The organism is Stutzerimonas urumqiensis (genome assembly GCF_003640395.1).
GTDB lineage: Bacteria > Pseudomonadota > Gammaproteobacteria > Pseudomonadales > Pseudomonadaceae > Stutzerimonas > Stutzerimonas urumqiensis.
Window position 1 is genome coordinate 113,524 of record NZ_RBZQ01000006.1, and the last position, 57,209, is coordinate 170,732.

Here is a 57,209-nt window from a genome sequence, read left to right on the forward strand (position 1 = left end):
TAACAGCATGCGACGACGGCCTGGTCGGCGGGTTCGCCGCTGTCGGTGCGCCTTCGTATAATGCCGGCGTCGCCAACGCTTGGCCCAACACGGATCGCACATGACTCAACAACCCATTGCTGTGCTCGGCGGCGGAAGTTTCGGTACCGCCATCGCCAACCTGCTTGCTGAGAACGGCAATGCGGCGAGGCTATGGATGCGCGACGCGGCGCAGGCCGAAACCATGCGGCGCGAGCGACAGAACCCGCGTTACCTGAAGGGCATCGCGTTGCACCCGAGCGTCGAGCCGACCGCTGATCTGGACGCCACGCTCCAAGCGTGCGAGCTGGTGTTCGTCGCCTTGCCCTCCAGTGCGTTGCGCAAGGCGCTGGCGCCGGTGGCCTCGACGCTGGGCAGCAAATGGTTGGTGAGCACGACCAAGGGTATCGAGGCCGACGGCTTCCGGCTGATGAGCGACATCCTTCAAGACATCGCGCCTACCGCCCGCATCGGGGTGCTGTCCGGACCCAACCTGGCGCGCGAGGTGGCCGAGCATGCCTTGACGGCGAGCGTCATCGCGAGCGAAGACGAGGCATTGTGCCGGCGCGTTCAGGCGGTTCTGCACGGGCGTACCTTCCGCGTGTATGCCAGCCCCGACAGGTTCGGGGTCGAGCTGGGCGGGGCGCTGAAAAACGTCTACGCGATCATCGCCGGCATGGCGGCGGCGATGGGCATGGGCGAGAACACCAAGAGCATGCTGATCACCCGCGCGCTGGCGGAGATGACGCGCTTTGCCGTGCGTCTGGGCGCCAACCCGGTGACCTTTCTCGGGCTGGCCGGCGTCGGCGACCTGATCGTGACCTGCACTTCGCCCAAGAGCCGCAATTTCCAGGTCGGCCATGCGCTTGGGGAAGGGTTGTCGCTGGATCAGGCGGTGTCGCGCCTCGGCGAGGTGGCCGAAGGCGTCAATACGCTCAAGGTGCTGAAATGCAAGGCCGAGGAGGTTCAGGTCTACATGCCGCTGGTCGCAGGGCTGCATGCCATTCTGTTCGAGGGGCGTACGCTCGAACAGGTGATCGACAGGCTGATGCGGGCCGAACCCAAGACGGATGTCGATTTTCTTTCGCCCGATGGCTTCAGCTTTCGGGCGCCGCTGACTAAGGAGGGCTCATGAAAGTTTACGGACAGGCCGATCACGAGGCCTTGCTGCTGCGGGTGCTATGGACGCTGGTGTTTTTCTTCGCCTGGCAACTCGCCGAGCTGGTGCTGCTCGCCGTGGTGATTCTGCAATTGGTCCTGCGGTTGGTGAATGGTCGCCCGAACGAGGGCTTGCAGGGGTTCGGCGACAGCCTCAGCCAGTACGTGGCGCAGATCGGCCGCTACGGCACGTTCAATACCGATCGCAAGCCCTGGCCGCTGTCCGATTGGCCGCAGCCGCGCCCAGCCGACCTGGAGGTGGTGGACGTGGTTCAGCCGACACCCGGCGGCGAGGAGGGCAAGGCGCCATGAAGCTCTGGCTCCTGCGGCATGGTGAGGCGGAGCCGCGTGCGCGCAGCGACGCCGAACGCAATCTCACCGAGGTCGGGCGGGCCGAGGCGGCGCGTAGCGCGGCGCATCTGCTCGAGGCGACGCTCGGGGCGATCCTCGCCAGCCCGTTCAACCGGGCCCAACAGACGGCCGAGGTGGTCCGCCAGACGATCGGCTACTCGGGAGCGGTCGAAACGGTTCCCTGGGTCAAGCCGGAGTCGGACCTGCGCGAAGCGATGCTGTACCTCGATCGCCGGTCCGAAAGTGAATTGCTCATTGTCACGCACCAGCCGTTCGTCGGCCTCCTGGCGGGTTGGCTGGTACATGGTCACCGTGACCAGGCCATCTCCATGGCCACCGGCAGCCTGGCCGAGCTGGAAGGCGACAGCATCGCCGCCGGCCTGATGCGGCTGGTCTCGCTCCGTCATCCCAACGGCTGATTCACAAGGAAATCACGCATGTCCATCTGGCACACACAGCCCGATCTCGAACACCTCAACGCCAACCTGCGCAACGGAATCGGCGAAGTGCTGGGCATTCGCTTCGAAGCATTCGACGACGACTCCATCACCGCCAGCATGCCCGTCGATTCGCGGACGCATCAGCCCTATGGCCTGTTGCATGGCGGTGCATCGGTGGTGCTGGCCGAGACGCTCGGATCGAGCGCGAGCTATCTCTGTATCGACACCAGTGCCTTCTATTGCGTCGGGCTCGAGGTCAATGCCAACCACCTGCGCGGGCTGCGCACGGGGCGAGTGACGGCGGTCTGCCGCCCGGTGCATCTCGGTCGCAGCACCCATGTCTGGGACATTCGCCTGAGCGGCGACGACGGCAAGCCCAGCTGCATTTCGCGGCTGACCGTTGCGGTCGTCCCGCTGAGCGACCGCGCGCCGCGTCTCGGCGCCTGACCGGCCTGTCGCAGCCTTTGGCGGCTGTGACGGTCATTCACCGGGTCTATGCAATTGCCCGGGTGGTTCGGGCTGCGGAGAATGACCGCTTTGTGGTCGCGGCCTTCGTCAGATGCCTCATTCCCTGTTCTTCGCACATGCCAATGGCTTCCCTTCCGGGACCTATACGCCGCTCTTCGAGCACCTGGCGCCGACGTTCGAGGTCGCCTGCCTCGACCGTCATGCCCATGACCCGCGCTTTCCGGTCGAAGACAACTGGCAGGCGCTGGTCGACGAGCTGATCCATCATCTGGAGGCGCAAAGCGGGCCGGTGCTGGGTGTCGGTCACTCCCTGGGTGGCGTGCTTCATTACCACGCGGCGCTGCGTCGACCCGATCTGTACAAGGGGTTGATCATGCTCGACTCGCCGGTCGCCACCTGGCTCGACCAGGGCGTCGTCTGGCTGGCCAAGCGGCTCGGTTATTTCGACCAGCTCACCCCGGCGGCACGCACGCAGGGGCGTCGCGAGCGGTTCGACGATCTCGCCGAGGCGCGTGCCTATTTCGAGCAGAAGCGCCTGTTCCGCGATTTCGCGCCGGCGTGCCTGTCGGCTTATCTGCAGCACGGCCTCGAACCGTGCGAAGACGGCGTGCGATTGCGCTTCGACCCAGAGACCGAACTGCGCATCTACCGCAGTTTCCCCCACCGAACGCCCGGCTGGCCGCTGACGATGAAGGTGCCGCTGGCCATGATCCGTGGGCGGCAGAGCGATGTGATCAAGCCTCATCACACCTGGCTGGCGCGGCTGATGCCACAGGGCTGCGCGCTCAGCCTGCCAGGCAGCCACATGTTCCCGCTCGAGCACCCCGGCGATACGGCCGAGGCCATCAGGACGCTCGCCCTTGGCTGGCTCGGCGAAACGCGCAAGCAGGAGACCTTCGCATGACCGCACGCTTCGAAGAGGTTCGCCTGAACCTGCCGCATGTGGAAGTGGCCGCGCACCTCTATGGCCCGGAAGACGGCCGGCCGGTCATCGCCCTGCATGGCTGGCTGGACAATGCGGCGACCTTCAGCCGCCTGGCGCCCCGGCTGGATGGGTTGCGCATTCTGGCGCTCGACCTGCCAGGGCACGGGCATTCCGGTCACCGCCCGGTCGGTGCGAACTACGCCCTTTGGGACTACGCCTACGACGTGCTGCAGACCGCCGAGCAGTTCGGCTGGTCGCGCTTCTCGCTGCTCGGGCATTCGATGGGGGCCATCGTCTCGGTCATGCTGGCCGGCGCGTTGCCGGAGCGCATCGAGCGGATGGTGCTGATCGACGGGGTCGTGCCCTATACCGGCGAGGCGGAGCAGGCGCCCGAGAAGCTCGGTGCGGCGCTCGAAGCGCAGTTGCGCGTGCAGAGCAAGCGAAAGCCTGTGTACGCGACACCGGACCAGGCCGTCGCGGCGCGCATGAAAGGCGTCGGCGCGGTCAGTCGGGAAGCGGCGGAGCGGCTGGCCGAGCGCGGCCTGATGCCCGTTCCGGGTGGCTACACCTGGCGCACCGATACCCGGCTTACCCTGCCATCGCCCCTGCGGCTGACGCAGGCTCATGCGCTGGCGTTCGCCCGCCGCGTCGCCTGCCCGACGCTTCTGGTGCTGGCGGAGCAGGGGCTCATGGTGCAGCCCGAGCGGCAGGCGATGCTCACCGGTCTTCCTTATGACATCCGCCGGCTGCCGGGTGGTCATCATCTGCATCTGGACGACGAGCAGGGTGCGCGCGCGGTCGCCGAGCTTGCCCAGCCGTTCCTGGCCGATCGCGGTGCGCTGCAAGATTCGGTCGCAAAGCCGGCTTGACGAGGCGGCGGCAACTGGGGAACGTGGCCGGACACGATAGGAGGCGCAATGATCGACCCGAATACCACCGCGACGCCGAGCGGTCATCTGGCACGCAGGGCCCCTGAAGGGCGCCGGCTAGACCCTAGATTTTCTGCGCCGAGCTTCTCGGGACGACCGGTGCCGATGTCATGAGTCGAGCGCCTGCGGTGGTGTTGTCGGTCGTCGGTGCGTTGTGGCTATCGATCACGACGGCCCAGGCCGCCGTCCCCATGCCTGAAGACGCAACCGCCACCGGTGAGGTCGTGCAGGAGTCGGTCGAGCGGCGTTATCCGATGGACGGGCTGCGGCGCATCAGCGGTCGCCTGCGCATGGACGCCAAGGTCGAGGCCCTGGGTCGGCTCGAGGCGGTCACCTATCGGTTGTCGGATCGCCAGACCGGGCTGGAGGCGTTCACCAACGCCCGCGAGCACCTGCTGGACGAGGGCGCGGAGCTGTTGTTCTGGTGCGAGGGGCGCGATTGCGGCTCGAGCAGTCTCTGGGCCAACGAGGTCTTCGGTCGGTCCTACCTCTACGGGCCGGAGAGCCAGCAGGCCTACCTGCTGGCGCGCATGACCGAGCCGGAAGACCGGCTGGTGGCGCTCTATGGCATTACCCGCGGCAGCGGACGGCCGTACCTGCACGTCGAGACGTTCCATCCCACGGCGTCCTTGGGTGAGCTTCTACCTACCGCAGGCACCTTGTTGCGCCAGCTGCATAGCGTCGGCGTGTTGCATCTTCCGGGGCTGGCGGCCCCTTCGCCGGCTTGGCGCGCGCTGCTTGCCCGTACCTTGCAGCTCGATCGCACCCTCAGCGTGGCGCTCTCCGGGCCGGAGGCGGAAATCTGGCAAGCCGCGCTGGTGGCCGAAGGCGTGCGGGCCGCACGGCTGCAGACCGAAGCTGGCGACGCTCCGGGCCTGCACCTGCGGCGCTTGCGCTGAGCGGTCGAAAACCCCGACGCCCTGTTGGTGCGGGGCGGGCTGAGATGCCACACTCGCGCCCTTCGCCCGCACCGACCGGATGTTCGGGTTCGCTTGACTGGAACAGGCCTGTCCATGCCCAACAATGACCGTCTGCTCGTGCAGATTCTGCTGCTGGCGCTGCTCGGCGCTTCCCTGTGGGTCCTCGCGCCGTTCGCCTCGGCGCTGTTCTGGGCGGCGGTGCTGTCCTTCGCCAGCTGGCCGCTGATGCGCTGGCTGACGTGCGCCTTCAAGGGCAACGAAACGCTCGCCGCGGGCGTGCTGACCTGCGGCTGGATGGTGCTGGTCGCCATCCCGCTGGTCTGGCTGGGGCTCAACGTTGCCGATCATGTGCGTAGCGCCACGGTGTTCCTGCGCGGCGTGCAGGTCGAAGGGTTGCCGCCGGCGCCGGTCTGGCTGAACGAACTGCCGCTGGTCGGTCCGCGCCTGGTCAACGCCTGGGAAACCCTGGACGAGCAGGGGACAGCCTTTTTCGCCAGCATCCGGCCGTATCTTGGGGAAGTGGGCAACTGGTTGCTGGTGCGCAGCGCCCGGATCGGTGGCGGCATGCTCGAGCTGGCGCTAAGCCTGGTGCTGGTGTTCTTCTTCTATCGCGACGGCCCGCGGCTGGCGGCGTTCGTTCATAGCCTGCTGCATCGCCTGATCGACGAGCGTGCCGACCATTACCTCGCGCTGGTGGCCGCCACGGTGCAGCGCGTGGTCAATGGCGTGATCGGTACCGCCGCGGCGCAGGGCGTGCTCGCCCTGATCGGCTTCTCCATCGCCGGCGTCCCGGGTGCGCTGATCCTGGGGTTGTTGACCTTCGTGCTCAGCCTGATTCCGATGGGGCCGCCGCTGGTGTGGGTCCCGGCCACGGCGTGGCTGGTATGGCAGGGCGACTTCGGTTACGCGATTTTCATGGGCATCTGGGGTGTCTTCGTCATCAGCGGCGTGGACAACGTGCTCAAGCCCTATCTGATCAGCCGAGGCGGCAACCTGCCGTTGGTGGTGGTGTTGCTCGGCGTGTTCGGCGGGATCTTCGCGTTCGGCTTCATGGGCCTGTTCCTCGGTCCGACACTGCTGGCCGTCGCCTACAGCCTGCTCGGAGACTGGGTGGCCAAGGAAGTCCCGGTGCCGCCGGACGAGCCGGCGCTACCCGGCGCGGGCGACGAAAAGGTGCGCTGAGCGCCTCAACGCTCGGCTTCGTAGCGGTCCAGCGTGTCGGAGGCGATGATCCGTCCGAGCTGGATCAGCTCCTGCGCCTTGTAGAACTCGAAGAAGCGGCAGGCGCGGCGCGGCACGTTGACCAGCACGTCCGGCGGGTAGCCAGCGATCTTGTATTGCGCCAGCGACGTTTGCATGGCTTCGAAGCTCTGGTTGACCAGTTCCAGCAACGACGCAGGGCCGGTCGCATCGATGACCTGCGAGCCCTCGGCCGATCGTGGCGCCGACCGCGGACCTTCCGGTGCCGCCGGCGGCTGGTCGTGGCCCAGCGCGGCCTGGTCGGCCAGCAGTCCGGCTTCGACCTCGGCCTCCCGGCGCCAGAACGGCAGGTGAGCGCTCAGCGAGTCAACCATCAGATCCAGCCTGCCCTTGGCGGCCGGGGGTCGTTCGATGACCGGAAGGGGGTATTGTCGGTGGTTGGTCGCGTTGAGGTTCACGGCGATGATCAGGTCGCAATGGCTCGATACCACGGGCACGATCGGCAGCGGATTGAGCAGGCCGCCGTCGACCAGCATCCGGTTACCCTGCACGACGGGCGTGAACAGACTCGGAATCGCCGCCGAGGCTCGCATCGCCTGGTGCAGGCAGCCTTCCTGGAACCACACTTCCTGATGGTTGGTGAGGTCGGTCGCGACGGCGGTGAAGGGGATCGGCAAATCCTCGATGGCGATTTCGCCGACGATATCGCGGATGCGCCCGAATACCTTGTCACCGCGTATCGCGCCCAGACTGAAGCTCAGGTCGAGCAGCCGCAGGACATCGAGGTAATCGAGGCTTTCGATCCACTGGCGGTACTCGCCGAGCTTGCCGGCCGCCTGGATGCCGCCGATCACCGCGCCCATCGAGCAACCGGCGATACAGGCGATCTCGTAGCCGCGCGCCTCGATCTCCTCGATGACGCCGACATGGGCATACCCGCGCGCACCGCCGGAGCCCAGAACCAATGCCACGCGTTTGCCCATGCTTTCCTCCCTGATCCGGTTCGGGGGAAGCTTCCCAGCTGGGGCGGGCCGCCGCAAGCCGCACTGCCACCGACCGGACGCTTTGCTACAATCCGCGCCCTTTCCGGAGCTCGACGGAGGCCCCATGAGCCAAGCGATCCGCCTGACACAGTACAGCCATGGTGCGGGCTGCGGCTGCAAGATCTCGCCGAAGGTCCTCGACGTCATCCTCGCCGGAAGCGGCGCACAGAACCTCGATCCCAGGCTGTGGGTCGGCAACGCCTCGCGCGACGATGCGGCGGTCTACGGCATCGACGACACCCGCGGCGTGGTGTCGACGACCGATTTCTTCATGCCGATCGTCGATGACCCCTTCGATTTCGGCCGCATCGCGGCGACCAACGCGATCAGCGACATCTATGCCATGGGCGGCGACCCCTTGATGGCGATCGCCATCCTCGGCTGGCCGGTCAACGTGCTGCCACCGGAAGTCGCCCGCGAGGTGGTCGCTGGCGGGCGTGCGGCCTGCGACGCCGCCGGCATCCCGCTGGCAGGCGGCCATTCGATCGATGCGCCCGAGCCGATCTTCGGGCTCGCCGTGACCGGGCTGGTCGACAAGGCCCGCATGAAGCGCAACGACACGGCCACAGCCGGCTGCGAACTCTTTCTGACCAAGCCATTGGGTATCGGCATCCTGACCACGGCTGAGAAGAAGGCCCTCCTGCGCGACGAGGATGTGGGCCTGGCGCGTGACTGGATGTGCACCTTGAATCGGCCGGGCAGTCGATTCGGTCGTCTCGAGGCAGTGCGGGCGATGACCGATGTGACCGGTTTCGGCCTGCTGGGCCATCTGGTCGAGATGGCCGACGGCAGCGGGCTGACCGCCGAGATCGAGTACGCTCGCGTGCCGCGCCTGCGGGGTGTCGAGGCGTACGTCGCTCAGGGCTGCGTGCCCGGCGGTACGCAGCGCAACTACGAGAGCTACGGGCATCGCATCGCGCCGCTCAGCGAGGCGCACAAGGCCCTGCTGTGCGATCCGCAGACCAGTGGCGGCCTGCTGGTGGCGGTCGAGCCCGGTGGCGTGACCGATTTCCTGACGGTGGCCGAGTCCTTTGGCCTGACGCCCGAGGCCATCGGCCGGCTCGTGCCGGCTGGGCCGCATGCGGTCGAGGTCCGTTGATGCGCGACGACACCGCCGATTTTCGCGACATCTTCCTCAACGATCGTCCGTTGATGGATGCGCGCGCGCCCATCGAATTCGCCAAGGGCGCTTTCCCCGGCGCGGTCAACCGACCGCTGATGAACGATGTGGAGCGGCAAAAGGTCGGGACCTGCTACAAGCAGCACGGCCAGCAGGCCGCATTGGCGCTTGGTCATCAGCTGGTATCCGGTCGCCTCAAGGAGGAACGGATCAAGGCCTGGGCAGCCTTCGCCCAGGCGCACCCGGACGGCTACCTCTATTGCTTCCGCGGCGGCTTGCGCTCGCAGTTGGTGCAACAGTGGCTCCGGGACGAGGCGGGCATCGCCTATCCGCGCGTCCTGGGTGGCTACAAGGCGATGCGCGGATACCTGATCGAGGTGATGGAGCAAGCGGTGCAGCAGGCTTCGTTCGTGCTGGTCGGCGGATTGACCGGCACCGGCAAGACCGAGGTGCTGATGCAGTTGGACAACAGCCTGGACCTCGAGGGCCTGGCCAATCATCGCGGTTCGAGCTTCGGCAAGCGGGCAACGCCGCAGCCCAGCCAGATCGATTTCGAAAATGCGCTGTCGATCCGCCTGCTGAAGCTGCGGGAGCGGGGGGTGGGTACGTTCGTCATGGAGGACGAGGCGCGGCTGATCGGCCGCTGCTCGATCCCGTTGCCCCTGCATCACGGCATGCAGGCCTTTCCGCTGGTCTGGCTGGAGGACAGCTTCGAAGGACGGGTCGAACGGATCCTGCGCGACTACGTCGTCGATCTCGGTGCCGAGTTCGTCGCCGAACGCGGAGAAGAGGAGGGGTTCGTCGCCTTCGCCGACCGACTGCGTGAAAGCCTGGTCAATATCCGCAAGCGACTCGGTGGCGATCGCTATCAGGGTCTCTCCGAGCTGCTCGAGCAGGCGTTGGCGGAGCAGACGCGCTCTGGCGCGGTCGATCTGCATCGGGGCTGGATCGAGGGCCTGCTGGCCGACTACTACGATCCGATGTATGCCTACCAGCGAGCCAGCAAGGCCGAGCGCATCGAGTTCGCCGGCACGCAGGGCGCGGTAGTCGACTACCTGCGGGAACGGCACGCTCAATTTTGACGCGAACGAAAGGGAGAACGCCCCCATGAAGGCATCTGTAATGACGATCGCGGTCGTGCTGGCATTGACCGGCTGTGCAGGCAAAACGGCCTACCGTGGCGCTTGTGCCGCCGAGCTTGAAGCCGCCTGGGCGGAACAGAGTCTGGCCGAGGCGGAGGGCTTTGCGGGCACTGTCAGCTATTCGAAAGCGATGGCGCTGCTCGCCGGCGCCAAGACGCAGCAGCAATTCGAGGCGTTTCACGGCTGTGTCCGCAAGGCAGAAAAGGCGCGCTTCTATCTCCAGGAATCCCGCGCCGGGCGCTGATTCGCCGTCCGGCATCGGTGATAGGACCAAGCAGCCGGGGGCAATGCCTCCGGCTGGCCGTGCTTTTTCTGAGCGCAATGAAAAAGCCCCGATGCTTTCGCACCGGGGCTTTTCGATTTGGTTGCGGGAGCCGGATTTGAACCGACGACCTTCGGGTTATGAGCCCGACGAGCTACCAGACTGCTCCATCCCGCGTCTGTGTGGCGGCATTCTACAGAACGAATCCGAGGTGTCAACCAATGCAGGCAAAAAAGTTTGGATGTTCAGGCATTTAGCGATACGAGGCTGTCTTCGGATCGCTGCGATGGCTGCGCCCGGCTGCTGGCGGTGACGTCGCGCGATAGGCCCGGGCGATGATGGCGCATGATGCGCAACAACCCCCAGAGCATCGCCAGTGCAACGCATAACCAGCCGATCACCATCAAACCCAGTACCCATAAGGTCGCCATCTCCAATCCCTCGCTCGTCACTCCCGCGCTCACTTGCGGCGGCTTAATCATGGGACCTCGTCAGCTGCCAGCGGTTCGAGTGGCGACCTTCGGTCAGGCCGGCCCGCGTATTTTCCGCACTCTCGCCGCTGTGGGCTGACCAAAAGAGTGTGACGGCTTAATCGGAGGGACGACCCATGCGCTGGATGCCGTGCGCAGCAGCATTGGCCCTTGCAGTGAGCGGCGCAATCCATGCGGCGGCCTCGGACGATGCCCAAGAAACCGCCGGCCAGCCCAATCGCCTTGACGCGCCGGAGGTGGCGCCTGGCGAATCCACGGGCACCGGTCCAATCGTCCCGCCGATCGTTCCGGCCCTGAACGAGGCGCCTCGGCTCGACGACGAGCCGCGCCATGCTGGCAACGAGCGCAGCATGGAACACCGTGGCCGCTATGAGCCGGACGACGATTGAGCTGCCGTACCACGAATCGAGGAGTGCAACATGAACAGATCCATCTTTCCGCGCCTGTGTCTGTCGATCGCCCTGGCCTCGGCCGCCGGGCTGGCCATCGCCGCTGACCTGCCTGGCGACGGCATGGCCGGTGTCGAGGTGAAGGAGAAGTCGATCGTGGGGGACGCCATCGGTCGCGACGTGGACGATGTCGGCGTCGACAGCGGTACCGATACCACCGACGGTACGGCATCGACCGAAGGCGTCGGCATTGGCGATGGCCTGTACGACAACGGCCCCACGCCGCGCATCGGGGAGGCGCCCGATGACGTCGATCCGGGGCCGAACGAAGAGGCGCGCTGAGGCGCGCTGAGGCGACGGCAGGCTCGCGGCGTGACGCATCGACCCCTAGAATGCGCGCTTTTTGCGGTGGGCCAGGACCATGCAAATAGCTCTCGCCCCGATGGAAGGGCTAGTCGATGACATCCTGCGAGACCTGCTGACCCGGCTGGGTGGCGTCGACTGGTGCGTCTCGGAGTTCATCCGCGTAAGCGACCGGCTGCTCCCGGACAGCGCGTTCCACAAGCTCGCACCGGAGCTGGCGTCGGGTGCGGTCACCCCGGCGGGCGTGCCGATGCGCGTGCAGCTGCTCGGTTCCGATCCGTCATGCCTCGCCGACAACGCAGCGCAGGCGGTCGCGCTCGGCGCGCCGGTGATCGACCTCAATTTCGGCTGCCCGGCCAAGACCGTGAATCGCTCCCGCGGCGGTGCCGTGTTGCTGAAGGAGCCGGAGCTGCTGTTGCGCATTCTGTCCGAAGTCAGGCGTACCGTGCCGGCGGCGGTGCCGGTGACCGCCAAGATGCGGCTCGGGTACGACAGCCCGGAGGGTGCGCTCGATTGCGCGCGTGCCCTGGCAGACGGCGGGGCCGAGCAGCTGGTCGTGCATGCGCGCACCAAGGTCGAGGGCTACAAACCGCCCGCCCACTGGGAATGGGTCGCGCGGGTGCGCGACAGCGTTGCTGTTCCGGTGCTTGCCAATGGCGAGGTGTGGTCGGTCGAGGACTGGCATCGCTGTCGGGAAATCAGCGGGACGGACGAGGTGATGCTGGGCCGTGGCCTGGTCTCGCGGCCCGATCTGGCCCGACAGATTGCCGCGGCGAAGGCGGGCCAGCCGGTCATCGCGATGAGCTGGGAGGCCGTGATGCCCCTGGTGCGTGAATTCTGGCAGCAGGCCTGCCGCAAGATGTCGCCGCGCTATGCGCCTGGGCGGCTCAAGCAGTGGGTGGGGATGTTGTCACGCAATTACCCGGAAGCGGCCGAACTGTTCGTTCACCTGCGCCGCGAGCAGGCGTGCGAGCGCATCGATGCCTTGCTCGCGCTGCACACCTGGGACGTTCCGCTCGAAGCCTTGAGCGCCTGAGCCTTCGCGCGGCGCCATGCGGGCGAGCGCTTCGCTTGGGCCACGCCGCTCCGCGTGCGCTCGATGAGAAGAGACGCAGCCTGGGGCCTTATCGCTTGCCATCGCGCCGATGAATAGCGCTTTCGTCGCGGCGCAATCCCTCCGAAGGTTGGGGCTTCCGGGTCCGACAGGCGAGCCAGGCATGACCGCGATTCATCCGCAGACACTTCTCGAACGCCCCTTCGGCACCCTCGCCGAACTCATTGCCGGTTGGGCTGCCGTTGCGCCGAACCAGCCGGCGCTGATCCAGGACGCGCGGCAGCTCGATTTCGCCGAGCTCGATCGCCAGATGGATGCGGTCGCGGCCGCGCTTCAGCGAGAGGGCGTGGAGCCGGGCGAGGCCATCGCGCTCTGCGGTCTCAATTCGATCGATTACGCGGTGGTCTTCCTGGGGGCGCTGCGTGCGGGCGTCGCGGTCGCGCCGCTGGCACCGTCGGCGAGCGCGCAGAGCCTGCATGGCATGCTCGAGGATGCGCAGGCGCGGCTGCTTTTCGTCGACGCGGTGGGCCGCGATCGCTTGGCCGAGGCGCCGGCAGTCGAGCAGGCACGGCACGTCGCGCTCGATGCGCTGGGCGATTGGCTGGGCGATGGGCGCAGTCCAAGGCCGGTCGAGGTCGATCCGCAGTCGGCGTTCAACATCATCTATTCGTCCGGCACGACCGGGACGCCGAAGGGCATCGTCCAGTCCCATGCGATGCGCTGGGCGCACATCCGGCGCAGTGCCGCGTACGCGTACGGTTGCGACGCACGGGCGCTCATCTCGACGCCCCTGTATTCGAACACGACGCTGGTCGCGTTCCTGCCGGCGCTGGCGCTGGGCGGTACCGTGGTGCTGCTGCAGAAGTTCGATGCCGGGCATTACCTGGAGCTGGCGGCGCGGCATCGCATCACCCACTCGATGCTGGTGCCGGTGCAGTACCAGCGGATCATGGCGCACCCGGCGTTCGAGGCCTTCGACCTCAGTGCCTTTCGCTACAAGTTCTGCACCAGCGCACCCTTCCATGCGGAACTCAAGGCGGACGTGCTGCGGCGCTGGCCAGGTGGCCTGGTGGAGTTCTATGGCATGACCGAGGGTGGCGGTACCTGCATCCTCGAGGCGCACCTGTTCCGGGACAAGCTGCATACCGTCGGGCGTCCGGCCGACGGCCACGACATTCGGCTCATCGACGAGGCCGGTCGCGAGCTGCCGCCGGGGTCGATCGGCGAAGTGGTCGGGCATTCGCCGGCGATGATGCAGGGCTACCTGAACAAGCCGGACAAGACAGCCGAAGCCGAATGGTTCGACGAGGCCGGCAAGCGCTTCATCCGCACCGGAGATGTCGGTCGTTTCGATGCCGATGGCTTTCTTACGCTGCTGGATCGTCGCAAGGACATGATCATTTCGGGCGGCTTCAACCTGTATCCGAGCGACCTGGAAGGCATCCTGCGGGAGCATCCGGCCGTCGCCGACGTCACCGTCGTGGGCATTCCATCGAGGAGTTGGGGCGAATCGCCGGTCGCCTTCGTGGTGGCGCGGGAAGATGGCCGCGAAAGTGCCGAGCAGCTGCTGGGCTGGTTCAATGCGCGGGTCGGCAAGACCCAGCGCCTGGCGCGGCTCGAATGGCGTGGCGAGCTGCCGCGCAGCGCCATCGGCAAGGTGCTCAAGCGCGAGCTGCGCGATGAATTCCTGGCGCGTGAGGGCGAGCTGCCCTGATCGGCTGACCGTTCGTCGGCTTGGCGTGTGGGAGGGTTTGGGCGACTTGAAAAGGCGAGGCGCGTCCACATTTTCGGCAATGCGGGATGCCGAAGTCGGGTCCCGCGAAGCAATCACTCGCTGAAATCAGGAGAACGCAATCATGACCAGTTTTTCCATGGCTCCCTTGTTCCGTCAGTCGATCGGTTTCGACCGGTTCAATGACCTGTTCGAGTCGGCCTTGCGCAACGAGACCGGCAGTTCCTACCCGCCCTACAACGTCGAGAAGCACGGCGATGATCAGTACCGGATCGTCGTGGCCGCGGCGGGCTTCCAGGAAGAAGACCTCGAACTGCAAGTCGAACGCGGTGTGCTGACCGTCAGCGGCGGCAAGCGCGAAAACAGCGCCGAGAACGTCACCTACCTGCACCAGGGCATTGCCCAGCGGGCATTCAAGCTGTCGTTCCGGCTTGCCGACCACATCGAAGTGCGCGGGGCAGCGCTGACCAATGGCCTGCTCAACATCGAGCTGGTGCGCATGGTCCCGGAAGAGGCCAAGCCCAAGCGCATTCCGATCGGCCAGGCCCAGCGTCCGGCGCTGGAGGGCAACCAGGCCTCGTAAGGCGCTGGCGTGCTCGGCAAAGGAGGGGCGCCCGGGTGGCGCCCCTTTTTCATGGATTCGAAGGCTGCTCGCCCTGGCTCGCCAGCAACTCACGGAACGCCGGCAACGGCAGCGGCTTGCTGAACAGGTAACCCTGGTAGAGGTGGCAGCCGCGTTGCAACAGCAGCTCGAGCTGGGCCTGTTGCTCGACGCCCTCGGCGATCACTGCCAGCCCGAGGCTGTCGGCCATGCTGACGATGGCGCGGATGATTTCCGCGTCGTTGCCGTCTGCGATAGCGTCCCGCACGAAGGACTGGTCGATCTTGAGCAGATCCACCGGCAATCGCTTGAGGTAGGTCAGCGATGAATATCCCGTCCCGAAATCATCCATCGCGAAGCTCACACCCAGCCGCTTGAGACGGTTCATCTTGCCGATGGTGTCCTCCAGGTTCTGGATGACGATCCCCTCGGTGATCTCAAGCTTGGCCATGCGCGTCGGCAGGCCGCTTTCGCCGAGCAGGGTCTCGACGCGCTCTACGAAGTCGTTCTGCCGGAACTGCCGCGGACTGATGTTGATGCAGAACGCGAAATGATCCCGCTCGATCATTCCCTCGGCGAGAAGACTGGCGCCGATGCGGCCCGCTTCGCCAAGAACCCAGCTGCCGACGTCCACGATCAATCCGCTTTCTTCGAGGATATGGATGAAGGTCGCGGGCGATTGCGCGCCCAGCGTCGGGTGCTGCCAGCGCAGCAGCACCTCGGCCCCGACGATCGCGCCGCTGCGGCCGTCGACCTGGGGTTGCAGGTGCAGTTCGAATTCACTGCGCAGCAGCGCCAGACGCAGCTCGTTTTCCAGCCGCAGACGCGCGCTGGCGGCGTCCTGCATGGTGCTGCGGAACAGCTGGATCGCGTTGCGTCCTGCATCCTTGGCGCGGTACAGCGCGATGTCGGCGCGCTTGAGCAGATCGGCCGGGGTGTCGCCGTGATCCGGTATCAGGGCAATACCGAGACTGGGCGTGACCTGCAGCCGATGGCCTTCGAGCAGCATGGGTTCGGCGAGCAGCGCTCGCAGTTTCTCCGCGACCTGCCGAACCTGCCGGGTGACCTCGGAGCGCTTGCCTGAAAGCCCGGTCAGCAGCACCACGAACTCATCGCCGCCCAGCCGCGCCACGGTGTCCTCCTCGCGAACGCTGCTTTCCAGCCGCGCGGTGACCATCTTCAGCACCGCGTCGCCGACCGGATGGCCCAGCGAGTCGTTGATGTGCTTGAAATGATCCAGATCGAGGAAGAGCAAGGCGCCGCGCAACTGATGGCGCTTGTGCAGGGCGATCTGCTGGGTCAGCCGGTCCATCAGCAAGGCCCGGTTGGGCAGGTTCGTCAGCGGATCGTGGTAGGCGAGGTGCTGGATCTGCGCCTGCGCCTCCTTCAACTGGCTGATGTCGCGAGCGGTCAGTAGCAGGCAGGCGCGCCCGTTGAGCTCGATCGGCTCGACCGATACCTCGACGTCCTTCACCCGGCCGTCGCGGTCCTGGCCAAGCATCTCGCAGTGCACCAGCCGGCCTTCGCGGGCCACTGCGTCGAGAATCCGCTGGCGCTGCTCGGGATCGGCCCAGATGCCCAGTTCGGTGGCGGACCGGCCGATGGCTTCTTCCGGGCGGTAGCCGGTGAGGCGGTGGAAGCCCTCGTTGACGTCGATGAACAGGCTCGTTTCGCAATCGGTGATGGTGATGGCATCGGGGCTGGAGTGGAAGGCGCGGGCGAACTTGGTTTCGCTGGCGCGCAGGGCCGCCTCGGCCTGCTGGCGCTGGGTGATGTCGCGAAAGGTAGTGGTGATGCACAGGTCGCCGCCGACATGGATGAAGCGGCTGGAAACCACGCAGGTGATGACGCGTCCGTCGCGGGTTCGGTAGTCGGCCTCGGCGTTGGTCAGTGCCTGGTTGCGCACCAGTTCGTGGTACAGCGCGACGCGTCGGTTTTCGTCGAGCCAGAAGCCGATGTCCGGCGTGGTGCGGCCGACCAGTTCTTCGGCCGACCAGCCGAAGGTCTGGCAAAAGCTGGGATTGACCTCAATGAAGGCGCCGTCGCGGATGCGCGAGACGCAGATCGGGTCGGGGCTGCCCTGGAACAGCGTGGAGAACTTCGCCTCGGACGCGGCCAGACGCTGTTCGCGCTGCACGCGGTCGGTGATGTCCATGATGATGCCGGCCATGCGCAGCGGCGCACCGGCCTCGTCGCGGTACAGCCGGGCGGTGCTTTCCAGATGGCGGACGGTGCCGTCGCGCTGCAGCGATCGGTAGACCACCTGGTAGTCCTTGCGCTGGCCGCTGACCACGTCGCGGAAGGCGATGCGCATCAGCCGCCGATCATCCGCCGGGACATGGGCGAAGAATTCGCGGAACGAGCCGTGGTAGGGCCCCACCAGGATGCCTTGCAGGTGCGAGGAGCGGGCGGAGGCATAGAGCATGTCGCTGGGGATGTGCCAGTCCCAGGTGCCCAGCTCGACCGAGTCCAGCGCCAGCCGCAGGCGCTCTTCGCTTTCCTCCAGCGCCTTGGCTTGGGCGCGCTGAGCGGTGATATCGCGTGCGGTGATGATCAGGCAGGCCTGTCCGTCGAGCTCGACTTCGCCGCCGTACAACAGGTGATGGGTAACGGCGCCGGCCTTGTCGCGGATCTCGACCTCCAGGTCGCTGACGTTGCCGTTGTCGGCCAGGGCGGTCAGCAGGCGCGTGCGATCGGATGCGGTCAGCAGGCCAAGCTCCAGCGAGGTGCGGCCGATTGCGTCTTCCTTGCTCCAGCCGAACTGGCGCTCGAAGCTGGGATTGACCTCGATGAGCCGCCCGCTCTGCCGGTCGCTGATGACGAGCGCATCGGGCGTGCAGCGAAAGGCGCGGCCGAACTTCTCCTCGCTTCGGCGCAGGGCCGCTTCGGCCTGCCGGCGTTCCCGTACATCGACGAAGGTGCAGAGCACATGCCCGGTGCCCTCCAGGTCGAGGTACTGGTAGCTCAACAGGCCCTCGATCGGTGATCCGTCGCGGCGCCGCAGATGCACGACCTGCGTGCCGATGGCGCGGCCGGCCTGGGCGCGTGCGCGTACATGCGCGCGCTGGGCCGGGTCCTGCCAGAGTTTGATTTCGGCGGTGGTCTTGCCGGTCACTTCGTGCTCCGGCCAGCCGAAGACGCGGGCGAAGTGCTGGTTGGCGTCGGTGATGCAGCCATCGCTGTAGCGCACCAGCAACACGGCGTTCGGGCTTTGCTGGAACAGGCTGGAGAAGCGTCGCTCCGAGCTGATGAGACGCAGCGACTGCTCATGCTGGTCGGTCACGTCGCGCATCACGCCGATCAGCATCGGCTCGCCGTCAGGGCCTGCATCGCGGTGGCCGGTCAGTTCGACCCAGCGGCGGCCATCGGCACCGACGCGGTGGCGATAGCTGTACAGCGAATCGAACCCCGCGAGGACCGCTTCGAAAAAAGCGCGGGTGGCAGGGCGGTCTTGCGGGGTGACCTGTTCGAGGTAATCCAGCGACTCGGTGAGGGGCGAGGCCAGGCCGAGCAGTCGGGATCCACTTGCCGACAACTCGAAGCGACCGCTGTGCAGCGTCCACGACCAGACGGCCAGGCCGCTGCCCTCGAGGCCGGCAAGCAGTCGCGAGGCCTCGTGCCAGGTGGCATCGGGCGGGCTCGGCGCAGGGTGGATCGAGGGAAAGGGTACTGCTGCGGTCTCTGGCATGGTGCGCCCATCGATGCTCATTGGCGGGTCGTTTCCTGATCGTGTTCAGCCTACGACTCGGTTTGTTATGGCGGCCACGTTAGCCAGTCGGCGGCGTGCCATGCAAGGGATCGCGCGCCTGGTCGAGCAACGCCATGAAGGCCTGCGCAGCATTCGACAGCGATCGCTCGGTATGGACGATGTAGCCGAGCGAGCGGCTCAGCCGGGCGCCCGGCAGCGGCAGCGCGACCACCTGTTCGTCGAGCATCGTGCGTGGCAGCACGCTCCAGGCGATGCCGATGGAGACCATCATCTTGATGGTTTCCATGTAGTTGGTGCTCATGGCGATGTTGGCATTGAGCCCTTCGCGCTCGAACAGTCGGCGCACGATGTGGTGGGTGAAGGTATTGCCGCCGGGAAACACGGCGGGATAACCCGCGACGTCGCTCAGGCGGACCTGGCCGTTGCAGGCCAGCGGATGTTCCGGCGCGGTGACGAAGGCCAGCGGGTCGTCCCACACCTGAACCGCGCGCACCGGCATCGCCGTCTCGGGCGCCAGGGTGATCACCGCCAGCTCCGCGCGACCGTGCAGGACTTCGTCATAGGCGACCTCCGAGTCGAGGAAGCGGATGTCGAGGTTCACCTGCGGATGCGCACGCGTGAAGGTCCGCAGCAACGGCGGCAACCGGTGAAGGCCGATGTGGTGGCTGGTCGCCAGGCTGAGCCGACCGCTCACTTCGCCGCTCAGGTTGCTCAGCGCGCGGCGGGTATCGTCCAGTTCGTTGAGGATCCGGTAGGCGCGTGGCAACAGGGCGCGGCCCGCTTCGGTCAGGCCGATCTCGCGGCCCAGCCGATCGAACAGGCGCACGCCGAGCTGCTGCTCGAGCGCGGCGATGCGCTTGCTCACCGCCGGCTGCGTCAGATGCAGGCGCTCGGCGGCAATCGAGAAGCCGCCGGATTCGGCGATGGCGATGAAGGCATTCAGGCTGGCGAGATCCACGTGCGCTCCTTCGGCGGTCGGTTGAAACCAGCGTAACGGATTCCATCGTGGAATGGGCTGGATGAAAAATATGAATTTGAGTAATCAGGTCACCACCCCTAGCATGACCCCATAACCGCAAGGGCTATCGACCCTTGCGGAGCACTGATGAGGACAGTCCGATGGCTGGCAAGACGCTGTACGACAAACTCTGGGACATGCATGAAGTGAAGCGCCGAGACGACGGCTCCTCGCTCATCTACATCGATCGCCACATTCTTCACGAGGTGACCTCGCCGCAGGCTTTCGAAGGTCTGCGCCTGGCGGGCCGCAAGCCTTGGCGCATCGACGCCAACATCGCGACGCCCGATCACAACGTGCCGACCACCGCGAGCGAGCGCCAGGGCGGCATCGAGCAGATCGCCGATGAAGTCTCGCGTCTGCAAGTGCAGACCCTGGACGAGAATTGCGATGACTTCGGCATTCTCGAATTCAAGATGAACGACATCCGCCAGGGTATCGTCCATGTCATCGGCCCGGAGCAGGGCGCGACCCTGCCGGGCATGACGGTCGTCTGCGGTGACTCGCACACCTCCACGCACGGCGCCTTCGGTGCGCTGGCGCATGGCATCGGTACGTCCGAGGTGGAGCATGTGCTCGCGACGCAGTGCCTGGTCGCCAAAAAGATGAAGAACATGCAGGTCCGGGTCGAAGGCCGGTTGCCGGCCGGCGTCACGGCCAAGGACATCGTGCTCGCGGTGATCGGCAAGATCGGCACCGCGGGTGGCAATGGCCATGCGCTGGAATTCGCCGGCAGCGCCATCCGCGACCTGTCGATGGAAGGCCGCATGACCCTCTGCAACATGGCCATCGAGGCGGGCGCCCGCGTCGGTATGGTGGCGGTCGACGACAAGACCATCGCCTATGTGGAAGGCCGTCCGTTCGCGCCCAAGGGTGCGGACTGGGACAACGCCGTCTCGCTCTGGAAATCGCTGGTTTCCGACGCCGATGCGGTGTTCGACACCGTGGTGGAATTGCGCGCCGAGGACATCAAGCCGCAGGTCAGCTGGGGAACCTCGCCGGAAATGGTGCTGGCGGTCGATCAGTGCGTTCCTGATCCGGCCGTCGAAGCCGATCCGGTCAAGCGCGGCTCCATCGAGCGGGCGCTGAAATACATGGGCTTGCAGGCCAACCAGCCGATCACGCAGATCACACTGGATCGCGTGTTCATCGGTTCCTGCACCAACTCCCGCATCGAAGACCTGCGTGCTGCGGCCGAGGTCGCCAAAGGGCGCAAGGTCGCCGCGACGATCAAGCAGGCGATGGTGGTGCCGGGGTCCGGCCTGGTGAAGCAGCAGGCCGAGGCCGAAGGGCTGGACCGCATCTTCATCGAGGCGGGCTTCGAATGGCGCGAGCCGGGTTGCTCCATGTGCCTGGCGATGAACCCCGACAAGCTTGGCAGCGGCGAGCACTGCGCCTCGACGTCCAACCGCAATTTCGAGGGCCGCCAGGGGGCGGGCGGTCGCACCCATCTGGTCAGTCCGGCGATGGCCGCGGCGGCCGCGGTGACCGGTCACTTCATCGATGTTCGCGAATTGCTCAGCGGAGGTGCGCAGCAATGAGAGCCTTTACCCAGCACACCGGCTTGGTCTGCCCGCTCGATCGCGCCAACGTCGACACCGACCAGATCATTCCCAAGCAGTTTCTCAAGTCGATCAAGCGGACCGGTTTCGGTCCCAACCTGTTCGACGAGTGGCGCTACCTGGACGTCGGGCAACCGAACCAGGACAACACCAAGCGGCCGATCAATCCGGAGTTCGTGCTCAACTTCCCGCGCTACCAGGGCGCCAGCGTCCTGCTCGCACGGGAGAATTTCGGCTGTGGATCGTCCCGCGAGCACGCGCCGTGGGCGCTGGAAGAGTACGGCTTTCGCGCCATCATCGCGCCGAGCTACGCCGACATCTTCTATAACAACAGCTTCAAGAACGGCCTCTTGCCGATCGTGTTGGACGAGCAGGAGGTCGATGAACTGTTTCGCCAGGCCGAGGCCACCGAGGGATACCGGCTGACCGTCGACCTCGCGGCGCAAGCCGTGACGCGCCCGGACGGGGTGCAGTACCGCTTCGAGGTCGATGCCTTCCGCAAGCACTGCTTGCTCAATGGCCTCGATGACATCGGCCTGACCCTGCAGGACGCTGACGCGATCAGGGCGTTCGAGGCGCGGCACCGCGATGCCCAGCCGTGGTTGTTCGGCGCGATCAAATGACATGAGCTGGAGCTGCAAGCCGCAGGTATCAGCACCCGGCTGCAGCGTTCGGCTTTGAGCAAGCTTTTTCGAAGGAAAGACTATGTCCAAACAGATTCTGATTCTTCCGGGCGATGGCATCGGGCCGGAAATCATGGCCGAGGCGGTCAAGGTGCTGCGGCTGGCCAATGACAAGTTCCGGCTGGGCTTCGAGCTGACCGAAGACGTGATCGGTGGCGCCGCGATCGACCGGCACGGCGTGCCGCTGGCGGACGAGACGCTCGCGCGGGCGCAGGCGGCCGATGCCGTGCTGCTCGGTGCGGTCGGCGGCCCGAAGTGGGACAAGATCGAACGGGACATCCGCCCGGAACGCGGCTTGCTGAAGATCCGCTCGGCGCTGGGGCTGTTTGCCAACTTGCGTCCGGCGACGCTCTATCCGCAACTGGCCAGCGCCTCGACGCTCAAGCCCGAGGTCGTGTCGGGGCTGGACATCCTCATCGTTCGCGAGCTGACGGGCGGCATCTATTTCGGTGCCCCGCGCGGCCAGCGGCAGCTGGATAACGGCGAACGTCAGGCGTTCGATACCTTGCCCTACAGCGAGGGCGAAATCCGCCGGATCGCGCGCGTGGGCTTCGACATGGCCAGGGTGCGCAACCGCAAGCTCTGCTCGGTCGACAAGGCCAACGTGCTGGCTTCCAGCCAGCTGTGGCGGGAAGTGGTGGAGGAGGTGGCCAGGGATTATCCCGAGGTCGAGCTGAGCCACATGTACGTCGACAACGCGGCCATGCAGCTGGTACGCGCACCCAAGCAGTTCGATGTGATCGTGACGGACAACATGTTCGGGGACATCCTGTCGGATCAGGCTTCCATGCTGACCGGCTCCATCGGCATGCTGCCTTCGGCGTCGCTCGATGCGAACAACAAGGGCATGTACGAACCTTGTCACGGTTCGGCGCCTGACATTGCAGGCCAGGGGGTCGCCAATCCGCTCGCGACCATCCTCTCGGTGGCGATGATGCTGCGTTACAGCTTCGAACAGGCGGCTGCCGCCGGCGCGATCGAACAGGCGGTCAGCCAGGTGCTCGACCAGGGGCTGCGCACCGGCGACATCGCAGCGCCCGGTTGCACGCGGGTCGGTACGCAGGGCATGGGTGATGCGGTAGTCGCCGCGCTCTCGGCGTTGTAATCTTTCGGCCCGTCTCGCGGCGGGCCACTCAATATAGGTGTAGTTGCAGATGAAACGTGTAGGTCTGATCGGTTGGCGGGGCATGGTCGGTTCCGTGCTCATGCAGCGCATGCTGGAAGAGCGGGACTTCGACCTGATCGAGCCGGTGTTTTTCACCACGTCAAATGTTGGCGGGCAGGGCCCGGACATCGGTAAGGACATCGCGCCGCTGAAGGATGCCTACAGCATCGACGAGCTGAAAGGCCTGGATGTGATCCTGACCTGCCAGGGCGGCGACTACACCAACGATGTGTTCCCCAAGCTGCGCGAAGCGGGTTGGAACGGGTATTGGATCGATGCCGCCTCGGCACTGCGTATGCAGGACGACGCCGTCATCGTCCTCGATCCGGTCAACCGTCGCGTGATCGATCAGCAGCTCGAGGCGGGAACGAAGAACTACATCGGTGGCAACTGCACGGTCAGCCTGATGCTCATGGGGCTTGGCGGTCTGTTCGAGGCTGGGCTCGTCGAGTGGATGAGCGCCATGACCTACCAGGCGGCGTCCGGCGCCGGGGCGCAGAACATGCGCGAGCTCATTCGTCAGATGGGCACCATCGAGTCGGCCGTCGCCGACGAGCTGGCCAACCCGGCCAGCGCCATCCTCGATATCGATCGCAAGGTCGCCGAGACGCAGCGTAGCGGCGACTTTCCTGTCGACCATTTCGGGGTGCCGCTGGCCGGCAGTCTCATTCCGTACATCGACAAGGAATTGCCGAATGGACAGAGCCGCGAGGAATGGAAAGCCCAGGCCGAGACCAACAAGATACTCGGCCGCTTCAAGAGCCCGATTCCCGTCGATGGCATTTGCGTACGAATCGGTGCGATGCGGTGCCACAGCCAGGCGCTGACCATCAAGCTCAACAAGGATGTCCCGATTTCCGATATCGAAGGGCTGATCAGCCAGCACAACCCCTGGGTGAAGCTGGTGCCCAACCATCGCGAAAACAGCATGCATGAGCTGACGCCGACTGCGGTCACCGGGACCCTCTCCGTCCCGGTCGGTCGGCTGCGCAAGCTGAACATGGGGTCGCATTATCTGGGTGCGTTCACCGTAGGCGACCAGTTGCTGTGGGGTGCGGCCGAACCGCTACGGCGGATGCTGCGGATCCTGCTCGAGCGCTGATCCGAAGATGCGAGACCGCGCCACCGGAAGGTGGCGTTGTCGTATCTGGGCACCTGATAGGCACTTTGCGGCCAGCAATGCTGAGCGATGACCCTGCTGTTTGCCGCCTTGAAGTTCCCGGTTGAATTGTGGATTGCGTCTGATAACGCGAAAAAGGCCCGGCTATGAGCGACCACGCGGTCGGGCGCGTTGTTGATAAAACCCTATCTGTCAAAGATACTTGCCCGCAATTTGCAGAACTATTCTAGATACGAGACGTGTTGCTGGATCGCTGACGGGGAACCGCAAGTCGGGCGCGGGCAGTGAATTAACCTCGAAGTTCGAGAGATAGAGACAAGGATTCCACTATGGTTCGGGTTCGTAATCTGGTGTTGGCAATCGCGGCGGCGACCGCACTGACCACCGAAATGGCGTATGCGCTAGGGCTCGGTGAAGTCAGCCTCAAGTCGTCGCTGAATCAACCACTGGTGGCGGAAATCGAATTGCTGGACGCCAAGTCCCTCGGACCAGGGGAAGTGGTGCCGTCGCTTGCCAGTGTCGAAGCCTTCAACAAGGCTGGCGTGGATCGTTTGTATTTTCTGACTGATCTCAAGTTCACGCCGGTATTGCGGCCGGACGGAAAGAACGTCATTCGAATTACTTCAAGCAAGCCGGTTCGCGAACCTTATTTGAACTTCCTGGTGGAAGTGCTCTGGCCTAATGGCCGCCTGCTGCGTGAATACACGTTGCTGCTCGACCCGCCGCTTTATTCGCCGGAGACGGCCGCGGCCGTCGCACCGCAATTGCCGATCACACCCCAAGCGACCCAGCCGGTCGCCCGGCAGCGAGCCGAGGCCGTACAGCGTCCTGCAATTCCGGCATCGGGCCCTGCGGCTGGTGCGGGTGAATACCGAACCACCGCGAGCGATACGCTGTGGGAAATCGCCGAGCAGCATCGGCAGGGTGGCACCGTTCACCAGACGATGTTGGCGATCCAGGACCTCAATCCCAACGCCTTCATCGGTGGCAACATCAACCGCATGCTGAGCGGGCAGGTTTTGCGTCTGCCTAACGAGGCGCAGATTGGCCAACGTTCGCAGGCCGAGGCCATCGCCCAGGTCGCGCAGCAGAATGCAGCCTGGCGCCAGGCTGGTGACCCGGCTCCGGCCGGCAACAGGCAGGTCGATGCGACTCGTCGTACCGAGGCTGGCGCCTCGCCGAGCCAGGTCGAAACCGGCGATAACCTCCGCCTGGTCGCGCCGACGCGCGGCGAGGCAACCGCCGGTAGCGACCGAGGCGCGGCGGGCGACAGCAAGGCGCTGGCCGACAAACTGGCGGTCACCCAGGAAAGCCTGGATTCGAGCCGTCGCGAGAATGCCGAGCTCAAGGATCGCCTCGGTGACCTGCAAAGCCAGCTCGATAACCTACAGCGACTGATGGCGCTCAAGGACGATCAACTAGCCAAGTTGCAGGCACAACTGGCGACCGATGCCTCGCAAGCGAGCACGTCTGCGCAAGGGCAGCCACTGGATGGCGCGCCTGTCTCCAGCGAGGCGCCGAGCGAGGAGGCGGTCGCTCCCGAATCCATCGAGGCTCCGGTCGCGCCCTCTGCTTCGGCACCTTCGCCTGACCAGGGTGAGGCGGGTCAGCCCGAACCCGCAACCGCCAGCCCGGCGCCCGCAGCACCGGCCGCGCAACCTGAGCCAACGCAGCCGGCTGTGGCGCCGGTTCCGGTCGCCGAAACGCCGGAGGAAGGGCTGATCGAAGGCCTGCTGGAAGATCCGGTGACCCTCGGCTTGGTTGGTGGCGGCGCGCTGCTTCTCGTGCTGATCGGTCTGATGGCACTGTCCCGGCGGAACGCGGCCAGGGAAGCGGAGCTTCAAGAAAGTCTCGCGAGCGAGCATTCCGATACCTTCGGCCTCGGCCAGAGCCAGGCATTCACGCATGACCTGGCGGAGCCGGAGGAAGGTATCCAGCACGCGCCGCTGGAGACGGCCAAGCCCCACGATGTCATCGCCGAATCGGATATCTACATCGCCTACGGCCGTTTCAACCAGGCAGCCGATCTGCTTCAGTCTGCTGCGAACGACGAGCCGCAGCGGACCGATATCCGCCTGAAGCTCATGGAAGTCTACGCCGAGCTCGGTGATCGCCAGGGTTTTGCGCGCCAGGAAGCGGAGCTGCGCGAAATTGGCGGTGCGAACGCCGAGATCGACCGTCTCAAGGCCAAGTTTCCGTCGATGGTGCCCGCCGTTGCTGGAGCAGGGCTCGCAGGCGCTGGCGCCGCCAGCTATGCGGCCATGTCTTCAACGGACTCGGATGAGCTGAACCTCGACGATCTCGATCTCGAATTGGATGATCCGGTCCGTGATGCGTCACCTGCCGCGGATGATGAAGTGACGCTCGATGACCTGGCGCTGGAGTTCGATGCGCTCGATAACGAACCGCTTGAGCCGAAGGCAGGGGAACTGACTGACGGACCAGCCAGCCCGGATGCAAGTTTCGACAACCAGTACGACCTCAGCGATGACTTGCTGGCGCTGGACGAGGCGACGCTGGCGCCTGCGTCCGATTCGGAGCTGGATCTCAACCTGGACGAACAGCCACTGGTCGAACAGGACCCGCTTGCCGACTTCGATTTCGAACTGTCCGACCTTGACCAGCAGGAGGCCACGATCGCCGAGCAGGTTGATTCCACTGATCAGCTCGATACCCCCGCTACCAGTTCAGCGTTCGATACCCAGCTGCCGGATGATTTCGATCTGGCGATCGATGAAGCACCGGCTGAACCCTACGCGCCGGCCGAATTGGCCAACGAACTCGATGCCGTGAGCGCGGAGCTCGATGATTTGTCGGATCGTCTCGCCGAATCGGCTGAGCCGGTCAATGAAGTCTCGGGCGGTTCCGGCGATGCGCTGGACGAAGAATTCGATTTCTTGAGCGATGCCGATGAAACCGCGACGAAGCTGGATCTCGCCAGGGCCTATATCGACATGGGCGATGCCGACGGGGCGAGGGACATCCTTGACGAAGTCATGAGTGAAGGTAGCGACCTGCAGCAGCAGGAAGCCCGCGAGATGCTTGCCCGACTTGGTTGATGATGCTTCAGTCAGTTGAACGAGCGGCAGCCGGAGAGGCTGCCGCTGGCGTTTTCAGGGTCGCGATGGGCGTGGAATATCAGGGCAGCCGGTTTCACGGCTTCCAACGCCAGCGTGGTGGCATCCCCTCGGTTCAGGAGTCGCTGGAAAAAGCGCTTTCGCGCGTGGCCGGAGGCGAGGCACTGACAATCTCCTGCGCGGGGCGCACCGATGCGAAAGTCCACGCCAGCGGGCAGGTCATTCATTTCGACACAACGGTCGAGCGCACGCCCTTCGCCTGGGTCATGGGCGGCAACGCCAATCTTCCGCCCGACGTCAGCATCACCTGGGCGCAGCTTATGCCGCCTACGTTCGACGCCCGCTTCGGCGCGGTTTCCCGACGTTATCGCTATGTGATCTACAACGATCCCATCCGCCCGGCGCACATGTCCGATCAGGTAACCTGGAACCATCGACCGCTGGATATCGAGCGGATGCGCGATGCGGCCCGCCCATTGGTGGGAACCCATGATTTCAGCTCCTTCCGGGCCCGACAGTGCCAGGCTAAGTCGCCGATCAAGACCATTCATCACCTCGAGATACTGCAATCGGGACGATTCATGGTCATCGATGTGCGCGCCAGTGCCTTTCTGCATCACATGGTGCGCAATATTGCTGGCGTGCTGATGACGATCGGGGCCGGCGAACGGCCCGTGAATTGGGCGAAAGAGGTATTGGCGGCGCGGCGTCGGGCGGCCGGTGGCGTCACCGCCCATCCGTTCGGCCTTTACCTCGTCCAGGTGGAGTATCCGTCCGAGTTCGCCCTGCCGGAGCGCTACCTCGGTCCGCATTTCCTTTCCGGATTGCCCGATGTCGGTAAGGCGCGGTAGCGCATCCGGGATTTGATGGCTGCAACTGCTGCACTATTGCCGTCTTTGTTACCATCCGGGCTTTTCCGAGCGGTGAACCGTGAGCATCGTACGTAGCAAGATCTGTGGAATCACCCGGGTCGAGGACGCCCTGGTTGCCGCCGAAGCCGGTGCAGACGCCATCGGCCTGGTGTTTTACGAACGCAGCCCGCGGGCCGTGAACATTGCGACCGCGCGCGCGATCGTGCAGGCGCTGCCGCCGTTCGTGTCGGTGGCAGGTCTGTTCGTCAACATGAGCCGCTGCGAGCTGGGCGAGATACTCGACGCGGTCCCTCTCGACGTTCTGCAATTTCATGGCGATGAGCCGGCCGAGGCATGTGCAGGGCATGGACGACCCTGGTACAAGGCGCTTCGCGTGAAGCCCGGTGATGACATTCATGCGCAGTCACGGGCCTATCCGGGCGCTGCCGCCATCCTGCTGGATACCTACGTGGCCGGTGTGCCGGGTGGTACAGGCGAAGTGTTCGATTGGTCGCTAATTCCCGACGAGTTCGATAAGCCGATCATCCTGGCTGGTGGCTTGACCGTGGATAACGTCTCGATGGCGATCGAGACGGCCCGACCCTACGCCGTCGACGTCAGCGGCGGCGTCGAGTCGAGCAAGGGCGTCAAGGATCATGAACGCGTGCGTGCGTTCGTATGCAAGGTGAGGGCCGCCGTGTGACGGCCACAAGGCGAACGCCGTCCAGTAGCTTTATAACCACTGGCCTGCCTGGGTCGGTGCCGGTTTCAGGGCTGCACGCGATCACCCGCGGGGTCCGTACCCTATTCATTGTGGAGAACGAACCATGAGTAACTGGCTGGTCGACAAGCTCATTCCTTCGATCATGCGATCGGAGGTGAAGAAGAGTTCCGTGCCCGAGGGTCTTTGGCACAAGTGTCCGGCATGCGAGGCGGTGCTGTACCGGCCGGAGCTCGAGAAGACGCTCGATGTTTGCCCCAAGTGCGGGCATCACATGCGCATCGACGCGCGTACTCGTCTCGACATCTTCCTCGACGAGAACGGTCGCGAGGAAATCGGTGCCGAGCTGGAGCCGGTCGACCGACTGAAATTCAAGGACAGCAAGCGCTACAAGGACCGTCTGGCTGGCGCGCAGAAGCAGACGGGCGAGAAGGACGCGTTGATCGCCATGCGCGGCACGCTGATGGACTCGCCCGTGGTGGCCTGTGCGTTCGAGTTCTCCTTCATGGGCGGCTCGATGGGCGCGATCGTCGGCGAGCGTTTCGTCCAGGCGGCCAATGTGGCGCTGGAACTGCGTTGCCCGCTGGTGTGTTTCGCCGCATCCGGTGGGGCGCGGATGCAGGAAGCCCTGATTTCCCTGATGCAAATGGCCAAGACATCGGCCGTGCTGGCGCGCCTGCGTGAAGAAGGCCTGCCGTTCATTTCCGTATTGACCGATCCGGTCTATGGCGGGGTGTCCGCAAGCCTGGCGATGCTGGGCGATGTGATCGTTGCCGAGCCGAAGGCGCTGATCGGATTTGCCGGGCCGCGGGTGATCGAGCAGACCGTTCGGGAAAAACTTCCCGAGGGCTTCCAGCGCAGCGAATTCCTGCTGGATCACGGGGCGATAGACCTGATCGTTCCGCGTACTGAGCTTCGCCCGCGTCTGGCTCGTTTGCTGGCCCAGCTGCAGCATCGTCCGTCGCCTGCGGACGTGCCTCGGGTGGCTGCCAGCGCATGACCGCCCGAAGCCTGGATGCCTGGCTGACGTACCTGGAGCGTTTGCATCCAGTAGCGATCGACATGGGGCTGGACCGTGTGCGCCTTGTCGCCGAGCGACTTGGCGCGTCTCGGCCCGCGCCGCGCGTCGTAACGGTCACCGGCACCAACGGCAAGGGTTCTACCTGCTCCTTTCTAGCGGCGCTGCTGACGAGTCAAGGCCTTAAGGTCGGCGTGTACAGCTCGCCGCATCTGCTGCGTTACAACGAGCGCGTCGTCATCGATGGGCAGCCGGTAAGCGACGACGCGTTGTGCCAGGCGTTCGAGGCGGTCGAGCGTGCCCGTGGCGAGGTATCGCTCACCTATTTCGAGATGGGGACGCTTGCGGCGTTCTGGCTGTTCGAACGCGCAGCGCTCGACGTCGCCGTCCTGGAGGTGGGACTTGGCGGACGCCTCGATGCGGTGAACCTGATCGACGCGGAGGTTGCCGTCGTCACCAATATTGGCCTCGATCACGCCGAGTGGCTTGGCGATACCCGTGAGAGCGTCGCGCGCGAGAAAGCCGGTATCTTTCGCCCGGGTCGACCGGCAATCTGCGGGGATCGAATGCCGCCCGCTACGCTCGTCGACGCCGCTTGCGAGGTGGGTGCCGCCCTGTTGCAGCGCGGGGCGGATTTCGATTGTTGCGTATCCCAGGACACATGGCACTGGCGTGGGCTGGATGCTCAAGGGGCGGCTGTCGAACTGGCCGGCCTGAGGCTGCCCTCGCTGCCGGTCGAAAACGCCGCCTTGGCATTGCAGGCGTTCTTTTCGCTTGGCTTCGATATCGGCGCGATCCCGGCGAACGCCGCGCTGAGTGCGGCGCGCATGACCGGTCGCCTCGATCGCCGCGTCGTCACATGGCGGGGCAAGCGTCTCCAAGTACTGCTCGACGTCGGCCACAACCCCCATGCGGCCGAGTTTTTGGCTCGTGAGTTGACCCGGCGGCCGGTCAGCGGTCGCCGGCTGGGGGTGTTCGGCCTGCTGGCCGACAAGGATCTGTCTGGTATTCTCGATGCGCTGCTCGACCACGTCGATGCGTGGGTGGTGGCGCCGCTGCCAACGCCCCGGACACGCTCATCCGAGCAGCTGCAGGAGGCGCTCGCACAGCGTGGGGCTTTGGTCGCGACATGCGGCAGTGTCGGGCAGGCTCTCGAGCAGCAATGCGAGCAGGCTACTGAAGACGACGAGTTGCTAGTGTTCGGCTCGTTCTATTGCGTAGCCGAAGGGCTCGACTGGATGCAGCGGTTGACATAGGGCGGGGGGCGCCGGTGGTGGAGAAAGGATTGAGGCAGCGAATCGTAGGAGCGCTCGTGCTGATGGCGTTGGCGGTGATTTTCCTGCCGATGCTGTTCAACCGTGAAGACGAGCTTCGGCACGTTCGCGTCGATGCGCCGCCGATGCCGGAGATGCCAGCTGCACCGCGGATCGAGTTGGAGTCGGTAGCCGTCCCCGAGCCGACGCCGGATGTCAGCCCGACCCCGCCGACCGAGACGCAGGCCGAAACCCTGGCCGCGGTTCCGGATTCGCCCGCCGTACCATCGCAGCCTGACACACAAGACGAGGTTGAAACGCCGGGGGATGTGCCCGTGGTGCCGTCCAAGCCGATCGAACCGATGCCGGCAGAGCCTCAGCCGGTGGAGCGATCCGAACCGGGGTTGGATGCCAATGACCTGCCGGAAAGCTGGTCCGTGCAACTGGCAAGCCTCTCCAACCGGGCGAGCGCCGATGCGCTCCAGGCCAAGCTGCGCAAGCAGGGTTATAACGCCTACGTTCGCAGCGTGGACGGCATGAACCGCGTGTTCGTCGGCCCGCTGATCGAGCGCGATCAGGCGAACCAGTTGCGCGATCAGCTTCATCGCCAGCAAAAGCTCGACGGTTTCGTCGTCAAGTTCAAGCCTGAAAGCCGCTAAGGCGCAGACCGGGCGACCTTAACCCCCCATCGGGGTTCTGCTAAAATCCGCCGCCTTTCTTTTGCGCAGGCTCCGTAGTGGAACTTTCCTGGGTCGATTGGACCATCGTTGGCATCGTTGCGGTTTCCAGCCTGATCAGTCTCAAGCGGGGGTTCGTCAAGGAGGCCCTGTCGCTGGTCACATGGGTTGTCGCCGGGGTTGTCGCCTGGATGTTCGGCGGAGCGCTGTCCCATTATCTGGCGCCCTACATCAGTACACCGTCGATCCAGGTCATTGCCGCCTGCGCCATCCTGTTCGTGGTCACGCTGCTGGTCGGCGCGCTGGTGAACTTCCTGATTGGCGAGCTGATTCGCGTGACTGGCCTTTCGGGCACGGACCGCTTTCTTGGCATGGTCTTCGGAGCGGCTCGGGGCGGATTGCTGGTCGTGGTTTTAGTAGGCCTGCTGAGCCTGGCGCCCGTACAGAGTGACCCCTGGTGGCGAGAATCAGCCCTGATTCCGCATTTCCTGATGGTTGCGGACTGGTCGAAGAACCTCATCCTGAGTGTCGGCAGCAACTGGGCAGATGCCCCGGTCGGTGCCTAGATTCCCATCGGACGGCCCATAAGCCGTCCATTGCCTGAACGTTGCGAGGTTGTTTCTCATGTGTGGGATCGTCGGAATCGTCGGTAGGTCGAACGTCAATCAGGCGCTGTACGACGCCCTGACCGTGCTCCAGCACCGAGGGCAAGACGCCGCCGGTATCGTCACCAGCCATGATGGCCACCTGTTCCTGCGCAAGGATAACGGCCTGGTGCGCGACGTCTTCCAGCAGCGACATATGCAGCGCCTGGTCGGCAACATGGGGATCGGCCACATCCGCTACCCCACCGCTGGCAGCTCCAGTTCGGCCGAAGCGCAGCCGTTCTACGTCAACTCGCCCTACGGCATCACCCTGGCTCATAACGGCAACCTGACGAATGTGGATCAGCTGACCAAGGAAATTTACGAGTCGGACCTGCGCCATGTGAACACCAGTTCCGATTCGGAGGTGCTGCTCAACGTCTTCGCCCATGAGCTGGCGGTACGAGGCAAGCTGCAGCCGACCGAGGAAGACGTCTTCGCGGCGGTCGCCAAGGTGCACGAGCGTTGCCGGGGCGGCTATGCGGTCGTGGCGATGATCACCGGCTACGGCATTGTGGGCTTTCGTGACCCCAACGCTATCCGTCCGATCGTCTTCGGGCAGCGCCATACCGACCAGGGCGTCGAGTACATGATCGCGTCCGAAAGCGTCTCCCTGGATGTACTCGGCTTCACGCTGATCCGCGACGTGGCGCCGGGCGAAGCCGTTTACATTACCGAGGAGGGCAAGCTCTTCACCCGCCAATGCGCGACCAACCCACGCTATGCGCCGTGCATCTTCGAGCATGTCTATCTCGCGCGTTCCGACTCGATCATGGATGGCGTATCGGTCTACAAGGCGCGTCTGCGGATGGGCGAAAAGCTCGCCGACAAGATTCTCCGGGAGCGGCCCGAGCATGACATCGACGTGGTCATCCCGATTCCCGATACCAGCCGCACGGCCGCCCTGGAGCTGGCCAACCGGCTCGGGGTGAAGTTTCGCGAAGGCTTCGTGAAGAACCGCTACATCGGACGCACCTTCATCATGCCCGGGCAGGCGGCGCGCAAGAAATCCGTGCGCCAGAAGCTCAACGCGATCGATCTGGAGTTCCGCGGCAAGAACGTCATGCTGGTGGATGACTCGATCGTCCGGGGCACCACCTGCAAGCAGATCATCCAGATGGCACGCGAGGCGGGGGCGAAGAAGGTGTACTTCTGCTCGGCCGCGCCAGCCGTGCGCTATCCGAATGTCTACGGGATCGACATGCCCAGCGTGCATGAGCTGATCGCGCACAATCGCACGACCGAAGAGGTGGCCGAACTGATCGGCGCCGATTGGCTGGTCTACCAGGACCTGGCCGACCTGATCGACGCCGTGGGTGGCGGCAAGGTGAAGATCGATCAGTTCGACTGTGCCGTATTCGATGGCAACTATGTCACCGGCGATATCGATGCGACCTACCTGTCGCGCATCGAACAGGCGCGTAACGATGCCAGCAAGGCGAAATTGCAGGCGGTGAGTGCGATCATCGATCTCTACAACAACTGACCGGCTGCGGTTCGAAGCGAGGTTTCACATGACGCAAGAGTGGGAAGCAGGGCGACTGGATAGCGATCTGGACGGCGTCGCGGATGACACGCTGGCGGTGCGCGCCGGGCAGCGCCGGACGCCTGAAGCGGAGCATGGCGAGCCGCTGTTCATGACCTCGAGCTATGTCTATCGCTCTGCGGCAGAGGCCGCCGCACGGTTCGCCGGCGAGACGCCCGGCAACGTCTATTCCCGCTATACGAACCCCACCGTGCGCACGTTCGAAGAGCGGATCGCGGTGCTGGAACAGGCCGAGCAGGCCGTGGCGACGGCCTCCGGCATGGCGGCCATCCTCGCCACGGTGATGACGCTGTGCAGCGCGGGTGACCATGTGCTGGTATCGCGCAGCGTGTTCGGCGCCACCGTGTCGCTGTTCGACAAGTACTTCAAGCGCTTCGGCCTGGAGGTCGACTACGTTCCGCTGGCCGATATCGCTGGCTGGGACGCGGCGATCAAGCCGAACACAAAGCTGCTGTTCGTCGAGTCGCCGTCCAATCCACTGGCAGAAATCGTCGATATCCGCGCGCTCGCCGACGTCGCGCATGCACACGGAACGCTGCTGGTGGTGGATAATTGCTTCTGCACACCGATCCTGCAGAAGCCGCTCACGCTAGGCGCCGACATCGTGATCCATTCGGCGACCAAGTACATCGACGGCCAGGGCCGTTGCCTGGGCGGGGTCGTGGCCGGACGGCGGGAGCAGATGAAGGACATTGTCGGCTTCCTGCGCACGGCGGGGCCGACGCTGAGCCCGTTCAATGCCTGGGTCTTTCTAAAGGGCCTGGAAACCCTGCGGCTACGGATGCAGGCGCATTGTCAAAGCGCCCAGGCGCTCGCCGAGTGGCTCGAAGCGCAGCCCGGTGTGGCCAAGGTCTATTACGCCGGTCTCGAGAGCCACCCGCAGCATGCGCTGGCACGACAACAGCAGACGGGGTTCGGTGCGGTCGTGAGCTTCGAAGTGGCTGGCGGCCGGGAGGCGGCGTGGCGCTTCATCGATGCGACTCGCCTGATTTCCATCACTGCAAACCTGGGCGACAGCAAGACGACCATCACACACCCGGCGACTACCACCCATGGTCGGCTTTCCCCGGAAGAGCGCGCCAAGGCGGGTATTTCGGACAGCCTCATCCGGGTCGCGGTCGGCCTCGAAGAAGTCGAGGATCTGAAGACCGATCTGGCGCGCGGCCTGGCGCGTCTGTAATTCGCCCGCATGCCAGCCGCATGTCGGCCGGCATGCGGCTGGCAGCCGTCAATCCTCCGAGCGCTGGTAGCGCACGACGAAGCCTTCCAGCTGCTGCACCTTCTTCAGCTCGTCGCGCAAGCGATAGGCTTCATTCTGGCTGGCGACCGGCCCCACGAAGACGCGGTTCAGTCCCGAGCTTGAACGCACGTAGGCGTTATAGCCGCTGCTGCGTAGCCGTCCGCGTAGGGACTCGGCCGCTTCTGCTGTCGAAAGACTCGCCAGCTGGATGGACCAGCCTTCCATCAAGGGTGGCGATTCGAAGGCGGCGGCCTGCGGCGGGTTATCCCGTGCCGAAAAGGGTTCGAGCCGGGTCGGTGGGGGCGTGCCGACGTCATCTTCGTCCCGCAAGTCGATGGCCGGCACGCCCTGCGGATCGAATAGTTGGTCGGCATCGGCAGGCAGCACGGTTGGGCGGCCCGTGCCCACTTCGATGACGCGGATGTCACTGTATTTCTTCCCGGACAAGGCGGCCATGCCGGCCCGATCACGCACGACCGTCGGACGCAGGAATACCATCAGGTTGCGCTTGACGTGGCTTTCCTCGGTCGACCTGAACAGCGCGCCCAGCAAGGGGATGTCTCCCAGCAGCGGTACCTTGGCTTCGGTGCGGGTGATGTCGTCCTGGATCAGGCCGCCGAGCACGACGACCTGGCCATCTTCGGCAAGGATCGTGCTTTTTATCGAGCGCTTGTTGGTGATCAGGTCGACCGCCTCGGCACTGACCGTAGCGCTGGGGGCGATGGAAGAGATCTCCTGTTCGATCTCCAGGCGCAGAGTGCCCCCTTCGTTAATGTGCGGCACGACCTTCAAGGTCACCCCGATGTCTTCCCGTTCGATCGTGGTGAACGGGTTGTTGGCGCCTGCCGAGTCGGTCGTATAGGAGCCGGTCTGGAAGGGCACGTTCTGGCCCACCAGGATTTCCGCTTCCTGGTTGTCCAGCGTCAGCAGGCTGGGCGTCGACAGGAGATTACTGTTGCTGTTCGCCGAAAGCGCCGTGATCAGCGCGCCGAAGCTGCGGGTGCCGACGCCGATCACGGCTCCGTCCGGCAGGTCGTTCGGTATTTCGCCTTCGTCGATGGCATTGAGCACGGTGCCGACCGACAGCCCGGTGTTGCCGAAGCTCACGCCACCCAGGCCGCCCGTTCCGCCGCGCGCATCGATCGCCCATTGCACGCCGAGCGCATCGGTGATGTCGCCGGAAATCTCCACGATCGCTGCCTCGACCAACACCTGCGCGCGCGGAACGTCGAGCTGGCGCACGATGCTTTCCAGCGTGCCGATCAGCTCCGGCTCGGCCAGCAGCACCAGCGCATTGAGGCTCTCGTCGGCGCGAATGAGGATCGGCTGGGGCGTCGAAGTTTGCAGTTCGGTCTGTCCCGGTTGCTGCAAGCCCTCCGACAGCTCGCCGAGCGTTTCGGCCAGTGACTTGGCGTCGTTGTGCCGCAGCCGGATGACCCGGGTGTTCGCCGAACGGGTCGAGGGGGTGTCGAGCGTGCGGGCCAGCGAAGCCAGCTCGTTACGAGCCCCGGCGGGCCCCATGAAGATCAGGCGGTTGGTCCGGGAGTCGGCGATGATCTGCGTGTTCTGCACGCCCTGGGCTTCGCCACGGTTCACCGCATTGCGCAGCACTTCGGCGATGTCCACCGCCCAGCCATATTGCAGTGGGACGACGGTGTAATCGTTGGTTTCCGCCTGGTCCAGCGAGCGCACCAGGTCCTCGATGCGCGCGATGTTGGCGCTACGGTCGCTGATGATCAACGCATTGGCCGAGGGCACCGCGGCCAGGTGCCCGTACTGCGGTACGAGCGGGCGGATCAGCGGGATGAGCTCCGTCGCCGGCGTGTGCTGGACCTGGATGACCCGCGTTTCGAGCTGCGCACCGCCGGTCGGGCCGGTTCCTGCTTCGGCTTTCGCTTCGGCGTTGGGTACCACGCGGACCACGTCACCTTGCGCCAACACGCTGAACCCGTGCGTCGCCATCACGGACAGAAAGAGCTGGTAGACCTCGCTCAGCGAAAGCGTCGCGCTCGACACCACGCTTACCTGGCCACGGACGCGAGGATCGACGATGAAGGTTTGCCCTGTGATGTCGCTGATCTGATCGATGAAGGCGCGGATATCGGCATCCTTCAGGTTGATCGTCCAGCCTTCGCGAGTCGACTCGGTGCTTGGCTGGATGCCCGGTTCCTGCGCATGGAGCGGCAAGGGAGCGGCGATGGTGCTTGCCGCCAGCAAGGCGACCAGAGGGCGGGTAAGGTGGGTCAGCATTGTCTAGTTGTCTTCCATGGGAGCATCGGTGGGCTGTGCTTGTTCGTTCATGACGCCTTCCATCTGCTGGCGCAAGGCTTCCATCTGTTGCTCCATGAGCGCGGCCTCCGGATCGACTGGCGCGGTGCCTGGCGGCAGGCCCGTGGAGGGATCGGGGTAGTCGCCCGCATTCGAAGATGTACCGGAGGAGCGGGATGTCGGAAAGGCGAGTACCTGCTGCCGACCATCCTTGCTCAGCTCGACACGGTCGGGCAGGACGCGCTCCAGACGCACGCCGGAGGTGATCTCGTCGCCAGGCGAATAGCGCTCCGGCGGCTTGCCGCTCTGCTCGATGATCGCGCTCGAGCGCGCGGGGTCGGCGTGAACGAAGCTGCCGTGCAAGGTCAGGTTCAGGTCGCTGGCCGGCAGAGCGCCGCCAGCCTGGCTCGCCGGAGGCGGGCCGAACAGTTGTTCGAGCCTTGCCAGATCGGGCGCTGCCCCCGTGGCCTGTACCGCATCGGTACCGGCGGTTTCCGCGGCCGCCATCAGCGCCATCCACTGCATCACCTGCCATGCCAGATAAACGGCAAACAGGCACAGCAACAACGTGGCAGCCACCAAGGGCGCGTGTCGCTGGTAATTCTGCAGGCTACCGGGGCGGGGCAAGTAGGAAGACTCCATTCGTACAGGCGGTGCGGTGACTGCACTGGATCATAGCAGCCGAAAAACGCCAGGCCGCAACACTAACGGATTTAGATGACAGGCTATTTGACGCGAACGCCGCCTGCCTCGCCTCGGGCGTTCCGCTTGGACTGTCGTCGCGCCCGGAGGTGCCCTGCCAAAAAAATGCGAGGCGGCGTGTTGACTTGGCAGGACCTCATCAGTAAATTGCGCGCCTCGCAAGGCGATCGGCTGATTAGCTCAGCTGGGAGAGCACCTGCATCACACGCAGGGGGTCGGCGGTTCGATCCCGTCATCAGCCACCAACTCTTGCGAGATATGGACGAAAGTCCAGCCGACACGCAGCGGTAGTTCAGTCGGTTAGAATACCGGCCTGTCACGCCGGGGGTCGCGGGTTCGAGTCCCGTCCGCTGCGCCATATACGCTTCACCGAAGCCAGAAAAAGGCGGTCTTCCGAGGCCGCCTTTTTCGTTTCTGTCGTTATCGTTCCCTTGAGTCTGGCGCTTCGTTCGACGCGGCTAGCGTAGCGACCCGCAGCGGGCGGAACAGGTCGCGCTTCTTGCTGCGGTGGCCCTGCATACGGCGTAGCACATCGTCGAGCGATGACAGCGCCTTGAGGATGTAGGGTCCCTTGTTCAGCATCACGCATTCGGCGCGGACGCCCATCGCCGCGTCGGTGATCTCCGAGCGTGAGGGCGCACCGCTCTTGGCCAGGCTCTCCAGCACCTGCGTGGCCCAGATCACCGGTACATGCGCCGCCTGGCAAAGGCAGAGCATTTCTTCCTGCACCTCTGCGAGCCGTTCGAAGCCGCTTTCCACGGCGAGGTCGCCGCGCGCGATCATCACGCCGAATCGGGGGCGATGCATACCTGCCAGCAGCATGGCCGGCAGGTTCTCGAACCCGGTGCGCGTCTCGATCTTGAGGACGACGCCCAGGTGGGCGGCATCGAGTCGCTCCAGATGCTCGAGCAGGCTCTCGACATCTTGCGCACGGTTGGCGAAGGACATCTCGACGATATCGGCATGTCGCGCGGCGAAGGCGAGGGCGTCGAGGTCTTCGTCGGTGGGCGCGCTCAGCGGTAGCAGGCTGTCCGGAAAGTTGATGCCCTTGTCGCTCGCCAGCTTGGCCCGACCACTGGCATGAGCGACATGGGTCACTCGTAGCAGCAGTTGCTCTTCGCCGGCCTTGTCGACCCGTGCGCCGATCTTGCCGTCGTCGAACCAGACCGAGTCGCCCGTGCGAATGGCCGGCAGCACCTGCGGCAGGGTGCAGCCGATGCGTGCCGGCTTGCCTTGTTGCGTGTCGAAGTCGGTTGGATCGACTGGCGTCTTGTCGCCCGTGAGCAGCAGCCGATCGCCGACCGCAAGGACAAGCTTCTGCTCACGAGCTGCCAGTTCGCCGATCGCCAGGTGCCGTCTGGTCTTGCCGGCACGACGGTGCTTCAGGCGCAGGCCTTCGGTGAAATAGGCGGTCTTGTGGAGTTCGGCCAGGACGAACGAATCCTCCACGGCGACGACCGTCAGCCGGCGCTTGGCGCCACGCGCGTCGCGTAGCTTGAGCACGTCGCCGGGCGAGAAATCGGCCGGCTCGCCACCGACGATCGGCAGGTTTGCCTGGACCTCAGGGCCGATGGCGTCGTGTGGCTTCCATGCCAGGCAGATCCGCGCGGGCCGCTGCACGCGACCGAAGGCATCGCGCATCGGGCGGACTTTCACCACGCCAGGCGCCGTTGCGATCGGCCCGGTACGCAGCTTGGGACCGGCGAGATCGAGCGTGATCCTGCAGGACCGCCCGACCGATTTTTCCGCTGCCCGAACGCGCTCGATCATGGCCTGCCAGGTAGGTGGATCGTCATGCGCGCAGTTGATCCGCGCGCACTCCATGCCGCCCTTTACCAGGTCCTCGATCAGCCACTCATCCCGTGCCGATTCGCTCGGCAGCGTGACCATGATCCGCACCGGCCGTTCGTCTGTGATCGGGCCGAACAGGGCCTCGGCATGGGCGTCGAGCAAGCGTTCTCCGTCGCTCAGCGTCAGCCCGTGGGTCAGCGCAGCGGGCGCGTCATGGTTGAGTCCGCGCAGTGCGGCGATGACCGAATCAACCGCCGCCAGCGTTGCCGGCTCGCAGCGCCCGAGCGACGACAGGCCCAGTTGCGCGAGGTGCATTTGCAGGTCGCGCAGATCGTGGCGTCGCAGGCACAGGTAATGGAGTAGGTTCTCGGCGCTCTGGCGGTAGCTCGGATCGAGCGGGTGATCGTGCAGCGGGGCGAGGCAGGCCGTGCTGGTCATCTCGGCGCGCAGTGCCTCGAGCGTTTCCAGCAGACGCTCGCGTTCGGGGGAGCGAGTAATGGGGTGAGTGGGCATCGGGTTCTCCGGTGCGGGCGACCCGGCGGGTGCGGGTCAGGCAAGGGACAGACTCGTGCCCCGCGCACCGGTTTCATCTGGCGCGATGAGCGGCGACGCCGGCTCGGTGGGTCAGGACTGGCGCTTGAGCATGCGCCGGTATTCGCCGGGCGGCTGTCCCGTCCAGCGCTTGAATGCACGCTGGAAGGCTTCGGCGGTGGTGAAACCGAGCAGCCAGGCGATCTCGCCGAAAGCAGTATCGGTATCGCGGATGTAGGCGATGGCCAGGTCGCGCCGGGTGTCGTTGAGCAGGGTCCGAAAGCCGCTGCCTTCCTCGGCGAGCTTGCGACGCAGCGTCCAGGCCGGCAGGCGCAGCCGCGCGGCGACCTGTTCGAGGCTGGGCTCCTGCCCCTTGAGCATGGGGCCGATCAGCTGGGTGACCTGGTCGCGCAGGCTGCGCGCCCGGGTACGCTGGTGCAGCTCGGCCTCGCACAGCGCCACGAGTTGATGCCAGGCGCCCGGGCAATGGTCGGGATTGCGCAGCGAAAGGGTGGCCTGGTCCAGCCGCAGCTGGTTGTGCTCGCGACCGAACTCGACCGGCTGGCCGAAACAGGGCTCGTAGGCGGCGTGGTAGTCGGTTGGATCGAACTCGACGTGAACCGCGCGCGGCGCCACCGATTGGCTGACCACGGCGCCGAGCTGACTGATCCAGCTGGCGAGCACCGTGTCGACCACGAACCGGTTGAAGGCGTTGTAGGGACTGATCGAGTAGAAGCGTATCCAGGCGCCTTGGGCATCTTCGTGAAAGCTGGACTGCCCACGGTAGTTGGAGGCGTACAGCGGCTCGAAGCGGACCAGCGCACGGGCCGCCTCGCGCAGTGTCGGTGCCTGCGTCGCCGTCAGGCCAGCCAGGCCCAGGTGGCTCGGCTTGCGCAGGCGGCCCATCTCCAGGCCGAGCGCGGGGTCCTGGGCCAGCTGCATCGCGGCATGGCCGAGGCGCATGTAGCGCGGGATGGAAATGCGCGCCTGGGGTTCGGCCAGCCGCGCGGCATCCAGGCCGTAGTCGAGCAGCAGCTGGTCAGGCTCGATGCCACGCAGCCGCAGAGCGTCGGCAAGGCTGTGCACGAAGCCCACCGAAAGGTCGCCCAGTTTCATTGGCTTGTGCTTCAAGGCGCCGGCAGCCATTGCACCTTGATCCTGGCGGTGTCATTCGCGGGCGTGGCGGCGGGACGCTTCGGTGAGCCGAGCAGGTTCCAGGGAAGGCCCTGGGTGCGCACCGCCATCCGGGGCACCGTGGGTTCGCCCATCGTCTCTGGGCACTGCCTGCCGGGTGCCGATGCGCCGGGCAGGGCCAGCAGTTGCGCGGTCGGATTGATCGGCAGGCGGCTGTCGCAACCCAGTCGGACGACGAGCCGACCTGCCGGCGTTCGTGTCGGCGAGGGCGGCTCTCCCGCTCCGGGGCTGCTGTAGCGGCGCTCGTAGCGGTCCAGACGGCTTTTCGTCCAGAGCGGCGGCAGCGGCTGGCCATCCGGCCCGAAGACCACCGACACCTGCCGCAGCGGCCCCTCGCCGGGGACCAGCTCGCCCTGCTCGAGTCGCGGTTCGGGCAGCACGATGGAACCGGCCACGAGCGTGACGCCGTACGCGCGCGCCAGGCCACCGAACACCTGCTGGTAATGGTCCGCCATGCGATCGGCCTTCATGCGCAGCACGGCTTCGGTGCGACGGTCGCGCCCCCCGTTGGCCAGCAGCGCGCGCAGGTAGCGCCAGGGATTGCTCAGCGCCATCCATTGCATCGCATCGCGCAGCGTGCGGGCCTGTTGCACGACGGGCTTCTCGCCGACCGCGAACAGGCCGGTGCCGACGTGCTCCGGCAGCACCACGACGCTCTCCGGGGTGAGCAGCCCGGCCGCGCGGGCCTGGTTCAGGTAGGTGGAAAATTTCAGCGCGAGGCGCGCGGGCGATTGATAGTCGGCGGGCGTCAGACGGGTTTCGATGCCGATGAGGTTGCCTTGCGGGCCGGGTGCGCCGTACTGGGTCACCGCGGCAGGGCGTAGATCGGACAGCAACGGGCCGTCGTCACGCTCGCGAGCCCAGTCGAGATAGACGAACAGGCCGATCGCAGCGAGGAGCAGCAGCACTACGGCCTTTAATGTGCGGGTCTTCAAGGTGCGCATGGGTGAGCCGGGCGATGGAGCGCACAGCCTAGTGAAGGGCGAAACGTCTGCCAAGATGGCTGCGCGATTGGGTTAGCGAAGCGTTGTTTCCGATCATTGCTGCGGTGGCGGCGCCGACTTATCGTGCGGCCAAGTCGCCGTCCGCAGAGACGGGTTTCACCGTGAAGGGACGCGTCGAATACGCGCCCCGCCTGAGAACAGAGGCAATCATGACCGCATACCCACACTTGCTCGCGCCGCTCGATCTCGGCTTCGTGACACTGCGCAACCGCACCCTGATGGGCTCGATGCACACCGGTCTCGAAGAAATGCCGGACGGCTTCAACCGCATGGCGGCCTATTTCGCCGAGCGCGCACGGGGCGGTGTCGGCCTGATCGTGACCGGCGGCGTCGGGCCGAACGAAGAAGGCGCGGTGCGGGCCGGTGCGGCGAAGCTGTCGACGCCGGCCGAAGCGGCCGAGCATCGCATCGTCACGCAGGCGGTCCATGAGGCGGGCGGGCTGATCTGCATGCAAATCCTGCATGCCGGGCGTTATGCCTACAGCCCGAAGCTGGTCGCACCCAGCGCCATTCAGGCGCCGATCAATCCCTTCACGCCGCATGAACTGGATGAGACCGGCATCGAGAAGCAGATCGCCGACTTCGCCACCTGTGCCTCGCTCGCCCGCGAAGCCGGCTACGACGGCGTCGAGATCATGGGATCGGAGGGGTACTTCATCAACCAGTTCCTCGTCGCCCACACCAACCACCGGACCGATCGCTGGGGCGGCACCTACGAGAACCGCATGCGCCTGCCGGTCGAGATCGTTCGGCGGGTGAGGGAAGCGGTTGGCCGCGACTTCATCATCATTTATCGGCTGTCCATGCTGGACCTGGTCGAAGGCGGCAGTACCTGGGACGAGATCGTCCAGCTGGCCAAGGCCATCGAACTGGCCGGCGCGACCCTGATCAATACGGGCATCGGCTGGCACGAAGCACGTATTCCGACGATCGCGACCAAGGTCCCGCGCGCTGCCTTCACCAAGGTGACCGCCAAGCTGCGCGGCGAGGTCGGCATCCCGCTCGTCACCACCAACCGGATCAACACGCCGGAGGTCGCCGAGCGGGTCATCGCCGAGGGCGATGCCGACATGGTGTCGATGGCCCGGCCGTTTCTGGCCGATCCGGATTTCGTCGCCAAGGCCGCCGCCGGCCGTGCGGATGAGATCAACACCTGCATCGCCTGCAACCAGGCATGCCTGGATCACACCTTCAGCGGCAAGCTGACCAGCTGCCTGGTCAACCCGCGCGCCTGCCACGAGACCGAGCTCAACTACCTGCCGACGCGCCAGATCAAGCGCATCGCGGTGGTAGGGGCCGGGCCGGCGGGGCTGTCGGCAGCCACCGTCGCGGCCGAGCGCGGGCACGAGGTCACGCTGTTCGACAGCGCCGAGGAGATCGGTGGCCAGTTCAACGTGGCCAAGCGCATTCCCGGCAAGGAAGAGTTCCACGAGACGCTGCGCTTCTTCCGCAACCGGATCGAGCGCACGGGCGTCACGCTTCGTCTTGGCCAGCGCGTCACCGCCGATACGCTGATAGAAGGCGGCTTCGACGAGATCATCCTGGCCACCGGTATCCAGCCGCGCACGCCGGAGATTCCCGGCATCGATCATCCGATGGTGATGGGCTATCTCGATGCGATCCTCGGCCGCAAGCCGGTCGGTCGGCGCGTCGCGGTGATCGGCGCGGGCGGGATCGGGTTCGACGTGTCGGAGCTCATCACCCATGACGGCCAATCGACCAGCCTCGATCGCGAAGCGTTCTGGAAGGAGTGGGGCATCGACCTGTCGCTCGAGGCGCGCGGCGGCATCGCTGGCGTCGAGCCGCAGCCGCATGCAGCGGCGCGCGAGGTGTTCCTGCTGCAGCGCAAGAAGAGCAAGGTCGGCAGCGGCCTGGGCAAGACGACCGGCTGGATACATCGCACCGGGCTGAAGAACAAACAGGTACGCATGGTCAACGCGGTCGACTACCTGAAGATCGATGATCAGGGCCTGCATGTCCGAGTGGGCGAGGGCGAGCCGCAGGTCCTTCCAGTCGATAGCATCATCGTCTGCGCCGGTCAGGATCCGCTACGCGAGTTGCAGCCGGCGCTGGAGGCGGCCGGTCGTACGGTGCACCTGATCGGCGGCGCGGACGTAGCCGCTGAACTCGACGCCAAGCGCGCCATCGATCAGGGCTCGCGCCTGGCTGCCAGCCTTTGAGTGCAGGACCCGGCACGCCGGATGGCGTGTCGGGTCTCGAGCGCGTGTCCAATCCCGTCACATTTCGTCATGCTCGGTCAGGCGCGCCCGCGACAGCGGCCAGATGCCTGCCAACCCAGTCACACTGCGCGGCGCGCCAATTCTCCTAGACTACCGGCCCAAACGCCGCGCCCATTTCCGGGCGCTCCACGAGGCCACCGGCCGACGAAGGACGCCGAGCATGCAGAACAAGCCGCAGATGGTCGAAGCCGTACTGTTCTTCAACGAACAGGGGATCTGCAAGGAAATGCTCCACCCGGAATTCGAGGCGCTGCTCGATGGCGTCGTGGACCTGCCGGAGTTCGCCGACCAGCAGATGCGTGCGGCTTACGTGCTGGTCAATTCGCGCTTGCAGATACGCTCGGCGGTGCTGTTCTACCTGGATTTCACCGAAGAGGGCGGTGCTGATAGCGGCTGGAACATTCCGTTGCGGCAACTGGCCGAGCGTGCCGGTCGCGGTCCCGATCTGGGCGCCGGGCCGATCCGCCTCGCCTGCCGCAGCCGCTGTCCGGTGAACTGGCACCAGATGCACCTGTGGGACCCGGGCCAGACGGCGGGCCAGAGCGATCTGGCGTTGCTGCGCGATTGCATGCGGCGCAACAACCTCGGCTTGCTCGTCGAGGAAGACGTCCCTCCGATGGTGGCGCCCGAGCGGCTGCAGGTCGCCGCCGAAGACCGCTGGTACGCCGCCGACGCCCCATCGGCCGAGCCATCCTCGGTGCGGCCCGATCAGGAGCAACGGCTCAAGGCCGCATTGTTGATCAAGCGACAGCGGCTGAAGATCGACAGCCTGCTGCGCGAACATGAGGAGGCCCTGGCCAGTGCTCGCCAGCAGGCGGAGCAGCAGCGCCGAGACCTGCATGACGAGCTGCACCGGCTGCGCGCCCGCGTCGATACGCTGGAGCAGGAGAATGCCGGGCTGAAGGCCGAGCTGGCGGCTGGTTCCGAGCAGTACCAGCAGGCGCGCGAAGAGCTCGCCCGGCAGGTGCGCGCGCTCGAGCGCAACAGCCAATCGGAAGTGGAAACGTTGCGCCAGCGCCTCGAGACCGACATGCAGGCCCGCATCGCCGCGGCAGTAGCCGACTACCAGGAGCAGGTCGCGGTGCGCGATGTGGAGCTGGGCTATCGCGACGAACTCGACAGTCAGTTGCAGCAGGAAATCGAGCGGCTGAAACAGGAGGCGAGCGATCGCGAGGTTGCCGCCGGCAAGCGTGCGCGTGAAGAGCTGGCCGCCAGCGGGTTGATGTTCGTCGCCTATCATCCCGGTGCCGGCCATCTGACCGTGCCGCTGACCGAACTGGCGCGTTACGTCGAGAGCCCCCAGGCGTACGCGGCCAGCAAGTGCAATGTTTCGCTGGAGCATTACCGCCGCTGGCTGGCGCACTACCAGGCCCCGGTCTGCCAGGCCGAGCGGTTGGGCGCCGGGGTCTGTGCCAAGTCGGTTGCGCGGGTGGATTCGCCCGGTCGATTCGTGCTCGTGGAGTCCGAGTGCTGCGAACTGCACCAGGGCGCGCTACGCAAGACCGGGAGCTGACCCTTGCTCGAGGCGTCGCCGTTCGCACCGCCGGCGACCGCGCCGCTGCAACCGCTGGATCTTTCCTGGGCACGGGACGCGGGCGTCGAGCTGGCGATGCTGCGGCTGGATTCGATCGATCCGCACCTGAGCGGCAACAAGTGGTACAAGCTCGCTCCCTACCTCGCCGCCTGTTCGGCCCAGCCTGACGGGACAACCCCGGCCACCGGGCTGATCGGCCTGGGCGGGCCGCATTCCAACCATCTCCATGCACTGGCGGCGGCCGGCCAGCGCTTCGGCCTGCCTACCGTTGGGCTTCTGCGAGGCGAGCCTTGCCAGACGCCAACGGTCGTCGATCTCCAGCAGGCTGGCATGACGTTGCACTGGTTGGGTTATGGCGGTTATCGCGCCCGCCACCAGCCTGGCTTCTGGGCGCCGTGGCAGGCGCGCTATCCAGGTTTCGTCTGCATCGAAGAGGGCGGCTGCAGCCTGGCTGCGGCTGAAAGCTGCGCACGGTTGGTGGGCGGCTTGCGCGGGCAACTCGGCGACCTGGGCTGGGATGACTACACGGCGCTTTGGCTTGCAGCCGGTACGGGCACCACATTGGCGGGGCTGGTCATCGGCGAGGCCGGGGCGCACCCGGTCTATGGCGCGCTGGCCGGACCGCCCGCGCATGGTGTCGGGCACGCGGTAGCCGCACTGCTGGAACAGGCGGGCCGACTCGATGCCGGTTATTGCCTGATCGAAGCGGCCCGCGGCGGTTTCGGTCGCATCGATGAAACCCTGTTGGCGTTCATGGCCGACACCGAGGCCGAGACAGGCGTACCGCTCGATCCGGTGTACACGGCCAAGGCGCTGCTGGCGTTGCGGCTGACCCTCGCCGCGGGCCGGTTCGCGCCCGGTTCTCGGATCATCGTCGTTCATACCGGTGGCTTGCAGGGGCGTCGGACGCTGCTGGAGCGGGCGAGCTAGCCCTGTGCGGGCCAGTCGTCCGGCACGACGAAGACCCGCCCGCATTCCAACCATTGGCCACCCGGACCAGGCCTCAGCCTCGCCAACAGCTGCGGCTGTCGAAGCTCGCAGAAGCTGTCCAGCCACCGTTGTACGGCCGGCCCATCCCAGCCGTCGGTCGCCGTTGCCGGTGCGAGCCAGCAGGCCCGGGGCAGCCATTGCCAACGGGTATCGACCCCGCCGCCGATCCGCTGTCGTTCGCCATACCGCAGCCAGCAGGCGGGCGGCAGCGCCGGGTGCGTCCCGAACGGGCGTTGGGGCAGTCGGGTGGCATCGTCGAACAGGTACCCCGCCAGCCAGATCGACGATTCGACCGGCTCGCGGGTGAATTCGCGCAGCGTATCGCGCGCCTCGTCGGTGGCGCATAGCGGCAGCTGATGGTGTTGCAGGCGGTCGAGCTTGAGGTCCAGCCGGTCATGGCCGCCGGGGCCGATCCAGCGATCGAACTGGCCCGAATCGGCATCCAGGCCGAGGTAGAGCTTCACCGCCAGCTCGAGGTGATGGAGGCCATCGGCGTCGCGCAGCAGCAGGTCCAGCTCGCCGAGGGTGTGACCCTGGCGGCGGACCGGAACGTTCGCAGCGAGCAGCTCTACGCCGGGGGCATGGGTGAGTGCGTATTGCCAGAGGCGCTCGTAATAGAGGCCGAGCCGTCGCGTGCTGCCGCGGGCGAGCCAGGTTTCGAGCGCCTCGGGAGCATCGTCATGGCGGACGAGCCAGTCGACCAGGCGCTCGGGCCGGTCGTGCCAGCCGCTGCCAGTCAGCGGATGGCGCTGGCGGCAAGGCGGTTCGCCAAGCATGGGCGGCGACAGCAGTGTCCAGGCGAGGTCGCGCACCGATCGGCGCTGCAGCCGCGCGAGGGTCTCGTCGAGGTCGGGAAGGGTCATGGCTAGAGCATAGCCCGCTGGTTTGCCGCTGCCGGAAGCTTTCGCCCATAATCCGGCGACTCAATCCCGGGCCCCACGGAGCTTCAATGGAGCAATTCCGCAACATCGGCATCATCGGTCGCCTGGGCAGCGCCCAGGTGCTCGACAGCATTCGCCGACTCAAGCGCTTCCTGGCCGAGCGTCATCTGCACGTGATCCTCGAAGAAACCATTGCCGATGTGTTGCCCGGACACGGTCTGCAGACCGCTTCGAAGCAGGTGCTGGGCGAATCCTGCGACCTGGTGATCGTGGTCGGTGGCGACGGCAGCATGCTCGGCGCGGCGCGGGTGATGTGTCGCTATCGTGTGCCGGTGCTAGGTATCAACCGGGGCAGCCTGGGATTTCTCACCGACATCCGGCCCGACGAGCTGGAAGAGAAGGTCGCCGAGGTGCTCAACGGCCAGTACCTGCTGGAGAACCGTTTTCTGCTCGAGGCGCTGGCGCGTCGACAGGAAGACACGGTGGGCGAGGGCGACGCGCTCAACGATGTGGTGCTGCATCCGGGCAAGTCGACGCGGATGATCGAATTCGAGCTGTACATCGACGGCCATTTCGTCTGCAGCCAGAAGGCCGACGGGCTGATCGTCGCCACCCCGACCGGCTCGACCGCCTATTCGCTTTCGGCCGGCGGGCCGATCATGCACCCGAAGCTCGATGCGATCGTGGTGGTTCCGATGTATCCGCATACGCTGTCCAGCCGGCCGATCGTGGTCGATGGAAACAGCGAGCTGAAAGTCGTTGTCTCACCCAACATGCAGATCTATCCGCAAGTCTCCTGTGATGGTCAGAACCACTTCACCTGCGCGCCGGGTGACACCATCACGGTCCGAAAGAAGCCGCAGAAATTGCACTTGATCCATCCGCTCGACCACAACTATTACGAGGTCTGTCGGACCAAGCTCGGTTGGGGCAGCCGCCTTGGCGGAGGCGACTGATGCGGCTCGATCCGGCGCGATGCTACGACCTCATCGGCGACATCCACGGATGTGCGCTGACCCTGGCTCGCCTGCTGGAGCAGCTGGGCTATCGGCGTGAGCATGGCGTGTGGCGCCACCCGTATCGCCAGGCGATCTTCCTGGGCGATCTGATCGACCGCGGCCCGCGCATCCGTGAAGCCTTGCACCTGGTCCATGACATGGTCGACGGCGGCCATGCCCACTGCATCCTCGGCAATCACGAATTCAACGCGCTGGGCTGGTACACGCCGACCCCGCCCGGCAGCGGCAAGTCGTTCGTGCGGGAACACACGCCGCGCTACGAGCGGCTGCTGCGGGACACCTTCGAACAGTTCGACGCGCATCCGCAGGAGTGGCAGGCGTTTCGCGAGTGGTTTCTCGAGCTGCCGCTTTATCTGGACGCGGGAGTGTTTCGCGTGGTGCACGCCTGCTGGGATGGCGCGGTGATCGCGAAGCTGCGCGAGCGACTGGACGAAGGGCGGCTGGACGTCGCCTTTCTGCAGGAAGCGGCCGTCGATGGCAGCTTCGCCTGCACCGCGCTGGATCGCCTGCTGCGCGGCATCGATCTGCCGCTACCCAAGGGTGTCACGCTCACCAGCGAAGAGGGCTTCACCCGAACGGTGTTCCGCACCAAGTTCTGGGAGGAGCGGCCCGAGACCTACGGTGACGTCGTGTTTCAGCCCGACGGTCTGCCCGATCACGCCGCCTGCCTGCCGTTGTCGCCGGCCCAGCGCGATCGCCTGTTCCTCTATGGCCCGGACGAGCCGCCGCTGTTCGTCGGCCACTATTGGCGAAGCGGGACGCCGGCGCCCCTGCGTCCCAACCTGGCGTGCCTGGACTACAGCGCGGTGAAGTACGGCAAGCTGGTGGCCTATCGCTTCGATGGCGAAGCGCGGATCGACCCGGCGAAGTTCTGCTGGGTCGAGGTCGAGCGACCGGAGGCCTGATGCAGATCGCCGAAGCGCTGCGCCTGCCGCTGAGCCAGGATCTCAGCGGATTCGTCAGCCTGCTGCGTCGCCTCGGCGTGCCTCACCGTGTGAGCGAAGAGGCGGGTGAGCAGGTCGTGCGCGTGCCGCAGGAATTCGCCGAGCAGGTGCGCGAGCTGTATGCGCGCTGCCCCGATGGCGAGGGGCTCGGCGTCGAGCCCGCCCGACGCGGCGGCGTGTTGCGCCAGCTGAGGGGCCATCCTCTCTCCGCCCTGATGATCCTCGTCACGCTCGTGGTCGCGGCGATCACGGCGCTGGGCGAGAACCTGGACGCGGTGCGCTGGCTCAGTTTCACTGGTTTTCGCATCGAGGGTGAGTACGCCTACTTCGCGTCGCTGGGCGCGACCCTCGAGGCCGGACAGTGGTGGCGGCTGTTCACGCCGATGTTCATTCACTTCGGCTGGCTGCACCTGGCCATGAACGCGCTCTGGTACTGGGAGCTGGGGCGTCGGATCGAGATCCGCCAGGGTCCGCTGGCGTTGCTGGGTCTCACGCTGCTGTTCGGGTTGGCCTCGAACCTTGCGCAGCACCTGTACGGCGGCGCCGGCATTTTCGGTGGGCTGTCCGGCGTGTTGTACGGCCTGCTCGGTCATTGCTGGCTGTTCCAGAAGCTCGCCCCGAGCCCGGCCTACCGGTTGCCGCCGGGCGTCGTGGTGCTGATGCTGGCCTGGCTGCTGATTTGCCTGACGGGTGTGATCGAGCTGGTCAGCTTCGGCTCCGTGGCGATCGCCAACGCGGCGCATGTCAGCGGTCTGGTTGCCGGGTGCGCGACCGGCATCATCGGCGGTCTGCTGTCGCGCGCCCGTCGCGGCTGAGCGGGTCGCGCTCCCACATCGGGTCCCACGCCGCTAGAATGGCCGCTCGTTTTCAGGAGCTGCCGCATGTCTTCCTTCCTCGATGCCATCCGTACCATCACCCCCGAGATCTACGAGAACCTCAAGCTGGCCGTCGAGCTGGGCAAGTGGGGCGATGGGCGCAAGCTCACGCCCGAGCAGCGCGAACTGTGCCTGCAGGCGATGATCGCCTGGGAGCAGGAAAACCTGCCGGAGGAAGAACGCACCGGTTTCATGGGTACCCAGGAGTGCGGCTCGAAGAAGCAGCCTATTCCCAACGCGCTGTTCACCAACGCCTCCGAAACCCGCCACTGATGCAGGAACTCGCACGCGGTGCCCTCGACAAGATGGCGGTCGAGCTGGGCACGACCGCGCAGTACAGCTTTCGCCTGGGTGAAACCCGGGTGCCGGTCAATCCGCTGATCGGCAAGACGGTGCGACTGGAATACCTCGGGGAAATCCATTGCAGCCACTGCGGGCGCAAGACCCGCAAGAGCTTCAGTCAGGGCTACTGCTATCCCTGCTTTACCAAGCTGCCGCAATGCGACACCTGCATCGTCAGTCCTGAGCGTTGCCATCACGAGCTCGGCACCTGTCGCGATCCGGAGTGGGGCCAGCGCTTCTGCATGACCGATCACATCGTCTACCTGGCCAATTCGTCCGGCATCAAGGTGGGCATCACACGAGCGACACAGCTGCCCACCCGCTGGCTCGACCAGGGCGCCAGCCAGGCGCTGCCGATCCTGCGGGTGGCCACGCGCCAACAGTCCGGCCTGGTCGAAGACCTGCTGCGCAGCCAGGTTGGCGACCGCACCAACTGGCGCGCCCTGCTCAAGGGCGATGCCGAGTCGCTCGACTTGCCGCGAATCCGCGAGCAGGTGCTCGATGCCTGCGCCGAAGGACTGCAGTCGCTGCAAGCACGCTTCGGCCTGCAGGCCGTTCAGCCCTTGCCGGATGCCGAAGTGGTGGAAATTCGCTATCCCGTGACGGTCTATCCTACGAAGATCGTCAGCCTCGATCTGGAGAAGACGCCGGTCGTCGAGGGCACGCTGATGGGCATCAAGGGTCAGTACCTGATGTTCGACACCGGCGTGATCAACGTCCGCAAGTTCACGGCCTACCGCGTGGCCGCCAGCAGCGCCTAGCGAGGCGACGATCGCCACGCGTGCACTCCAGTCACCGTCCAGCGCCCGCCGATGTCCGGGCCGAGCCAAGAGGGTCACCATGCGTACAGAACAGCCGAAAGTCATCCATCTCAAGGACTACCAGGCGCCGGAGTACCTGATCGATGAAACCCACCTGACCTTCGAGCTGCACGAAGACCGCACCCTGGTGCACGCGCAGCTGGTCATGCGGCGCAATCCCGAACGTCCCGGCGAGGCGCTGCCGCCGCTGGAACTGCACGGCCAGGAGCTGGAACTGCTGCACCTGAAGCTGAACGATCGGGAGCTTTCGCCGAGCGATTACCGCCTCGATGACGACGGTCTGACGCTTCAGCCCGACAGCGCCGCCTTCACCCTCGACAGCACCGTGTGCATCCACCCGGAAAGCAACACCGCGCTGGAGGGCCTGTACAAGTCCGGCAAGATGTTCTGCACCCAGTGCGAGGCCGAAGGGTTCCGCAAGATCACCTACTACCTCGACCGCCCGGACGTGATGAGCCGGTTCACCACCACGGTCAGCGCCGACAAGCAGGCCTATCCGATCCTCCTGTCCAACGGCAACCCGGTCGCCAGCGGCGAGGAAGGCGACGGCCGGCACTGGGCGACCTGGGAAGACCCGTTCAAGAAGCCGGCCTACCTGTTCGCGCTGGTCGCCGGCGACCTCTGGTGCGTGGAAGACAGCTTCACCACCATGAGCGGTCGCGAGGTGGCGCTGCGCATCTACGTCGAGCCGGAAAACATCGACAAGTGCCAGCACGCCATGGACAGCCTCAAGCGCTCCATGCGCTGGGACGAAGAGGTCTACGGCCGCGAGTACGATCTGGACATCTTCATGATCGTCGCGGTGAACGACTTCAACATGGGCGCCATGGAGAACAAGGGCCTCAACATCTTCAATTCCAGCGCCGTGCTGGCGAAGGCCGAGACCGCCACCGACGCTGCGCACCAGCGGGTCGAGGCGATCGTCGCGCACGAATATTTCCACAACTGGTCCGGCAACCGCGTGACCTGTCGCGACTGGTTCCAGCTGTCGCTGAAGGAAGGCTTCACGGTGCTGCGCGATGCGCAATTTTCCGCCGACATGAACTCGGCGACGGTCAAGCGCATCGAGGACGTGGCCTACCTGCGCACCCACCAGTTCGCCGAGGACGCCGGCCCCATGGCTCATTCGGTGCGCCCGGAATCCTTCATCGAGATTTCCAACTTCTACACCCTGACGGTCTACGAGAAGGGCGCCGAAGTGGTGGGGATGATCCGCACGCTGCTCGGCCCGGAGGGCTTTCGCAAGGGCACCGACCTGTATTTCGAACGGCATGACGGCCAGGCGGTGACCTGCGACGACTTCGTCGCGGCCATGGAAGACGCCAACGGCGTCGACCTGACGCAGTTCAAGCGCTGGTACAGCCAGGCCGGCACGCCGCGCCTGGCGGTGCGCGAGCAGTACGACCAGGCGGCCGGACGCTACAGCCTCAGCTTCAGCCAGAGCTGCCCGCCGACGCCGGGCCAGCCCGACAAGCAGCCGTTCGTGATTCCGGTCGCGCTCGGCCTGCTCGATGCGGAGGGCAACGACCTGCCGCTGCGGCTGGACGGCGAAGAGGCGGCCGTCGGCACTCACCGCGTTCTGTCGGTGACCGAGGCCGAGCAGACCTTCACCTTCCTCGACATCGCCGAAAAGCCGCTGCCGTCGCTGCTGCGCGATTTCTCCGCGCCGGTGAAGCTGGACTTCCCCTACGGCCGTGACCAACTGATGTTCCTCATGCAGCACGACAGCGACGGTTTCAACCGCTGGGAGGCTGGCCAGCAGCTGGCCGTGCAGGTGTTGCAGGACCTCGTGGCTCAGCACCAGCGTGGCGAGGCGCTGGCGATGGATGCGCGGCTGGCCGAGGCCTTGGCGACGGTGCTGCGCGACGAAACACTGGACCAGGCGATGGTCGCCGAAATGCTGTCGCTGCCGGGCGAGGCCTACCTGACCGAGATTGCCGAGGTCGCGGACGTCGACGCCATCCACGCCGCGCGGGAGTTTGCCCGGCGCGAGCTGGCCGACCGCCTGTTCGGGCCGCTCTACCAGCGCTACATGACCAATCGCGAAGTCTCGCGGCAGACCGAATACGTCGCGTCGGCCGAGCATTTCGCCCGTCGTGCGCTGCAGAACATCGCCTTGTCGTACCTGATGCTCAGCGAGCGTTCGGACGTGCTGGCGCTGTGCCTGGACCAGTTCGATACCGCGGACAACATGACCGAGCGGCTGGCTGCCCTGGCGAACCTGGTGCAATCGCCGTTCGAGGAGAAGCGGGCGCTGGCGCTCGACACCTTTGCCGAGCACTTCAAGGACAACCCGCTGGTTATGGACCAGTGGTTCAGCGTGCAGGCGGCCAACCCGCTTCCCGGTGGGCTGGAGCGCGTGCAGCAGCTGATGCAGCATCCGGCGTTCACCCTGAAGAACCCGAACAAGGTGCGCGCGCTGATCGGTGCCTTCGCCAACCAGAATCCCGTCAACTTCCATCGTGCCGACGGCGCGGGTTACCGCTTCCTCGCCGACCAGGTGATCATGCTCAACGCGCTGAACCCGCAGATCGCCTCGCGCCTGCTGGCGCCGCTGACGCGCTGGCGCAAGTACGACACGCAGCGACAGGCGCTGATGCGGGGCGAACTCGAGCGCATCCTCGCGTCGGGAAGCCTGTCCAGTGATGTCTACGAGGTGGTCAGCAAGAGCCTTGCCTGACCGATCGGCGAGCCAGCGATCCACGCCGGCTCGCCGTCCGTTCCCCCACTCCGCGACCCTTCGCGAGCACCTTCATTCGGCAACCTTTGGCGGCGCCATAAACACCGCTGATCGCAGCTGTGGCGCGGGTTCGAGCGCTTACAAAACATAACGTGCGGCGCATTGTCACCGCTTTCCGCGCGTGGCTAGGATGGCCCCCGTCTGCTACCAGAGCAGGCCCTACTTATAAGAATAAAGGGGGTATGTATGCGTGAGCCCGTGTGGCGCACCCAGTCCGGCCGCATCGCGAACGGCCTTCGCGCGGCGGTGATCCATCGCCGTGTTCCGCTGCTCAGGCTGCTCTCGGTCTGCAGTGTCATTTCCTTCCTCGCCCTGAGTGGGCTACCCGCCCATGCGCAGGAGAGCGATTCGCAGATCCGCTATTCGATCGAATCGAAGAAGGCCGTCAAAAGCCTGCTGCTCGATATCGTGCGGGCCGGTGATCGGCTCGTGGCGGCGGGCGATCGCGGACATATCCTCTATTCCGATGATGGTGGCGCCACCTGGCAGCAAGCCAAGGTGCCGACGCGGCAGATGCTGACCGCGGTCTACTTCGTCGATGACACCCACGGTTGGGCGGTCGGCCACGATGCCCTCATTCTGGCGACCGAAGACGGCGGCCAGACCTGGACCCGACAGTACGAAGAGCGCGAGCGCGAAGCGCCGCTGCTCGACGTCTGGTTCGAGAACCGGCAGCACGGTATCGCCGTCGGTGCCTACGGCGCGCTCCTCGAAACCACCGATGGCGGCAAGACCTGGCACGACATCGCCGATCGGCTCGATAACGAAGATGGCTTCCACCTCAACGCCATCGCGGCGATTCCCGGCGGCGGCGTCTTCATCGTCGGCGAAATGGGTGGCATGTTTCGCTCCGCCGACCAGGGCATGACCTGGGAGCGCGTCGAGTCCCCTTACGAGGGCTCGCTGTTCGGCGTGATCGGCAGCGGCGAACCCGGTGGCGTCATCGCCTTTGGCTTGCGCGGGCATCTGTTCCGTTCGGCCGATTTCGGCAACAGCTGGGAGCAGGTGGAGCTGAACGAAGTCAATGGCGGCTTGCTCGAATCCGGTCTCGCGGACGGCGCGCGCCTGCCCGACGGTCGGCTGGTGGTGGTCGGGCACGGCGGCGCCGTGCTGATCAGCGACGACCAGGGACGCAGCTTCGATGTGCATGCCCGCTCGGACCGGCTTTCGCTCGCCGGTGTGACCTCCGATTCCAAAGGCAACCTGATCCTGGTTGGGCAGGGCGGCGTACGCGTCGCATCGCCAACGGGCGCAGACCAAGCCCAATCGAATTAAGCCGGGAGCCTTTGCATGAAAATTGAGCCCAACAAGCCCTCGTTCCTCGAGCGCCTGATTTTCGATCACCGCCCGGCGGTGATCCTGCTGTGCCTGCTGATCAGCATCTTCCTGTTCTACCAGGCCGCCCAGGTGCGGCCTCAGACCAGCTTCGAGAAGATGATCCCGCTCGGGCATCCCTACATCCAGAACATGCTCGAGCACCGCAACGACCTGGCCAACATGGGGAACGTCGTGCGCATTTCGGTGGAAGCCAAGGAAGGGACGATCTTCTCCAAGGAGTATATGGAGACCCTGCGTCAGATCCATGACGAGGTGTTCTACATCCATGGCGTGGACCGCTCCAACCTGAAGTCGCTGTGGAGCCCGAGCGTCCGCTGGACCGAGGTGACCGAGCAGGGCTTCGCCGGCGGCGAGGTCATTCCGCAGACCTATGACGGATCCCCCGAGAGCCTCGAAGACCTGCGCGATAACATCCTCAAGTCGGGCCAGATCGGCCGTCTGGTGGCGAACAACTTCCAGTCGAGCATCATCGATGTGCCGCTGATGGAGTCCTACCCGGACCCGGAAAACCCCAGCCGCCAGATCGCGCTCGATTACCAGAAGTTCTCCCATGAACTCGAGGAGAAAATCCGCGACAAGTACGAGGCGCAGAACCCGAACGTCGATATCCACATCATTGGTTTCGCCAAGAAGGTCGGCGACCTGATCGATGGTCTGGTCGACGTTGCGATGTTCTTCATCATCGCCATCGGCATCACCCTTGCGCTGCTGATGTGGTTCACCCGCTGCGTCCGCAGCACCATCGCAGTGGTGGTGACCACCCTGGTCGCGGTGATCTGGCAGCTCGGCCTGCTCCATACCTTCGGCTTCGGGCTCGATCCCTATTCGATGCTGGTGCCGTTCCTGGTGTTCGCGATCGGCATCTCGCATGGCGTGCAGAAGATCAACGGCATCGCCATCGCCTCGAGCGATGCCGGTGATTCGCTGACGGCGGCGCGCATGGCGTTCCGCCAATTGTTCATCCCCGGCCTGGTGGCGCTGCTGTCCGACGCAGTGGGTTTCGTCACCTTGCTGCTGATCGACATCGGGGTCATCCGCGAACTGGCGATCGGCGCGTCGCTCGGCGTGGCGGTGATCATTCTGACCAACCTGATCCTGCTGCCGG

Annotated in this window: 50 protein-coding genes, 3 tRNA genes and 1 pseudogene (1 of these 54 running past the window's edge); 42 read left to right on the top strand and 12 right to left on the bottom strand. The window is 65.5% G+C overall.

Going from position 1 to position 57,209, the window contains the following annotated elements; all coding sequences use genetic code 11:
• Positions 1-100 precede the first annotated feature (100 nt).
• The 8 genes from D7325_RS13175 to D7325_RS13210 all read left to right on the top strand — a co-directional run bounded on the left by D7325_RS13175 (position 101) and on the right by D7325_RS13210 (position 6,391).
• Positions 101-1,153: an NAD(P)H-dependent glycerol-3-phosphate dehydrogenase gene (locus D7325_RS13175; RefSeq protein ID WP_120996317.1), complete on the top strand. Its 1,053-nt coding sequence runs from the start codon at positions 101-103 to the stop codon at positions 1,151-1,153.
• On the top strand, positions 1,150-1,488 hold the full coding sequence (locus D7325_RS13180; protein ID WP_120996318.1) for a DUF4389 domain-containing protein: 339 nt from the start codon (positions 1,150-1,152) through the stop codon (positions 1,486-1,488). The genes D7325_RS13175 and D7325_RS13180 overlap by 4 nt, the downstream gene beginning before the upstream one ends.
• The gene (sixA, locus tag D7325_RS13185; protein WP_120996319.1) at positions 1,485-1,946 is read left to right on the top strand and encodes a phosphohistidine phosphatase SixA; all 462 of its coding nucleotides are present in this window, start codon (positions 1,485-1,487) and stop codon (positions 1,944-1,946) included. Before D7325_RS13180 ends, sixA begins: the two co-directional genes overlap by 4 nt.
• 18 nt (positions 1,947-1,964) lie before the next feature.
• Positions 1,965-2,414 carry a hotdog fold thioesterase gene (locus D7325_RS13190; RefSeq protein ID WP_120996321.1) on the top strand — a complete coding sequence of 150 codons (450 nt, stop codon included), beginning with the start codon at positions 1,965-1,967 and terminating at the stop codon, positions 2,412-2,414.
• 112 nt (positions 2,415-2,526) lie between these two features.
• A complete protein-coding gene (locus D7325_RS13195) occupies positions 2,527-3,339 on the top strand; it encodes an alpha/beta fold hydrolase (RefSeq protein ID WP_120996323.1) in 813 nt (270 codons plus the stop codon).
• Positions 3,336-4,229 carry an alpha/beta hydrolase gene (locus D7325_RS13200; protein ID WP_120996324.1) on the top strand — a complete coding sequence of 298 codons (894 nt, stop codon included), beginning with the start codon at positions 3,336-3,338 and terminating at the stop codon, positions 4,227-4,229. Before D7325_RS13195 ends, D7325_RS13200 begins: the two co-directional genes overlap by 4 nt.
• Positions 4,230-4,399: 170 nt before the next feature.
• On the top strand, positions 4,400-5,188 hold the full coding sequence (locus tag D7325_RS13205; protein WP_120996325.1) for a DUF4892 domain-containing protein: 789 nt from the start codon (positions 4,400-4,402) through the stop codon (positions 5,186-5,188).
• Between the two features lie 114 nt (positions 5,189-5,302).
• Positions 5,303-6,391, top strand: a complete 1,089-nt coding sequence (locus D7325_RS13210; RefSeq protein ID WP_120996327.1) for an AI-2E family transporter — start codon at positions 5,303-5,305, stop codon at positions 6,389-6,391.
• A 5-nt stretch (positions 6,392-6,396) separates the two neighbouring features.
• Here D7325_RS13210 and D7325_RS13215 read toward each other — a convergent pair whose 3' ends face one another.
• Positions 6,397-7,392, bottom strand: coding sequence for a patatin-like phospholipase family protein (locus D7325_RS13215; protein ID WP_120996329.1), 996 nt, complete (start codon positions 7,390-7,392; stop codon positions 6,397-6,399).
• A gap of 124 nt (positions 7,393-7,516) precedes the next feature.
• Between D7325_RS13215 and selD the strand changes: the two genes are divergently transcribed.
• From selD to D7325_RS13230, 3 genes are read left to right on the top strand one after another with little or no spacing between them, the layout of a single operon-like run.
• Complete coding sequence (gene selD, locus D7325_RS13220; protein WP_120996331.1) at positions 7,517-8,551, top strand: selenide, water dikinase SelD; 1,035 nt, start codon at positions 7,517-7,519, stop codon at positions 8,549-8,551.
• On the top strand, positions 8,551-9,654 hold the full coding sequence (mnmH, locus tag D7325_RS13225; RefSeq protein ID WP_120996333.1) for a tRNA 2-selenouridine(34) synthase MnmH: 1,104 nt from the start codon (positions 8,551-8,553) through the stop codon (positions 9,652-9,654). Before selD ends, mnmH begins: the two co-directional genes overlap by 1 nt.
• Before the next feature lie 25 nt (positions 9,655-9,679).
• Entirely contained in the window at positions 9,680-9,958 is a 279-nt protein-coding gene (locus D7325_RS13230) for a hypothetical protein (RefSeq protein WP_120996335.1), read from the top strand.
• 118 nt (positions 9,959-10,076) lie between these two features.
• On the opposite strand, the gene D7325_RS13235 is transcribed toward D7325_RS13230, so the two are convergent.
• Both D7325_RS13235 and D7325_RS13240 read right to left on the bottom strand, forming a co-directional pair.
• Positions 10,077-10,153, bottom strand: a tRNA-Met gene (locus tag D7325_RS13235).
• A gap of 68 nt (positions 10,154-10,221) precedes the next feature.
• On the bottom strand, positions 10,222-10,458 hold the full coding sequence (locus tag D7325_RS13240) for a hypothetical protein (protein ID WP_120996337.1): 237 nt from the start codon (positions 10,456-10,458) through the stop codon (positions 10,222-10,224).
• Positions 10,459-10,583: 125 nt separating this feature from the next.
• Between D7325_RS13240 and D7325_RS13245 the strand changes: the two genes are divergently transcribed.
• The 5 genes from D7325_RS13245 to D7325_RS13265 all read left to right on the top strand — a co-directional run bounded on the left by D7325_RS13245 (position 10,584) and on the right by D7325_RS13265 (position 14,588).
• Positions 10,584-10,856 (top strand): hypothetical protein, encoded by a 273-nt coding sequence (locus D7325_RS13245; protein ID WP_162988051.1) that lies wholly within the window; start codon positions 10,584-10,586, stop codon positions 10,854-10,856.
• A gap of 30 nt (positions 10,857-10,886) precedes the next feature.
• On the top strand, positions 10,887-11,198 hold the full coding sequence (locus D7325_RS13250; RefSeq protein WP_120996341.1) for a hypothetical protein: 312 nt from the start codon (positions 10,887-10,889) through the stop codon (positions 11,196-11,198).
• Between the two features lie 79 nt (positions 11,199-11,277).
• Complete coding sequence (locus tag D7325_RS13255; protein ID WP_120996343.1) at positions 11,278-12,255, top strand: tRNA dihydrouridine synthase; 978 nt, start codon at positions 11,278-11,280, stop codon at positions 12,253-12,255.
• A gap of 181 nt (positions 12,256-12,436) precedes the next feature.
• A complete protein-coding gene (locus D7325_RS13260) occupies positions 12,437-13,987 on the top strand; it encodes a class I adenylate-forming enzyme family protein (protein WP_120996346.1) in 1,551 nt (516 codons plus the stop codon).
• Between the two features lie 142 nt (positions 13,988-14,129).
• Complete coding sequence (locus D7325_RS13265; protein ID WP_421681832.1) at positions 14,130-14,588, top strand: Hsp20 family protein; 459 nt, start codon at positions 14,130-14,132, stop codon at positions 14,586-14,588.
• 49 nt (positions 14,589-14,637) lie between these two features.
• Here the strand turns inward: D7325_RS13265 and D7325_RS13270 are convergent, their stop codons facing one another.
• Both D7325_RS13270 and D7325_RS13275 read right to left on the bottom strand, forming a co-directional pair.
• A complete protein-coding gene (locus tag D7325_RS13270) occupies positions 14,638-18,315 on the bottom strand; it encodes a PAS domain S-box protein (protein ID WP_120996350.1) in 3,678 nt (1,225 codons plus the stop codon).
• A 58-nt stretch (positions 18,316-18,373) separates the two neighbouring features.
• Positions 18,374-19,273, bottom strand: coding sequence for a LysR family transcriptional regulator (locus D7325_RS13275; protein ID WP_120996352.1), 900 nt, complete (start codon positions 19,271-19,273; stop codon positions 18,374-18,376).
• A 161-nt stretch (positions 19,274-19,434) separates the two neighbouring features.
• On the opposite strand from D7325_RS13275, the gene leuC reads away from it, so the two are divergent.
• From leuC to D7325_RS13340, 13 genes are all read left to right on the top strand, one after another.
• Entirely contained in the window at positions 19,435-20,874 is a 1,440-nt protein-coding gene (gene leuC, locus D7325_RS13280; protein ID WP_120996354.1) for a 3-isopropylmalate dehydratase large subunit, read from the top strand.
• Complete coding sequence (leuD, locus tag D7325_RS13285) at positions 20,871-21,518, top strand: 3-isopropylmalate dehydratase small subunit (RefSeq protein ID WP_120996356.1); 648 nt, start codon at positions 20,871-20,873, stop codon at positions 21,516-21,518. The genes leuC and leuD overlap by 4 nt, the downstream gene beginning before the upstream one ends.
• An 82-nt stretch (positions 21,519-21,600) precedes the next feature.
• Positions 21,601-22,683: a 3-isopropylmalate dehydrogenase gene (gene leuB, locus D7325_RS13290; protein WP_120996358.1), complete on the top strand. Its 1,083-nt coding sequence runs from the start codon at positions 21,601-21,603 to the stop codon at positions 22,681-22,683.
• Positions 22,684-22,732: 49 nt separating this feature from the next.
• Positions 22,733-23,845 carry an aspartate-semialdehyde dehydrogenase gene (gene asd, locus D7325_RS13295; protein WP_120996360.1) on the top strand — a complete coding sequence of 371 codons (1,113 nt, stop codon included), beginning with the start codon at positions 22,733-22,735 and terminating at the stop codon, positions 23,843-23,845.
• Positions 23,846-24,192: 347 nt separating this feature from the next.
• Complete coding sequence (locus D7325_RS13300) at positions 24,193-26,922, top strand: motility hub landmark protein FimV (protein WP_120996362.1); 2,730 nt, start codon at positions 24,193-24,195, stop codon at positions 26,920-26,922.
• Between the two features lie 2 nt (positions 26,923-26,924).
• Positions 26,925-27,791, top strand: coding sequence for a tRNA pseudouridine(38-40) synthase TruA (gene truA / locus D7325_RS13305; RefSeq protein WP_120996622.1), 867 nt, complete (start codon positions 26,925-26,927; stop codon positions 27,789-27,791).
• A gap of 79 nt (positions 27,792-27,870) precedes the next feature.
• Positions 27,871-28,494, top strand: a complete 624-nt coding sequence (locus D7325_RS13310) for a phosphoribosylanthranilate isomerase (RefSeq protein ID WP_120996364.1) — start codon at positions 27,871-27,873, stop codon at positions 28,492-28,494.
• A gap of 124 nt (positions 28,495-28,618) precedes the next feature.
• Entirely contained in the window at positions 28,619-29,512 is an 894-nt protein-coding gene (gene accD, locus D7325_RS13315) for an acetyl-CoA carboxylase, carboxyltransferase subunit beta (protein WP_120996366.1), read from the top strand.
• Positions 29,509-30,786, top strand: a complete 1,278-nt coding sequence (gene folC, locus D7325_RS13320) for a bifunctional tetrahydrofolate synthase/dihydrofolate synthase (protein WP_120996368.1) — start codon at positions 29,509-29,511, stop codon at positions 30,784-30,786. Before accD ends, folC begins: the two co-directional genes overlap by 4 nt.
• A 62-nt stretch (positions 30,787-30,848) precedes the next feature.
• Positions 30,849-31,442 (top strand): SPOR domain-containing protein, encoded by a 594-nt coding sequence (locus D7325_RS13325; protein WP_120996624.1) that lies wholly within the window; start codon positions 30,849-30,851, stop codon positions 31,440-31,442.
• Positions 31,443-31,519: 77 nt separating this feature from the next.
• Positions 31,520-32,026 (top strand): CvpA family protein, encoded by a 507-nt coding sequence (locus tag D7325_RS13330; protein WP_120996369.1) that lies wholly within the window; start codon positions 31,520-31,522, stop codon positions 32,024-32,026.
• A gap of 58 nt (positions 32,027-32,084) precedes the next feature.
• Positions 32,085-33,590: an amidophosphoribosyltransferase gene (gene purF, locus D7325_RS13335; RefSeq protein ID WP_120996371.1), complete on the top strand. Its 1,506-nt coding sequence runs from the start codon at positions 32,085-32,087 to the stop codon at positions 33,588-33,590.
• A gap of 28 nt (positions 33,591-33,618) precedes the next feature.
• Entirely contained in the window at positions 33,619-34,830 is a 1,212-nt protein-coding gene (locus tag D7325_RS13340; RefSeq protein WP_120996373.1) for an O-succinylhomoserine sulfhydrylase, read from the top strand.
• A 48-nt stretch (positions 34,831-34,878) separates the two neighbouring features.
• Here D7325_RS13340 and D7325_RS19440 read toward each other — a convergent pair whose 3' ends face one another.
• The 3 genes and pseudogenes from D7325_RS19440 to D7325_RS13350 form a co-directional block, all read right to left on the bottom strand.
• Complete coding sequence (locus D7325_RS19440) at positions 34,879-35,115, bottom strand: SPOR domain-containing protein (protein WP_245962087.1); 237 nt, start codon at positions 35,113-35,115, stop codon at positions 34,879-34,881.
• A 99-nt stretch (positions 35,116-35,214) separates the two neighbouring features.
• A pseudogene (gene gspD / locus D7325_RS13345) lies at positions 35,215-37,140 on the bottom strand (type II secretion system secretin GspD); the annotation flags it as partial.
• Positions 37,141-37,143: 3 nt separating this feature from the next.
• Complete coding sequence (locus tag D7325_RS13350; protein WP_120996377.1) at positions 37,144-37,785, bottom strand: type II secretion system protein N; 642 nt, start codon at positions 37,783-37,785, stop codon at positions 37,144-37,146.
• A 244-nt stretch (positions 37,786-38,029) separates the two neighbouring features.
• Between D7325_RS13350 and D7325_RS13355 the strand changes: the two genes are divergently transcribed.
• Both D7325_RS13355 and D7325_RS13360 read left to right on the top strand, forming a co-directional pair.
• Positions 38,030-38,105 (top strand) — tRNA-Val (locus D7325_RS13355).
• A 36-nt stretch (positions 38,106-38,141) separates the two neighbouring features.
• A tRNA-Asp gene (locus D7325_RS13360) sits at positions 38,142-38,218 on the top strand.
• A 62-nt stretch (positions 38,219-38,280) separates the two neighbouring features.
• Here D7325_RS13360 and D7325_RS13365 read toward each other — a convergent pair.
• The 3 genes from D7325_RS13365 to D7325_RS13375 all read right to left on the bottom strand — a co-directional run bounded on the left by D7325_RS13365 (position 38,281) and on the right by D7325_RS13375 (position 42,320).
• Positions 38,281-40,164, bottom strand: a complete 1,884-nt coding sequence (locus D7325_RS13365) for a pyruvate kinase (protein ID WP_120996379.1) — start codon at positions 40,162-40,164, stop codon at positions 38,281-38,283.
• A 111-nt stretch (positions 40,165-40,275) separates the two neighbouring features.
• Positions 40,276-41,298 carry an AraC family transcriptional regulator gene (locus tag D7325_RS13370; protein ID WP_162988052.1) on the bottom strand — a complete coding sequence of 341 codons (1,023 nt, stop codon included), beginning with the start codon at positions 41,296-41,298 and terminating at the stop codon, positions 40,276-40,278.
• Between the two features lie 11 nt (positions 41,299-41,309).
• Entirely contained in the window at positions 41,310-42,320 is a 1,011-nt protein-coding gene (locus D7325_RS13375; RefSeq protein ID WP_120996382.1) for a carbon-nitrogen hydrolase family protein, read from the bottom strand.
• A 209-nt stretch (positions 42,321-42,529) separates the two neighbouring features.
• On the opposite strand from D7325_RS13375, the gene D7325_RS13380 reads away from it, so the two are divergent.
• The 3 genes from D7325_RS13380 (at position 42,530) to D7325_RS13390 (ending at position 47,084) form a co-directional block, all read left to right on the top strand.
• Positions 42,530-44,560 (top strand): NADPH-dependent 2,4-dienoyl-CoA reductase, encoded by a 2,031-nt coding sequence (locus D7325_RS13380; RefSeq protein WP_120996384.1) that lies wholly within the window; start codon positions 42,530-42,532, stop codon positions 44,558-44,560.
• A gap of 220 nt (positions 44,561-44,780) precedes the next feature.
• Entirely contained in the window at positions 44,781-46,133 is a 1,353-nt protein-coding gene (locus D7325_RS13385) for a coiled-coil domain-containing protein (RefSeq protein WP_120996386.1), read from the top strand.
• Positions 46,134-46,136: 3 nt separating this feature from the next.
• The gene (locus D7325_RS13390) at positions 46,137-47,084 is read left to right on the top strand and encodes a 1-aminocyclopropane-1-carboxylate deaminase/D-cysteine desulfhydrase (protein ID WP_120996388.1); all 948 of its coding nucleotides are present in this window, start codon (positions 46,137-46,139) and stop codon (positions 47,082-47,084) included.
• On the opposite strand, the gene D7325_RS13395 is transcribed toward D7325_RS13390, so the two are convergent.
• A complete protein-coding gene (locus D7325_RS13395) occupies positions 47,081-48,007 on the bottom strand; it encodes a DUF1853 family protein (protein ID WP_120996390.1) in 927 nt (308 codons plus the stop codon). The genes D7325_RS13390 and D7325_RS13395 overlap by 4 nt on opposite strands.
• 86 nt (positions 48,008-48,093) lie before the next feature.
• Here D7325_RS13395 and D7325_RS13400 point away from each other — a divergent pair, with 86 nt between their 5' ends.
• From D7325_RS13400 to D7325_RS13435, 8 genes are all read left to right on the top strand, one after another.
• Entirely contained in the window at positions 48,094-48,981 is an 888-nt protein-coding gene (locus D7325_RS13400; protein ID WP_120996392.1) for an NAD(+) kinase, read from the top strand.
• Entirely contained in the window at positions 48,981-49,949 is a 969-nt protein-coding gene (locus tag D7325_RS13405; protein ID WP_120996394.1) for a metallophosphoesterase, read from the top strand. Before D7325_RS13400 ends, D7325_RS13405 begins: the two co-directional genes overlap by 1 nt.
• Positions 49,949-50,803 carry a rhomboid family intramembrane serine protease gene (locus D7325_RS13410; RefSeq protein WP_425452306.1) on the top strand — a complete coding sequence of 285 codons (855 nt, stop codon included), beginning with the start codon at positions 49,949-49,951 and terminating at the stop codon, positions 50,801-50,803. The genes D7325_RS13405 and D7325_RS13410 overlap by 1 nt, the downstream gene beginning before the upstream one ends.
• 66 nt (positions 50,804-50,869) lie before the next feature.
• Positions 50,870-51,136, top strand: coding sequence for a YeaC family protein (locus D7325_RS13415; protein WP_120996396.1), 267 nt, complete (start codon positions 50,870-50,872; stop codon positions 51,134-51,136).
• On the top strand, positions 51,136-51,966 hold the full coding sequence (locus D7325_RS13420; RefSeq protein WP_120996398.1) for a DUF2797 domain-containing protein: 831 nt from the start codon (positions 51,136-51,138) through the stop codon (positions 51,964-51,966). Before D7325_RS13415 ends, D7325_RS13420 begins: the two co-directional genes overlap by 1 nt.
• A 79-nt stretch (positions 51,967-52,045) precedes the next feature.
• Positions 52,046-54,706 (top strand): aminopeptidase N, encoded by a 2,661-nt coding sequence (gene pepN, locus D7325_RS13425; protein ID WP_120996400.1) that lies wholly within the window; start codon positions 52,046-52,048, stop codon positions 54,704-54,706.
• Between the two features lie 246 nt (positions 54,707-54,952).
• Positions 54,953-56,041, top strand: coding sequence for a WD40/YVTN/BNR-like repeat-containing protein (locus D7325_RS13430; protein WP_120996402.1), 1,089 nt, complete (start codon positions 54,953-54,955; stop codon positions 56,039-56,041).
• A gap of 15 nt (positions 56,042-56,056) precedes the next feature.
• On the top strand, positions 56,057-57,209 hold the 5' portion of the coding sequence (locus tag D7325_RS13435; protein ID WP_120996404.1) for an efflux RND transporter permease subunit. It continues 1,196 nt past the right edge of the window; only the first 1,153 of its 2,349 coding nucleotides appear in the window; it begins with the start codon at positions 56,057-56,059; its stop codon lies beyond the right edge, outside the window.

Coding starts and splice junctions, on each gene's coding strand:
- leuD (WP_120996356.1), top strand. CDS start 20,871: ATGAGAGCCTTTACCCAGCACACCGGCTTGGTCTGCCCGCTCGATCGC.
- D7325_RS13240 (WP_120996337.1), bottom strand. CDS start 10,458: ATGATTAAGCCGCCGCAAGTGAGCGCGGGAGTGACGAGCGAGGGATTG.
- selD (WP_120996331.1), top strand. CDS start 7,517: ATGAGCCAAGCGATCCGCCTGACACAGTACAGCCATGGTGCGGGCTGC.
- D7325_RS13195 (WP_120996323.1), top strand. CDS start 2,527: ATGCCTCATTCCCTGTTCTTCGCACATGCCAATGGCTTCCCTTCCGGG.
- D7325_RS19440 (WP_245962087.1), bottom strand. CDS start 35,115: ATGGAAGGCTGGTCCATCCAGCTGGCGAGTCTTTCGACAGCAGAAGCG.
- asd (WP_120996360.1), top strand. CDS start 22,733: ATGAAACGTGTAGGTCTGATCGGTTGGCGGGGCATGGTCGGTTCCGTG.
- D7325_RS13380 (WP_120996384.1), top strand. CDS start 42,530: ATGACCGCATACCCACACTTGCTCGCGCCGCTCGATCTCGGCTTCGTG.
- accD (WP_120996366.1), top strand. CDS start 28,619: ATGAGTAACTGGCTGGTCGACAAGCTCATTCCTTCGATCATGCGATCG.
- D7325_RS13410 (WP_425452306.1), top strand. CDS start 49,949: ATGCAGATCGCCGAAGCGCTGCGCCTGCCGCTGAGCCAGGATCTCAGC.
- D7325_RS13210 (WP_120996327.1), top strand. CDS start 5,303: ATGCCCAACAATGACCGTCTGCTCGTGCAGATTCTGCTGCTGGCGCTG.
- D7325_RS13215 (WP_120996329.1), bottom strand. CDS start 7,392: ATGGGCAAACGCGTGGCATTGGTTCTGGGCTCCGGCGGTGCGCGCGGG.
- D7325_RS13405 (WP_120996394.1), top strand. CDS start 48,981: ATGCGGCTCGATCCGGCGCGATGCTACGACCTCATCGGCGACATCCAC.
- truA (WP_120996622.1), top strand. CDS start 26,925: ATGCTTCAGTCAGTTGAACGAGCGGCAGCCGGAGAGGCTGCCGCTGGC.
- D7325_RS13415 (WP_120996396.1), top strand. CDS start 50,870: ATGTCTTCCTTCCTCGATGCCATCCGTACCATCACCCCCGAGATCTAC.
- D7325_RS13325 (WP_120996624.1), top strand. CDS start 30,849: ATGGCGTTGGCGGTGATTTTCCTGCCGATGCTGTTCAACCGTGAAGAC.
- sixA (WP_120996319.1), top strand. CDS start 1,485: ATGAAGCTCTGGCTCCTGCGGCATGGTGAGGCGGAGCCGCGTGCGCGC.
- D7325_RS13180 (WP_120996318.1), top strand. CDS start 1,150: ATGAAAGTTTACGGACAGGCCGATCACGAGGCCTTGCTGCTGCGGGTG.
- D7325_RS13385 (WP_120996386.1), top strand. CDS start 44,781: ATGCAGAACAAGCCGCAGATGGTCGAAGCCGTACTGTTCTTCAACGAA.
- pepN (WP_120996400.1), top strand. CDS start 52,046: ATGCGTACAGAACAGCCGAAAGTCATCCATCTCAAGGACTACCAGGCG.
- D7325_RS13270 (WP_120996350.1), bottom strand. CDS start 18,315: ATGAGCATCGATGGGCGCACCATGCCAGAGACCGCAGCAGTACCCTTT.
- D7325_RS13200 (WP_120996324.1), top strand. CDS start 3,336: ATGACCGCACGCTTCGAAGAGGTTCGCCTGAACCTGCCGCATGTGGAA.
- D7325_RS13260 (WP_120996346.1), top strand. CDS start 12,437: ATGACCGCGATTCATCCGCAGACACTTCTCGAACGCCCCTTCGGCACC.
- D7325_RS13400 (WP_120996392.1), top strand. CDS start 48,094: ATGGAGCAATTCCGCAACATCGGCATCATCGGTCGCCTGGGCAGCGCC.
- D7325_RS13245 (WP_162988051.1), top strand. CDS start 10,584: ATGCGCTGGATGCCGTGCGCAGCAGCATTGGCCCTTGCAGTGAGCGGC.
- D7325_RS13300 (WP_120996362.1), top strand. CDS start 24,193: ATGGTTCGGGTTCGTAATCTGGTGTTGGCAATCGCGGCGGCGACCGCA.
- leuC (WP_120996354.1), top strand. CDS start 19,435: ATGGCTGGCAAGACGCTGTACGACAAACTCTGGGACATGCATGAAGTG.
- D7325_RS13370 (WP_162988052.1), bottom strand. CDS start 41,298: ATGAAACTGGGCGACCTTTCGGTGGGCTTCGTGCACAGCCTTGCCGAC.
- mnmH (WP_120996333.1), top strand. CDS start 8,551: ATGCGCGACGACACCGCCGATTTTCGCGACATCTTCCTCAACGATCGT.
- folC (WP_120996368.1), top strand. CDS start 29,509: ATGACCGCCCGAAGCCTGGATGCCTGGCTGACGTACCTGGAGCGTTTG.
- D7325_RS13205 (WP_120996325.1), top strand. CDS start 4,400: ATGAGTCGAGCGCCTGCGGTGGTGTTGTCGGTCGTCGGTGCGTTGTGG.
- D7325_RS13255 (WP_120996343.1), top strand. CDS start 11,278: ATGCAAATAGCTCTCGCCCCGATGGAAGGGCTAGTCGATGACATCCTG.
- D7325_RS13250 (WP_120996341.1), top strand. CDS start 10,887: ATGAACAGATCCATCTTTCCGCGCCTGTGTCTGTCGATCGCCCTGGCC.
- D7325_RS13230 (WP_120996335.1), top strand. CDS start 9,680: ATGAAGGCATCTGTAATGACGATCGCGGTCGTGCTGGCATTGACCGGC.
- D7325_RS13430 (WP_120996402.1), top strand. CDS start 54,953: ATGCGTGAGCCCGTGTGGCGCACCCAGTCCGGCCGCATCGCGAACGGC.
- D7325_RS13190 (WP_120996321.1), top strand. CDS start 1,965: ATGTCCATCTGGCACACACAGCCCGATCTCGAACACCTCAACGCCAAC.
- D7325_RS13395 (WP_120996390.1), bottom strand. CDS start 48,007: ATGACCCTTCCCGACCTCGACGAGACCCTCGCGCGGCTGCAGCGCCGA.
- D7325_RS13265 (WP_421681832.1), top strand. CDS start 14,130: ATGACCAGTTTTTCCATGGCTCCCTTGTTCCGTCAGTCGATCGGTTTC.
- purF (WP_120996371.1), top strand. CDS start 32,085: ATGTGTGGGATCGTCGGAATCGTCGGTAGGTCGAACGTCAATCAGGCG.
- D7325_RS13340 (WP_120996373.1), top strand. CDS start 33,619: ATGACGCAAGAGTGGGAAGCAGGGCGACTGGATAGCGATCTGGACGGC.
- D7325_RS13365 (WP_120996379.1), bottom strand. CDS start 40,164: ATGCCCACTCACCCCATTACTCGCTCCCCCGAACGCGAGCGTCTGCTG.
- leuB (WP_120996358.1), top strand. CDS start 21,601: ATGTCCAAACAGATTCTGATTCTTCCGGGCGATGGCATCGGGCCGGAA.
- D7325_RS13420 (WP_120996398.1), top strand. CDS start 51,136: ATGCAGGAACTCGCACGCGGTGCCCTCGACAAGATGGCGGTCGAGCTG.
- D7325_RS13175 (WP_120996317.1), top strand. CDS start 101: ATGACTCAACAACCCATTGCTGTGCTCGGCGGCGGAAGTTTCGGTACC.
- D7325_RS13375 (WP_120996382.1), bottom strand. CDS start 42,320: ATGCGCACCTTGAAGACCCGCACATTAAAGGCCGTAGTGCTGCTGCTC.